The following is a 54,511-nucleotide window of genomic DNA, read 5'->3' as shown; positions in this document are numbered from 1 at the left end:
TGACTCACGTCCCCACCCCTGGCGTGCCGGGCCCGGGCGGTCGGCTCGACCAGAATCACGGAAGGGGCTGGTCAAGGCGGAACGCCCGGCACTCCCCCCGCTCCGGGAGCAAGGGGTACGCCCAGGCCATACCCACCCGGGCCGAGCACACAAACCTGACAGGAACCGATGTCTGACGATCCGCTCCCCCCGCCCTCGCCGAACCCCGCACCCGGCCGCCCGACCAGCCGTGCGGCCGCCCGTACGGCGGCCGTGATCCCGGCCGCCGGCCGTGGCGTACGCCTCGGTCCGGGCGCCCCCAAGGCCCTGCGCGCGCTGGGCGGCACGCCCATGCTCGTCCACGCCGTCCGCGCGATGGCCGACTCCCGCGCCGTCTCCCTGGTGGTCGTCGTGGCCCCGCCCGACGGCGCCCCCGAGGTCAGGTCGCTGCTCGACGCGCACGCGCTGCCCGACCGCACCGACTTCGTCGTGGTCCCCGGCGGCGACAGCCGCCAGGAGTCCGTGAAGCGCGGTCTGGACGCGCTGCCGCCCGGCTACGACATCGTCCTGGTGCACGACGCGGCCCGCCCGCTCGTCCCCGTGGACACCGTCGACTCCGTCATCGAGGCCGTCCGCGACGGAGCGCCGGCCGTCGTGCCCGCGCTGCCGCTCGCCGACACCGTCAAGCAGGTCGAGCCCGCCGCCCCGGGCGAACCGGAACCCGTGGTCGCCACCCCGGACCGGTCGCTGCTGCGGGCCGTGCAGACCCCGCAGGGCTTCGACCGGGACACCCTCGTGCGCGCGCACGAGACGGTGCGGGACGACGTCACCGACGACGCGAGCATGGTCGAACAGCTCGGCCTCACCGTCGTCACCGTCCCCGGGCACGAGGAGGCCTTCAAGGTCACCCGCCCCCTCGACCTGGTCCTCGCCGAGGCGGTCCTGGCCCGCAGGAGGCTCAACGATGGCTTCTGAACGGCCGTACCCGCTGCCCCAGGTCGGCATCGGCACCGACATCCACGCCTTCGAGGACGGCCGCGAACTGTGGTGCGCAGGCCTGAAGTGGGAGGGCGAGGGCCCCGGCCTGGCCGGCCACTCCGACGCGGACGTCGTCGCCCACGCCGCCTGCAACGCCCTCTTCTCCGCCGCCGGCCTCGGCGACCTGGGGCAGCACTTCGGCACCGGCCGCCCCGAGTGGTCCGGCGCGTCCGGCGTGACCCTGCTGACCGAGGCCGCGCGCATCGTCCGGGAGGCCGGCTTCCGCATCGGCAACATCGCCGTACAGGTGGTCGGCCCCCGCCCGAAGATCGGCAGGCGCAGGGCGGAGGCGCAGAAGCTCCTCTCGGAAGCGGCCGGCGCACCGGTCTCGGTCTCCGGCGCCACCACCGACGGGCTGGGGTTCCTGGGAAGGGACGAGGGCCTCATGGCGGTGGCGACGGCGCTCGTCGTGCACGAGGGATGACGGGGCCCACCTGACAGGGGCGCGGGGCCGTGCCGAGGTGCGGCTCCGCCGCGCGGACGCGACAGCCCCCACCGGGCCCGCGCGTGACATGCGCCCTCGAAACCGCCGGAGGCGCACCGCACCTTCCCGCGCCTACTACCCTGGTCTCGTGACTATTCGCCTGTACGACACCAGCGCCCGGCAGATCCGTGACTTCACCCCGCTCCAGCCGGGTTGCGTCTCGATCTACCTGTGTGGTGCCACCGTGCAGGCGGCACCCCACATCGGGCACATCCGCTCGGGCCTGAACTTCGACATCATGCGCCGCTGGTTCGAGTACCGCGGCCTGTCGGTGACGTTCGTCCGCAACGTCACCGACATCGACGACAAGATCATCGCCAAGTCCGCCGAGCAGGGCCGCCCCTGGTGGTCCATCGGCTACGACAACGAGCGCGCCTTCACCGACGGCTACCGGGCCCTCGGCTGCCTGCCGCCGACCTACGAGCCGCGCGCCACCGGCCACATCACCGAGATGGTCGAGATGATGCGCGGCCTCATCGAGCGCGGGCACGCCTACGAGGCCGACGGCAACGTGTACTTCGCCGTCGCCTCGTTCCCCGAGTACCTGAAGCTGTCCAACCAGGAGCTCGACAACCTGCTCCAGCCGTCCGGCGAGGGCGAGACCGGCAAGCGGGACCCGCGCGACTTCGCGATGTGGAAGGCGGCCAAGCCCGGCGAGCCGAGCTGGGAGACGCCGTGGGGCCGCGGGCGCCCCGGCTGGCACCTGGAGTGCTCGGCGATGGCGCACAAGTACCTCGGCAGTGCCTTCGACGTCCACGGCGGCGGCCTCGACCTGATCTTCCCGCACCACGAGAACGAGATCGCCCAGGCCAAGGCCTACGGCGACGAGTTCGCCCGGTACTGGGTGCACAACGCCTGGGTCACCATGAGCGGCGAGAAGATGTCGAAGTCGCTCGGCAACAGCGTCCTGGTCTCCGAGATGGTCAAGCGCTGGCGGCCCATCGTGCTGCGCTACTACCTCGGCACCCCGCACTACCGGTCGATGATCGAGTACAGCGAGGAGGCCCTGCGCGAGGCCGAGTCCGCGTTCGCGCGGATCGAGGGCTTCGTGCAGCGCGTGGTGGAGAAGGCCGGGGGCGTCGTCGAACCCGCCGCCGAGGTGCCGCCCGCGTTCGCCGAGGCGATGGACGACGACCTGGGCGTCCCGCAGGCGCTCGCCGTCGTGCACACCACCGTCCGGCAGGGCAACAGCGCGCTGGCCGCCGACGACAAGGAGGAGGCGGTCGCCCGACTCGCCGAGGTCCGCGCCATGCTCGGCGTGCTCGGCCTCGACCCGCTCGACCCGCACTGGGCCGGCGAGACCGGCCGCGGCGAGGACCTCCACGGCGTGGTCGACACCCTGGTCCGCATGGTCCTCGACCAGCGCGAGGCCGCCCGCGCCCGCAAGGACTGGCCCACCGCGGACGCCATCCGCGACCAGCTGGGCCAGTCCGGCCTGGTGATCGAGGACAGTCCGCAGGGGCCGCGCTGGAGCCTCGGCCCGCGCTGAGGAGCCGGGCCCCGACCGGCGCTGACCTCGGCATCCGAAGATCGACTGTGCCGTCCGGGCCTCCGGGCGGCACACTTCATAGGCACACGTCACAGACGTACGCACCAGGTACGCACACAAGCAGCACCACCCACGACCTCACGGAGACGGATACCTCATGGCCGCGAACAACCGCCGCATGTCCGGCAAGAAGGGCGCGCAGGTCGGCAGTGGCGGCCAGCGGCGCCGGGGCCTGGAAGGCAAGGGGCCCACGCCGCCCGCCGAGATGCGCAAGGGGCACGCCAAGCAGCGCGCCGCCCAGGCGAAGGCCCGCCGCGCCCAGGGCGCCCGCCCGCAGCAGCGGCGCGGCGGGGGCCGCTCGGCCTCCGAACTCGTCGTCGGCCGCAACCCGGTCGTCGAGGCGCTGCGCGAGGGCGTGCCCGCCTCCACGCTGTACGTCCAGCAGTTCATCGACAACGACGAGCGGGTGCGCGAGGCGCTCCAGCTCGCGGCCGAGCGCGGCGGCATCAACCTCATGGAGGCGCCGCGTCCCGAGCTCGACCGCATGACCAACGGCCTGAACCACCAGGGCCTGGTGCTCCAGGTCCCGCCGTACGAGTACGCGCACCCCGAGGACCTCGTCGCGAACGCCCACGACGAGGGTGAGGACCCGCTGATCGTCGCCCTCGACGGGGTCACCGACCCGCGCAACCTCGGCGCGGTCGTCCGGTCCGTCTCCGCGTTCGGCGGCCACGGCGTCGTCGTGCCCGAGCGGCGCGCCGCCGGCATGACCGCCGGTGCCTGGAAGACGTCCGCCGGTACGGCCGCCCGTACGCCCGTCGCCCGCGCCACCAACCTGACGCGCGCCCTGGAGGCGTACAAGAAGGCCGGCATCGCGGTCGTCGGCCTGGCCGCCGACGGGGAGGCCGAGCTCGGCGACCTCGAGGCGCTGGACGGACCGGTCGTCATCGTCGTGGGCAGCGAGGGCAAGGGGCTCTCCCGGCTGGTCGGCGAGACCTGCGACTTCCGGGTACGGATCCCGATGCCGGGCGGCGCGGAGTCGCTCAACGCCGGTGTCGCGGCGGGCATCGTGCTGTACGAGGCGGCACGCCGACGCGGCTGAACGGACGTTCGACGGGGTCGCCCGTGCGGGGCGTTCCGGGTGGTCCGGGCAGGCTTGACGCGGTCCGGACACTTCCGGCGGGTCGAGGCAGTGTCCTAACGCCGTGTCACTCGGTTAGATGCGCGTGGACACCAGAACACCCCGCACACCCACGGGGGACCGTTCGTCGGGACTCGACGACGCTCCCGCGCTGAGCATGGTGAAGGTGCCGAGCGATCCGGCCCAGGTCATCGTCAATCACGCCAGCTTCCGCGTGCAGCTGGGCGCCTCGGCGCGGCGTGCCCCCTTGCCGCGGATCGCACGGCACGCGAGTGCCGCCGAGGAGACCGCCCGCATCCCCGTCGTCACCACCGTGGGCACGCCGGGCCAGGCGCCCGCCCGCCGCCGGCCCGTCGTCTGGAGCGGCCGGTCCGCGCCCGACGACACCGGCGCCCACCGGCTGCTCCAGGCCGTACGGCACGAAGGCGTCCACCACGCCGACGAGCCGCTCGTCGACGCCGGGGGCACCCAGGTCATCCCGCGCACCGGCACCGGGTACGACTACGCCGACGACCCGGCCACCCAGCCCATCGAAACCCCGTTCGTCGGCGCCCAGCGCCGCCCGGCCGACGGGCCCCTGCTGCCCCCGATGCGCACGGTCGGCAGCGCCTACGACGAACCCGCGTACGGCGGACCCGTCTACGACGAACCCGCGTACGACGAACCCGCCTACGACGAGCCCGCGTACGGCGACGAGTCCGAGGTCACCGGCCGGCGCGCCAGGCGGCACGGCGACGACGCGGCCCGGCACGCCTACTACCCCGGACGCCGGATGAACCTCGGCGTCGTCCTGCTCCCGCTGCGCGTCTTCCTCGGCGGCATCTCCGTCTACGCCGGGATGAGCAAGCTGTGCGACCCCCTCTACTTCGAGGGCGGCAAGCGCGGCTCCATGGTCAAGTGGCTGCACACCCTGCACCCCTGGGAAGTCGCCGAGCCGCTGCGCCAGTTCGCCCTCGAGCACCCCATCGGCTCCGGCCTCGCCATCGCCTTCGCACAGATCGTCGTCGGCGTCCTGACCGCCCTCGGCTGCTGGCAGCGCCTGGCCGCCGTCGCCGGGGCGGCCCTCTCGGCGGCCCTGCTGGTCACCGTCAGCTGGAAGAGCGTCCCCGCCTACGAGACGCCCGACATCATCTACCTCGCCGCCTGGTCGCCGCTGATCATCGCGGGCGCCCCCGTCTACTCCGTCGACGGCCGCCTCGCGGGCGGGGCCTGGCGCCGGCTCGGCCCCCGCGCCGACATCTGGGACCTGCGGCGGTACGTGCTGCGCCGGGGCGCCCTGATCACCTTCGTGGTCTGCGGGTTCAGCATGCTCGTCGGGTCACTGCTCGGCGGTGCCGTGCGGGACGCCGACCGCGTGGTCGTCCCCGGACCCGGCGAGGCCCCGCGCAACGAGCTCCCCGGCTCCCCGCTGCCGGAGGAGTCCGACGACCGCCGGAAGGAGAAGCGGACCCCGCCCGCCTCCACCTCGCCCACCCGGGACGCCACCTCGGACGCGGCGAGCCCGTCCGCCGGCACCACGACCCCCGGCGCGACCCAGGGCGCCGACGCGGCCACCGGCGAGCCCAGCCAGACCCAGGGCAGCGCCGGTCAGGCCCCGCCCCAGCAGTCCTCCCCGGAGGGCCAGGCGCCCAGCACCAGCTCCGGCCCGACCTCGGGCGGCGCCGGCGCCTCCGGCGGAAGCGGCACACCGAGCGGCGGCAGCGGCGGCTCCTCCGGGAAACCCGGGCTCGTGGGCGGCCTCCTGGGGTAGGGGCGGCCACCCGCGTACGGCAGTGGGGTCCCGCACGTCGTCCGTGCGGGACCCCTTCGCCGTGGGACGGCGCCTACGGCCGGACGGCCGTCCGGCCGGCCGTCACGCCCCGCTCGCCCGGCCGCGCTGGCGCAGCGCGATCCGGTTGCCGTCCGGATCCACGGCCTCGATGCGCACCCCGAACGGGTAGTCCTCCGGATCGGGCTGGTCGAACGGCACACCGCGGTCGCGCCACACCGCGAAGTCCTTCCTCAGGTCGTCCGACTCGAGGAAGACCGAAGCGAGCGCCCTGCCCGGCTCTCCTCCGGCCGGCTGCCCCGCGGCCGCCGCGTGCGGCCACAGGAGGAACTCCAGGGCACTGCCCGGGACGCCCACCGTGAGGAAGCGCCCTTCGGGGCCCGGGTGATCGGTGCGCTTCTCCAGGCCGAGCTGGTCCGTGTAGAACCTCAGAGACCGGTCCTGGTCGGTCACGTTGATCGTCACGTACATGACGTCGGTCAGCATCGTGCGGTCCTCTCCCTCCACCCGTACGGCGCGGCGGTGTCGCCACGTCACGTCACTGACGGACGGCGACCGGACGATGTGACGGATGGACGGAGAGAATTCAGCGGCCCTGGGACGCCAGCTCCCTGGCCGCCTCCGTCAGGTCCTTCGCGGTGTCGATCGCGCGCCAGTAGGAGCCCTGGGGGATCGGGAAACCGGCCAGGCGGCGCTCACGCGCCAGATGCGGGAACGTGGTGCGCTCGTGGTCGCCGCGCTCCGGGAGCAGACCGGCGAACTCGGGGGAGAAGACGTACACGCCCGCGTTGATCTCGAAGGTCGACGGCGGGGCCTCGATGAAGTCGGTGATGTGCCCGAACCCGTCCGTGCGCACCGCGCCCCACGGGATGCGGGGGCGGGCCAGGGCGAGGGTCGCGACGGCGTCCCGCTCGGTGTGGAAGTCGGCCATGTCGCGCAGCGAGAAACGGGTCCAGATGTCGCCGTTGGTGGCGTACCAGGGCCGGTCCGGGCGCGGGAGGCGGGCGGCGGCGTACTTCAGGCCGCCGCCGCGGCCGAGGGGTTCCGTCTCGACGACGGTGGTGACGGAGAGGGGCAGGTCGGCGGTGTCCAGCCACTTCTGCAGGACCTCGGCGAGGTGGCCGCAGGAGACCACCACGTCCGTCACGCCCTCCTCGGCGAGCCAGGAGAGCTGGTGGCCGATGATCGGGGTTCCCGTGCCGGGGATCTCGACCATCGGCTTGGGGCGGTCGTCGGTGTACGGACGAAGCCGGGATCCCTGGCCTCCGGCCAGGACTACGGCTTGTACGGGGCGGGCGACGGCACGCGGATCGGTCATGCCCGCACTTTACGCGGCGCTTGCGAGGCGCCCGGCGGTGGTGTGGCCGGTGCCTTACGGGGCGCCCCGGCGATGTCGTGGACCGGGGGTTTGTCGCGCGGCCCGGCGTTTGCGGGGTGCCTCCCTCACTCTCGGCTTCTCCCTCACTCTCGGCTTCTCCCTCACTCTCGGCTTCGCTCGAGCGGGAGGGACCCCCATGAGCGGGAGGGACCCCCATCGCCCACCCTTCCCCCCTCGGCTGCGCTCGGGCGGGGGACCCCCATCGCCCTGGGGGCACCTCCCAGGCCTTCAAGGCACTGGGGGAGGCACGACTGCCCGCGGGAACGGCAGGAACGGCAGGAGTGGCGGGAATGGCGGGAATGGCGGGAGCGGGGTCAGTGGGTGGCTGTGGTGACGCCTGAGGCGAAGGAGGTGTCGCAGACCGGGCGGGCGTAGGACTGGGCCTTGGTGGGGCCGTAGACGCGGACCGCCGCCTTGCCGAGGGCGCGGGCGATGGACGCGCAGTGCTTCGCCAGCGACGGGCGGTCGTTCACGGCCTGCTGGAGGTGGGTGAGCGCCACGCCCGGGTCCTCCTCCTGCAGTTCGATCAGCAGCCTGTCCCGCAACACGTGCTGCGGCGCCCGGGCGTCGGCACGGGAGGACGCGTCGGAGGCGGCCGTGAGCACGGGGCTCGAGGAGGTCCCCGACCAGTTGACCCGAGCGACCGCGAGGGTCCCGGAGAACACCAGGACGACGGGCAGGACGAAGGCGAGGGAACGGCCGATCCGGCGGGCGGGGCCCCGGCCGCGACGCGTCTGACGGTTAGTGGAGTGCTTCACGCGAGCGAGGGTAGCGCCAGGTAGCGACAAGAAAACATTCCGTCACCGTTACGGGGGACGCGGAACTCGATACTCCGGGTGGCGTGTTGACGTACAAGGATCGAAATGACCGGTATGCCGGGGTATTTGTCGACAACGCGAAGGGCCCCGCAGCTCGCTGCGGGGCCCTTCGGTGAAACGGCGTCAGTCGGACAGGCGCGCACCGGTCGACGTCGAGAACACGTGGGTCTCGCCCGCGCGCGGCACGACGTGCAGCACGCTGCCCTTCTCCGGGACGTCACGGCCGCCGACGCGGACGACGATGTCCTTGGACTCGCCACCGACCTGCGCGGTGCCGTAGACGTACGCGTCGGAGCCCAGCTCCTCGACGACGTTGACGGTGACGGCGACACCCTGGTCGGAGTCGGCGCCGGCCACGTCGAAGTGCTCGGGGCGGACGCCCACGGTGACGGTCTTGTCGCTGGTCGCGGAGAGCGCGTCACGCTGCACCGGCACCACCGAGTTGCCGAACTTCACACCGCCGTCGGCGATCGGGACCTCGACCAGGTTCATGGCCGGGGAGCCGATGAAGCCGGCGACGAACAGGTTCGCGGGCTTGTCGTACATGTTGCGCGGGGTGTCGACCTGCTGGAGCAGACCGTCCTTGAGGACCGCGACGCGGTCACCCATGGTGAGGGCCTCGACCTGGTCGTGGGTGACGTAGACGGTGGTGATGCCCAGGCGGCGCTGCAGCGACGCGATCTGCGTACGCGTCGACACACGGAGCTTGGCGTCCAGGTTGGACAGCGGCTCGTCCATGAGGAACACCTGCGGCTCACGCACGATCGCGCGGCCCATCGCGACACGCTGGCGCTGACCACCGGAGAGCGCCTTCGGCTTGCGGTCGAGGTACTCGGTGAGGTCGAGGATCTTCGCGGCCTCCTCGACCTTCTGCCGGATCTCCGCCTTGTTGACGCCGGCGATCTTGAGCGCGAAGCCCATGTTGTCGGCGACCGTCATGTGCGGGTAGAGCGCGTAGTTCTGGAACACCATGGCGATGTCCCGGTCCTTCGGCGGCAGGTGCGTGACGTCGCGGTCACCGATGCGGATGGCACCGCCGTTGACGTCCTCGAGCCCCGCGAGCATGCGGAGCGAGGTGGACTTGCCGCAACCGGACGGACCGACCAGGACGAGGAACTCGCCGTCCGCGATCTCGATGTCGAGGGCGTCGACGGCGGGCTTGGTGGAGCCGGGGTAGACCCGGGTCGCCTTGTCGAACGTGACAGTGGCCATGGTGAATGGTCCCCTTCTACCGGCAGGAACGTGCCGGACGATCCGAGTAGGAAGGTGATGCCACGACGGGTGTTCCGTTGTGGTGTGGTCCACGCGAGTGAACTGGCACAGGACGGTACCCGGCGTTCACCTGGTTGTCAGTAGTTCCAGGGCCGTGAATTTCGCGGAAACTTTCGATCACGGGGGTGACTGTTACGTTTCGTACGTGATCACCGTGCGCTCGCGTAGCGGTCCGCCAGCACCTCCACCGCCGTCGCGACCGCCTCCCGCAGCCCCGCCGGGCCGAGCACCTCCGCCTCGACGCCGAGCCGCAGCAGGTCGCCGGTCGCGACCGCTTCCGACTCGACGGCCAGCTCCACCTCCACCCAGCCCCGCCCGTCCGCCGGCCCCGCGTCCGCGAGCGCCCGCGCCCCCGCCGCCCCGAACTGCATCGGCAGCAGCTTCTGCCCGCGCGGCGAGAGCCGCACCCGGGCCGTGCCCTGCCGCATCGCCGCCTCCATCCGCCGGGACGACTCCGTCCAGTACGCGGCCAGGTCGAAGCCCGCGGGCCGGGTGAACTCCTCGCCCGTCTCCGCCACCGCCCGGAACCGCGACACCCGGTAGGTGCGCACCGCGTCGTCCGCCAGCGCCACCAGGTACCAGATGCCGCCCTTCAGCACGAGCCCCAGCGGACGCACCTCCCGGTGCACCTCGCCGCGCCAGCGCCGGTAGTGGGTCCGGAGCACCCTGCGCTCCCACACGGCCCGCGCGATCGGCTCCAGGTGCGGCACGGGGTCGGCGTCCCGGAACCAGGCCGGCGCGTCCAGGTGGAATCGCTCGCGCACCCGCCGCGCCTGGTCCGCCAGTTCGCCCGGCAGGGAGGCCTCCACCTTCAGCTGGGCGCTCGCCAGTACGGCACCCAGCCCCAGGTCCCTGGCCGGTCCCGGCAGTCCCGCGAGGACCAGTGAACCGGCCTCCGCGTCCGTCAGCCCGGTGAGCCGCGTGCGGTAGCCCTCCAGCAGGCGGTAGCCGCCCTCCGGCCCGCGTTCGGCACGCACCGGCACCCCGGAGGCGCCGAGCGCCTCGATGTCCCGGTACACGGTGCGCACCGACACCTCCAGCTCGGCCGCCAGTTCGGGGGCGGTCATCCGGCCGCGGTTCTGCAGCAGCAGGAGCAGGGAGAGGAGCCGGTCGGCGCGCATGGGAGCCATTGTCCCGCCGTACCTGACAGAGGATGTCAGGTACGGCCGGAAGGGTGGGGGCACACCGTCGTCCACCCGGAAGGGAACGCCCATGCCCACCACCGAGATCACCGGTCACTTCACCTTCGCCGACTGGAAGGAGAGCCCCGTCACCGAGGAGGGCGGCCTCCCCCGCCTCGCGCACGCCACGGTCACCAACGCCTTCTCGGGCGGCATCGAGGCCGAGGCCACGACCTGCGACTACGCGATCACCTACCTGACCGGCGGAACGGGCGCCTTCACGGGCATGGAGCTCGTCGGCGGCCGGGTCGACGGCCGGGCCGGCACCTTCGTCCTGGAGGAGCGCGGCCGCTTCGAGCCCGACGGCACCGTCCACTGCGTCCTCGAGGTCGTCGAGGGCTCGGGCACCGGGGAGCTGACGGGGCTGCGCGGCACGGGCGGGTTCACCTACCGGCACGGGGAGACGGAGGTGGCGTACACCTTCGCGTACGACTTGGGGTGAACGGGCGGGACCTCGTCCCACAAGTGCGTGGCCCGGCGAAACCGGCTCTGTGTACAGTGGACCAGCCTTCGCGCGCGCCGCGCGGCGCCTCCTTAGCTCAGCTGGCCAGAGCAACGCACTTGTAATGCGTAGGTCGTCGGTTCGAATCCGACAGGGGGCTCAGTGAAACCCCAGGTCAGGACTGCTCTGACCTGGGGTTTTTCATGCCGTACGACCGCGCAGGCGGCGCGCGATCTCCAGGTCCGCCTCGTCCAGCGGGCGGCCGTCCTCGATCTCCCAGAGGCAGTTCTGCAGCAGCCTGCCGTACGTCCACGCGCGCGCCCGCGCGCGATCCAGACCGAGGACGTCGGTCATGGCGTCGAAGCGCCAGATGACGTCGTCGGGGTCGAAGTTGTTGGCGAGGGCGGGCCAGAGGTCGAAGCCGGGGTCGCCGGCCAGGGGCTTGGGGTCGATGGCGAGCCAGGGGGCGCGGTCGGCGGCGAGGACGTTCTCGTCGTGCAGGTCCCAGTGGAGGAGGCGGTCGCCGGGTTCGTCGGTGACCTCGCGCACGGCTGCCGCCCAGTCGGCGACGAGGCGGCGGGCCGCCGGGTCCGGGATGTGCTCCAGGGCCCGGGGGGTCCGCTCCAGCATGGACCGGGCGATGTCGCCGAGCCGGCGCATGCCCTCGGGTGCCGGGGTGGTGTGGAGGTGGGCGAGGAGGCGGGCGATCACCAGGACGCCCTCGTGGACGTCCTCCTGGTGCGAGAGCATCCTGGTGGCGTCGAGGCGTTCCAGGAGCATGGTGCCGGTGGGCGCGTCGTGGTCGAGCAGGCGGACCGCGCCGTCGCCGTTCCACAGGCGCAGGGCGACGGGTTCGCCGTCGGTCTCGTGGTCGCGGATCTGGAGCTTCAGTACCGCGGGTGCGCCGTCCGCGCGGTCGACGGGGAGGACCAGGGCGCTCACGCCGTGCATGGGCGCGCCGGTGACGCGCAGGTTCCAGCGGTGCAGGAAGGTGGCGGTGAGGTCGGGCAGGGCGGCGATGAAGGCGCGGCCGGCCTCCTTGTTGAACTTCTCCTGGGCGGCGGCGAGTTCTGCGGGAACGTCGATCACCTCTCGCACAGTAGTGGCACCCGCTATGGCTCCAGGACGACTTTTCCGGTCGTGGCCCTGTTCTCCAGGGCCCGGTGGGCGGCGGCGGCCTCGGCGAGCGGGAAGCGGTGCACGGCGGGGGTGAGCCTGCCCTCGGAGGCCTCGGTGAGGGCGCGCAGTTCGAGGGTGCGGACGGGATCGGGGCCGCCTGCCCTGCGCATCATCTCGGGGCCGAGGACGTTGATCGAGAGGCCCTCGACGAGGTACGGGCTGTCGCTGGTGATGCCCTGGGAGGACCAGCCGAAGACGACGTGGCGGCCGTCGGGGGCGAGGAGGTCGACCGCCGCGCGGGCGGTGTCGCCGCCCACGCCGTCGTAGACGAGGGTGACCTTGCCGCGGTGGGCGTCGAGTCGTCCGGGCCAGTGGGGGTCCGTGTAGTCGACGGCGAGGTCGGCGCCGTTGGCGGTCACCCGGGCGGTCTTCGCGGGGCCGCCGGCCAGGCCGATGACGGTGGCGCCGGCGTTCTTGGCGTACTGCACGAGGAGGGTGCCGATGCCGCCTGCCGCGGCCGGGACGAGGACCACGTCCCCGGGGCCGGGTTCGGCGAACTGCACGATTCCCATCACCGTACGGCCCGTGCCGATCATGGCGACGGCCTCGGCGAAGTCGAGGCGTTCGGGGATCTCGTGGAGCCGGCCGGCGTCGGTGACGGCCAGTTCCGCGTAGCCGCCGGGGACGAAGCCGAGGTGGGCGACGACGCGGCGGCCGAGCAGGTCCTCCGGGGTGCCTTCGCCGAGCGCGTCGACCACTCCGGCGACCTCGCGGCCGGGGACGGTCGGCAGGGCGGCCGGGCCGGGACCGGGGCCCCGCACGCCTTCGCGCAGGGCCGTGTCGAGGAGGTGGACGCCGGCCGCGCGGACGGCGATGCGGACCTGTCCCGGGCCCGGTCGTGGGTCCTCGACCTCTTCGTGGGTGAGGTTCTCGGCCGGGCCGAAGGCGTGCAGGCGGATGGCGTGCATGTGGGGTCCCCCAGGGGTCGGGTCGTGCGCCGTTGCGGCTCCCACTCTTCGGCCTCAAGCGTGCTTGAGGTCAAGCGTGTTCCGGCCGAGGGCGAGGGAGACGGCCGTCAGGGCGCTGTTGAAGGAGACCTCGGAGAGCACGCCGGGGGCGGCGACCTGGTCGCCGGCGAGGTAGACGCCGTCGCCGCGGTCGACGGCGGGGCGGTCGCGCCAGCTGGTGCCGGGCAGGTCGACGGCGCCGGTGCGGCCGTTCGCCACCGTGTCCCGCCGCCAGGTGACCCGTTGCCGCCAGCCCTGGAAGGCGAGGTCGAGCAGTTCCTCCGCGCGGGCGGTGCCGTCCGCCTTGGTCTCGTGCGGGCCGATGGGGATCTGGCCCTGGATCAGCTGTTCGCCGGCGGGGGCGAGGGTGCGGTCCTGGGCGGTGAACCGCTCCAGCCAGCCGGGCGCGTCGAGGTCGGACACGGCGAACGCGTCACCGCGCCGGGTGCGTACGGCGAGGTCGACCAGGACGGTGCGGCCGCTCGGCCAGGTCAGCGAGGGGTCGCCGAGGAGGCGGCGGGCGGAGTCGAGCGAGGTGGCGACGACGACCGGGGTGTCGGTGGGCAGGGTGTGGACGCGGGAGAGGGTCTCCATCCGTACGCCCAGGTTCCACGCGTGGGCGGCCATCCGGTCGATGAGCCCGCCCCAGCCGCCGCGCGGGTAGTGGGCCTCCGGGGGCAGTTTGGTGGCGCGGCGCAGGCGTTCCTGCACGAACGCGGCGGACAGGGAGCCCGGGTCGTGGTGGAACAGGGCGACCGCGGCGTAGTGGGCGGCGGCCCGTGCGCCCTCCTCGCCGGCGATGTCGGTGGCCCAGGTGAGGAAGTCGGTGTCGACGGGGGCCTGGGGGATGCCGCGGCGCAGGAGTTTCAGCAGGGCGAAGGGCGGGGTGCGGCGCAGGGTGCCCCGGTGGCGGAGCCGCAGCCGGGCGGCCTCCAGGGGCGGGAGCGGGGCGAGCGGGCCGATGAGGCCGCGCTGTCGGAGCCAGGTCCAGTGCGGGCCGCCGTTGTAGAGGGCGTGTGGTCCCTCGTTCGTCCGGTAGGGGCCTTCGGCGGTGCGGGCCCGGCCGCCCAGGGTGTGGTGGGCTTCGTGGACGGTGACCTTGGCGCCCGCTTCGGCGGCGGTGATGGCCGCGGTGAGTCCGGCGAAGCCGCCGCCGACGACGGTGATGGGGTGCATGGCTGGGGGTCTCCCTCGGTCGGGTCGCCTTCCGGCTTTGCGTAGAGGACGGAGCGAGGGCGCGGGAATGTGACATGCGCCGGGTTCCGGCAGGTCGGACGGGTTGTCAGTGGTGGGGTGCAGCATGGGGGGCATGGCGAGGAGAGCGGTGGGCGGTACGAGGGTGAGGGCGGCGCTCCGCCCCGAGCTGCGGTTGCCCGCGTTGGAGCGGTACGAGGGGGGTGGGCTGGAGCCGGACGGGGACTACGACGGGCTGGAGTTCCGGGAGGCGGACCTTGCCGGGCAGGACGGCGGCGGGGCGCGTTTCATGGACTGCGCGCTGACGGGGTGCGCGCTGGACGGGACGCGGCTGTCCCGGGCGCGGGTGCTGGACTCGGTGCTCGCCGGTGTCCGGGGCGTGGGCACCGACCTCGCGGGGGCGACCCTGCGCGACGTCGAGCTGACCGACGCGCGTCTCGGGGGGACGCAGTTGCACGGGGCGGCGCTGGAGCGGGTGCTGGTCCGGGGCGGGAAGATCGACTTTCTGAACCTGCGTTCGGCCCGGCTCAAGGACGTCGTCTTCGAGGGGTGCGTGCTGGTCGAGCCGGACTTCGGCGGTGCGCGGCTGGAGCGCGTGGAGTTCGTGGACTGCGCGCTGAAGGGCGTGGACCTCTCGGGGGCCGTGCTGAAGGACGTGGACCTGCGGGGGGTCGCGTCGCTGGAGATCGCGCGGGGGGTGGACCGGCTGTCGGGGGCGGTGATCGGCACGGCCCAGCTGCTGGACCTGGCGCCGGTGCTGGCGGGGGAGCTGGGGATCAGGGTGGAGGGGTGAGGAGTGATGAGGGGCTCATTCCCCGTACCAGCCCCACGCGCCCGCTCCTTCGGACGGGTCGAAGGACTGGTGCAGTGCGATGAGGGCGTTGACGAGACGGGGATCGACGTCGGGGGTCAGCAGCCGGTAGTCCTCGGCCACCGCGCGGAAGACGAGGTGCGCCCGGCGTGAGCCGTCCCGCCAGATGATCCGCCGGGGCGGACGGATCCCGCCGTCGCCCTCGCCCAGGAGGGTCGTGATCAGCCACACCAGACGGACGGGCAGTCCCACCGGCCACCACAACGCCCACCACACCAGACGGCCCGCGTACCCCCGGAGAGCGGGTCCGGCGACCGGTTCCACGGTCCAGCGTCTACGGCCGGGCCGGACGGCCCGTCGGCGCCGCAGGGTGATCCGTCCGATCGGTGCGCCGGCCGGGTCGAGGACGTGGTAGACGGCGGGGCGTCCGCTCAGTCGCGAGCCCAGGGGCTGCTCGGTGATCACTCGGGCGACCGGGGTCCGGTCCTCGGCGAGGAGGTGGAATGCGCGTATCGAGTGGAGTCGGTCGGGGGTGGGGCTGTCGACGTCGCGCGAGAGCCGGACGGCCGGGCCGAGGACGTCCGGTGCTCCGTCACGGACGACGGCCGGCGGGAACACCCTGTGGTCCATCGCGTAGGTCGCACGTCCCTGCGCCACTGGTCTCCCTCTCCGTTGCGGTGCCGCTCCGGGGCGATGCTCTCACCGTGGTGATCGGGGGCCGTCAGGGGATCCTCGGGAAGCGGGCCTGGAGGGTCCAGACGGCCGGGTTCTCGGCGAGGTCCTCGTGGAGGTCGGTCAGGTCCGCGAGGAGGTCGTGGAGGAAGTCGCGGGCCTCGCGGCGGAGTTCGGCGTGGGAGAAGGTCAGCGGGGGTTCGGAGGCGGGCAGCCATTCCGCCTCGATGTCCACCCAGCCGAAGCGGCGTTCGAAGAGCAGGCGGTCGGTGGACTCGGTGAAGTCCAGTTCCGCGTGCTGGGGGCGGGAGGCGCGGGAGCCGGCCGGGTCCCGGTCGACGAGTTCCACGATGTCGCACAGCGCCCACGCGAAGTCGAGCACCGGCACCCATCCCCAGGCCGTGGACAGCTCGCGGTCCGACGTCGTGTCGGCGAGGTAGACGTCGCCGCAGAACAGGTCGTGCCGCAGGGCGTGGACGTCCGCACGGCGGTAGTCGGTCTGCGGGGGGTCGGGGAAGCGGTTGGAGAGGGCGTAGCCGATGTCGAGCACGGGGGTGATGGTGTCACGCCGTGGCGCGTCCCTCCTCGTAGGATCCCGGGGTGTGCTTCCACCGCCCCGGCTTCCGCAGTGTCGCCGCCGCTCTGCTCGTGGTGTCCGTGGCCGCCTGCGGGGGTGGGGCCGGGGGCTCCGCCGGCCGCCCCGGCGTGGGTGATCCCTACTTCCCGAAGGCCGGTAACGGTGGTTACGACGTCGGCCACTACACCCTCGACCTCGCCTACGACCCCCGTACGCACCGTCTCACCGGTACCGCGACGATCACCGCCCGGGCGGCGGAGGACCTCTCCGCGCTCAACCTCGACCTCGAGGGGCTCGACGTCGAGGAGGTCACCGTGGACGGTGCGGCCGCCCGCTGGAGCCGGGCGGGGCAGGAGCTGACCGTCCGCCCGCGGGAGGCGGTGGACGGCACCTTCCGGGTGACCGTCCGCTACGGCGGTGCCCCGGTGACCCTCACCGACCCGGACGGTTCCGAGGAGGGCTGGCTGCGCACCGCCGACGGGGCGCTGGCGCTGGGGGAGCCGGTGGGGTCGATGGCGTGGTTCCCGGGCAATCACCACCCCTCCGACAAGGCGACGTACGCCCTCGCGGTGACCGTGCCGAAGGGGTGGCGGGCGGTGTCCAACGGGGAGCCGGCCGGTGAGGAGCGCAAGGGGAGCCGTACGACGTACCGCTGGCGCACCGGCGAGCCGATGGCGAGCTATCTCGCGACGCTGGCCGTCGGCAGGTACGAGGTCCGCCGCACGGCGACCGCCGACGGGCTGCCCGTGTACACGGCCGTCGATCCGGAGCAGGCGGGGGCGAGCCGTGCGGTCCTGGCGCGGATCCCCGAGGTGCTGGCATGGGCGGAGCGGACCTTCGGGCCGTACCCCTTCTCCTCAGCGGGCGCGGTCGTCGAGCGTCCCGAGGACGCCGGGTACGCCCTGGAGACCCAGAACCGGCCGGTCTTCCCCGGCGCCCCCGACATCGGGCTGCTGGTCCACGAGATCGCCCACCAGTGGTACGGCAACTCCGTGACCCCGCGCACCTGGCGGGACATGTGGCTCAACGAGGGCTTCGCGACGTACGCGCAGTGGCTGTGGCAGGAGGAGCACGGCGGCGACACCGCGCAGCGGACGTTCGACTCGCTGTACGCCGGCGGGTACTTCCCGGACGCGGGGACCAACGCGGCGCTGTGGTCCTTCCCGCCCGCGAAGCCGCCGGACGCGGCGCGCATCTCCGCCACTCCCGTGTACTGGCGTGGCGCGATGGTCCTGCACAAGGTCCGGCAGACGGTCGGCGACGACGCCTTCCGCGCCCTGCTCCGGGGCTGGGCGCGGGAGCACCGCCACGGCAACGCGGACACCGGCGACTTCACGTCGTACGTGGAGGAGTCGGCTCCCGGTGAGGACTTCGCCGGGATCTGGGAGGACTGGCTGTACGGCGAGGGGCGGCCGGAGCGGCCCTGAGCGTGTGCCGGAGCCCCCGGCCGGGCGGGACGCCGGGCCGAGGGCTCCGATGCTGAAGCGGGGCGTCCGTCAGACGTTCACGCCGAAGTCCTGGGCGATGCCCGCGAGGCCCGAGGCGTAGCCCTGGCCGACCGCGCGGAACTTCCACTCCGCGCCGTTGCGGTACAGCTCGCCGAAGACCATGGCGGTCTCGGTGGCCGCGTCCTCCGACAGGTCGTAGCGGGTGATCTCGGCGCCGCCGGCCTGGTTGATGATGCGGATGTAGGCGTTGCGCACCTGGCCGAAGTTCTGCGAGCGGTTCTCGGCGTCGTAGATCGAGACCGGGAAGACGATCTTGTCGATGTCGGCCGGGAGCCCGGCGAGGTTGACGTTGATCGCCTCGTCGTCGCCGGCGCCCTCGCCGGTGCGGTTGTCACCGGTGTGGACGATGGTGCTGTCCGGGGTCTGCTTGTTGTTGAAGAACACGAAGTGGGCGTCCGAGTAGACCTTGCCCTGCGTGTTGACCGCGATCGCCGAGGCGTCGAGGTCGAAGTCCGTGCCGGTGGTGGTGCGGACGTCCCAGCCGAGGCCCACGGTGACGGCGGTCAGGCCCGGAGCCTCCTTGGTGAGCGAGACGTTGCCACCCTTGGACAGGCTTACAGCCATTGTTGGGAGTCCCTTCCCTCGTTTACGTACGGCTAGAAGCTACAGCTATCACCTTGAACGCGGAGAGGGGTGCAAGAGGTTCCGGGTCTCTTTACTTTCTTTACCCGCGTTCCGGGATATTCGGGTGACGTGGCCCGGTCAGGCACGGGAACCTGTACGGCATGTCCGGTCCCTATCTCATCCGCGGCTCCGTCTCCCTGCCCGAGGCCGAGCTCATGTGGCGTTTCTCGCGGTCGTCCGGGCCCGGTGGACAGCATGTGAACACCAGCGACTCCCAGGTCGAACTGCGTTTCGACCTCGCCCGTACCGAGGCGCTGCCCGAGGTGTGGAAGCAGCGGGCGCTCCAGCGGCTGGCCGGGCGGCTGACGGGCGGTGTGATCGCTGTTCGCGCTTCGGAGCACCGTTCGCAGTGGCGCAACCGCGAGGCGGCCGCGGTGCGGCTGGCGGCGCTGCTCGCGGAGGCGAGCGCGCCGCCGCCGAAGCCGCGCCGGCCGACCCGCATCCCGCGCGGCATCAACGAGCGGCGGTTGCGGGAGAAGAAGCAGCGGTCCGAGACGAAACGGGGGCGCTCCGCGCGGGACTGGGGGTGACCCCCCAACTCCCCCTGGGCGTGGCCCCGGCCCCCGAGGTGTGGCCCCGGCCCCCGAGGTGTGGCCCCGGCCACCGGTGGTTCCTGCGGAGGTGTTGGGCCGGAGGTCCGGGGGACGCCGCGTGAGTGTCCCTGCGGGGCCGTGGTGGCTGGTCGCGCAGTTCCCCGCGCCCCTTTCGGGGCGCGGGACCCCGTCCCCTGTCGGGGCCCGGTGGTTCAGTCCAGGTTCAGCACGCCCACCGTCTCGCCCTCGGCGACCTCGCAGTTCTTGCGGAAGCCCAGGTTCAGGTAGAAGCCCTCGGGGCCGTTGTCGCCGGGCTCCCAGGTGACGTAGAACTCGCGCGCGCCCCGGCGGCGGAGTTCCTCGGCCACCGACTCCACGGCGAACCGCCCGTACCCCTTGCCCTGCTCCTGCGCCGCGATGTTCAGGCGCCACAGGCCGGAGCGGATGACGCTGCCGCCGTCCTCGTGCCAGTCGATGTCGAGGAAGGCCATCAGGAAGCCGACCGCGCGGTCGCCGTCCATGATCAGGCGGGGCCAGGCGGAAGCGGGATGCACGTAGGCCTCGGCGAGGGAGTCCACCACCGGCGAGACCGCGAATTCCTGGTCGGGGCGGACCCGTATGCCGAGGGCGGCCTTGAGGTTCTTCGGTGTGATCTCTTCGAGGCGAAGTGCGGTGGTCGTCGTCACCCGGGCACCCTAAGCGGGTAAATCCCGCGCCGTAAAAGGGATTTCGGTCACGACGGCAAAGAGTTCAGCCCAACTGCCGGTAACGGCCCCGGAAATACGTCAGCGGACCGCCCTCCGCGCTCGGCACCCGGGCGGTCAGGACGCGGCCGATCACCAGGGTGTGGTCCCCGGCCGGCACCCGCTGCTCGGTGCGGCACTCCAGGGTCGCCAGCGCGCCGCCCACCAGCGGGGCCCCGCTGTACTCGCCGCGCAGGTACGGGATGTCCGCGAAGAGCAGGCGGTCGCTGACCCGGCCCTTCATCGCGAAGCGGCCCGCGACGTGCCGCTGGCTCTCGGAGAGCACGGACACCGCCCACAGGGGCTGCTCGTCGAGGAGTTCGTCCATGCGGGAGCCGTTGCGCAGGCTGACCAGCACCAGCGGCGGGTCCAGGGAGACCGACAGGAACGCGGTGGCCGTCATGCCGACGTCCTCGCCGGCCGGCGCCGCGGGGTCGTCGGGGTCCAGCGGCGGCTCCTGCGCGGTCACCAGGACCACGCCGGCGGCCAGCCGGGACAGGGCGGCTCGGAACTCGTCGTTGCTCACCCCCTCAGCATGCCGGGCGGCGGGCGCAGCGGTGACCGTGGACGGGGCGGAAGTGTTCGGCACGCCGGAAACGCTAATCTCCGCTCCACAGGCACCGCATCGGACCCCGGCCCGATCCGGGACCTAGGACCAACGCCCGAGACGGACACAGGCCATGCACAAGCACCACAAAAACTGCGTTCGTCAAACACGCGGGGAAACCGCGGAAAGTCCACGCAATTGTTCACGTTTACCTGTGACTTGAGTCACAAGGGGCAAGAATTGTTGACCCTGTGTACCGAGTGAGCAGCGCGCTGTGATTCAGTGGCGGAGAAGCTGCTGGGACGATACGCCGAAGACAACCCTTGATTCGCTGCGAGGTCTCGGGGGGAGGGCGAGGATGGAGACCGAGTCGGAACCCTACGTCCGTCTTGCGTCGCTGCGACAACTCCACCAGGCCATGGCCGACATGAACACGGCCCGCAGCCTGGCGGACACCTTGCAGACGGTCGCCGACGGCGTCGTGGGCGCCCTCGGGTACGAGCTGGCGTGCGTCAACCTCGTACGCCCCGACGGTGACCTGGTCGTCGCCGCCCTGGCCGGGAACTCCGCCGCCGAGGCCCTCATCACCGGACGGGCCGGCTCCCGCGAGTCCTGGGACCGCCGCCTCAGCATGGGCGAGCGCTGGGGCGACCTGGTCTTCATCCCGCACACCGAGGGCTGGGTCCTCGACGACGACGACGTCCCGCAGTGGTACACCGACGGGCCCGCGCCCCGCTTCGAGGACGAGTGGCACCCCTCCGACCGGCTCTTCGCCCCGATGTACGCCCCCGGCCCGCAGGGCGGCGGCACCTCCGGGGAACTGGTCGGCGTCCTCTCCGTGGACCGCCCGCGCAACGGCCGCCGGCCCGGCGCCTGGGGCCGCGAGGCCCTGCAGATGTACGCCTTCCAGGCCGCCATCGCGATCAGCAACGCGCGTCTGCGTGCCAACATGCAGCGCGCCCTGGTCCGCCTGGAGCGCGACCAGCAGGCGCTGCGGGCCAGCGAGGAGAGCTTCCGGCAGGCCTTCGAGTACGCCCCCTCCGGCATGGCCATCGCCGAGATGGGCGGCGACCAGCACGGCCGCATCCTGCGCACCAACGACGCCCTGTGCCGCCTGCTGGGCCGCCCCGCCTCCGCGATGCGCCGCTACTCCTTCTCCGACCTCGTCCACCCCGAGGACATAGGCACCCTGCTGCGCACCTCCCCCGAGGGCGGCCGGGCCGAGCTGCGCCTGGGCCGCCGCGACGGCACCTTCGTCTGGGTCTCGCTGCGCAACTCCGTCGTCGCCGACGCCGCCGACGGCCCCCGCTTCCTCCTCACCCACGTGGAGGACATCGAGGAGCGCAAGCGCCGCGAGCTCCAGCTCGCCCACCGCGCCTCCCATGACTCGCTCACCGGGCTGCCCAACTCCGCCGAGCTGCGGTCCCGGCTGTCCGCCCGGCTGTGCCGGCAGCAGCCGCACGGCGCGCTGCCCGCCGCCGTCGACTCCATGGCACCCTTCGAGTCCTTCGACTCCCACGACGCCGCCTACGGCCCGCCGGTCTTCGACCGGGGGCACGACTTCGACTTCCCGCCGGGCACGGAGGGGCACGAGGGCTACGACGGCTACGACCACCACGTGCACACCGTCGCGCCCGCCGCGGAGTTCGACGACGGCGCCAAGGGGCTCGCGGTCCTCTTCTGCGACCTCGACGGCTTCAAGTCGATCAACGACCGGTTCGGGCACAACGCGGGTGACGCGGTGCTCATCGAGGTCGCCCGCCGGCTCAGCGGCGGCGTACGGGACGGCGACACCGTCGCCCGGCTCGGCGGCGACGAGTTCGTGATCCTCGCCGACGGTCTCGGCCGGGCCGACGCCCAGGACCTCGCCGTACGGCTGCGCAACGAGATCATCCAGCCCATCCGGGCCGAGGGGCGGGCCGTGCGGGTCGGCGCCAGCTTCGGCATCGGGTGGGCGCACTGCGGGATGACGGCGGACGAAGTGCTGAAGTCCGCCGACGAGCGGATGTACGTCGAGAAACGATCTCGTCCCAAACAGCATCGGCGTGCGGGATGAGCCGCAGGTCAGTGGTTTGATGCGGTCTGGGTCACCCGTTCGGGCCATGGGAAGCGGGTAGGCTCGCTTACTCCACCTCTCGTACCGCACCCGATCCGCAGCTAGGAGCACCAAGGGATGACGGCCGGCAACAACGGCGCGAGCACGCCGGAGGACGACGACCCGTTCGGCTACCTCTACGCCGACGGGCAGGCCAACGGGGCCCAGCCGCCGTCCGGGGGCTACGGCTACCCCAACTCGGTCAACCGGGTGCGGCCGGTCGGGACCCGCCAGTACGGCCAGCAGGCCCCCGCTCCGCAGGCACCGCCGCAGCAGCAGGGCGTCTACGGCCAGCCGAACGCCCACTACGCCGCCCCGGAGACGCTGCCCGGCGGCGCCGGCACCACCCATGCGCACCAGCCGTCGCACGGCGGCGGGGGCGGCCGGGGCCGCGGCCCGAACACCAAGGGACTGCTCATCGGCGCGATCGCGGTGGTCGCCGCGGTCGTGATCGGCATCAGCGTCGCCATGATCGGCGGCGACGACGACGGGGACGAGGGCGGCAACCAGGCAGGCGCGACTCCGTCCCAGACCCAGGACAGCTCCGAACCGAGCCCGTCGGCGAGCGGCGGTGAGGCGGAGGAGGAGGCCGAGCTGCCGACCATCGACGCGAAGGCGCTCCGCCTGGGCGGGGGCGCGGTCACGGCCTCCGACATCAAGGGCGCGAAGGCCGACGGCGGCGTCTACGTGACGGGCTTCAACAAGGTGGGCGCGAAGGTCACCTGGACCGTCAACGGCATGAAGGAAGGCACCTACCGGTTCTACGTGGGCTATGGCATCCCGGGTGAGGACGCCAACGCGACCGTGGTGGTCAACGGCAAGTCCGCGACCCGTCCCCTGAACATGAAGAACTTCGGCGGAACGCCCAAGGGAGACTGGGAAAAGGGCTGGCAGACCTCCTGGTCCAACGTGAACCTGACCGACGGCACGAACACCATCGAGCTGGCCTGCAACGAGGGCAACCAGTGCAACGCCGTCTTCGACCAGTTCTGGCTGACGGAGGAACCGCCGAGCTGACCGCACCGGGCATGCCTCAGGCCACGTCGGCCTCCCCCGCGACCGTCACCCGCCCGAGCAGCTCCTCGTAAGCGCCCTGGTCGAACTCGCCGGCCACCCGGGACAGAACTGTCGCCGCGGACAACGCCGCCGCCCGGGCGAGGCGGTCGGGCCAGGGGCGGTGCTCCACCAGGGCGGACAGCAGGCCCGCGACGGCCGCGTCGCCCGCGCCGGTCGGGTTGCCGCGCAGTCGTCGCGGAGGGGCCGCGCGCCAGTGGCCCTCGGGGGTCACCGCGAGCAGGCCCTCCGGGCCCAGGGAGGCGACCACCGCGCCCGCGCCGCGCCGACGGGCCTCCTGGGTGGCGCGCAGCGGCTCGTGGGAACCGGTGAGTCCGGCCAGCTCCTCGGCGTTCGGCTTGAGGACGTCGGGCCGTCCGGCGACCCCGCGGCGCAGCGCCGCGCCGCTGGTGTCGAGGAGGGTGGGGACCCCGGCCGCGCGTGCCGTGCGGATCAGTCCCGCGTACGCGCCCACCGGGACGCCCGGGGGCAGGCTGCCGCACAGGGCCACCGCCGAGGCGCCGGCCACCAGGTCCTCGTACACCTCCTGGAAGGCGGACCACTCGGCGTGGGTGATCACCGGGCCGGGCTCGTTGAGCCGGGTGGTGGTGCCGGAGCGCTCGTCGAGGACCGCGACGGTGCGCCGGGTCGTGCCGGAGACCGGGACCAGCGCGTCCGCCAGGCGCGGGACCCCGGTGAGCCGGTCCCGCAGGATCCGGCCCGTCGTGCCGCCCGAGAAGCCGGTGACCGTCACCTCGTGACCGAGGGCGGCGAGCACCCGGGCCACGTTGACGCCCTTGCCGCCGGGGCGTTCCGTCACCTCGGCGACCCGGTGGGAGGTCCCCGGCCGCAGGGACGGTACGCGATAGGTGATGTCGAGAGCGGTGTTCAGCGTGACCGTGAGGATCACCGGGCCGACCCCCCTTTGTGCCTGTGCCTGCCGTGGAACCCGTGGTCACGATCATGCCAAACGGGTGGCGGCCGGCCCACCCCCGGACCGGCCGCCGTCCGTCCGCCGCGGGACGGATCAGCCCAGTCGGGGATCGACCACCCATTCCCCCCGGCGCATGACGCCCTTGAGGACGAAGTCCGCGTCCAGGACCACCAGGTCGGCGTCCTTGCCGGGCTCCAGGGAGCCGATCCGGTCGTCCAGGCCGAGCAGCCGCGCCGGGTTGGCGGAGATCGCCCGCACGACGTCCTCGACGGGCAGCCCGTCCACCGTCACCGCCCGCTGGAAGGCGCGGTCCAGGGTGAGCGTGGACCCGGCGATCGAACCGCCCTCCACCAGCCGGGCCACCCCGTCCGCGACCTCGACCTCCAGCGGGCCCAGCATGTAGCGGCCGTCGCCGAAGCCGGCCGCGTCCATCGCGTCGGTGACGAAGGCGACCCGGGCGGCGCCCGCGTGGTGGAAGGCCAGCCGGAGCGCGGCCGGATGCAGGTGGGTGCCGTCGTTGATCAGCTCGACGGTGACCCGCTCGTCCTCGAGGAGGGCGGTGATCGGGCCCGGGGCGCGGTGGCCGAGCGGCGGCATCGCGTTGAACAGGTGGGTGGCGACGGTCGCGCCCGCGTCGATGGCCCGGAGCGTCTGCTCGTACGTGGCGTCCGTGTGCCCGACCGCCGCGATCACCCCGTGATCGGCGAGCAGCCGTACGGAGTCCAGGCCGCCCGGCAGCTCGGTGGCCAGCGTCATCATCCTCGCCTGTCCGTGCGCCGCGTCGATCAGCTTGCGGACCTCGGCCGGGTCGGGGTCGCGCAGCAGCCCCTCGTCGTGCGCGCCCTTGCGGCACGGGGAGATGAACGGTCCCTCGAAGTGGATGCCGGCGATGTCGCCCTGCTGGGCCAGCTCGGCGAGCATCCCGGCCTGCCGGGCGAGGAAGTGCAGGTCGCCGGTGACGGCGGAGGCGACCACCGTGGTGGTGCCGTGCAGCCGGTGGGTGTGCACGCCCTTGAGGACGTCCTCGGCGGTGCCGCCGGTGAAGGACGCCCCGCCGCCGCCGTGGTTGTGGAGGTCGACGAAGCCGGGGACCACCCAGTGGCCGCTCAGGTCGACCGTCTCGGCCGCCGGGGAACCTCCCGGCGCCGTGTCCGCGATCCGCGTGCCCTCGACGGTCACGCGGCCGTCGTCCACGGTCCCGGTGGGCAGGACCACCCGGGCACCGGCGAGAACCTTGGTGGGGGCCATCAGGTGGTTACCTCCGAGGGGTACGAGGGGTCAGTGGTGTCGATCAGGTCCCGGGCGAGGAGCCCCGCGCCCAGGCATCCGGCGGTGTCCCCGAGGGCCGCGGGGACCAGGGACGGCAGTTTCTGGAAGGTGACCCGCCGCCGGACGGCCTCCCGCAGCGGTGTGAACAAGGTTTCCCCCGCCTCGGCGAGCCCGCCACCGACGATCAGGGTGCGGGGGTCCAGCAGGGTGAGCGCGGTGACCAGCCCGTCGGCGAGGGCGTCCACCGCCTCCTGCCACACCTGACGGGCCCGTGCGTCCCCGGACTCGACGGCCTTCGCGCAGTCCGCCGCGTCCGCGCCGGGGTCACCGCAGGCCGCGGCCCAGGCCTCGCTCACCGCGGCGGCGGACGCGAACCGCTCCAGACAGCCGCGCTGCCCGCACGGGCAGGGGGTGCCCCGAGGCCGTACGACGATGTGGCCGATCTCGCCCGCGAAGCCGTGCGCACCCGCCTCCACCCGGCCGTCGACGCCGATGGCGCCCGCGATACCGGTGCCCAGCGCCACGAACAGGAAGCGGTCGGCGCCCCGGCCCGCCCCGATGCGGCCCTCGGCGAGACCGCCGGTGCGCACGTCGTGGCCGAGGGCGACGGGGACGCCGCCGAGCCGTTCGGTGAGCAGTGCGCGCAGCGGGACGTCGCGCCAGCCGAGGTTGGCCGCGTAGACGGCGACGCCCTCCGCCTCGTCGACGATGCCGGGGACGGCGACGCCGGCGGCGGACGCGGCCTCGCCGTACCGCCGTACGCCGTGGGCGCGCAGGTCCGCCGCGAAGTCGAGGATGTCCGCGACGACCGCGTCCGGGCCGCGTTCGCGGCCGGTGGACCGGCGGGCCCGGTGCAGCAGCTCGCCGTCCGCCCCGATCAGGGCGGCCTTCATCCCGGTGCCGCCCACATCGAGGGCGATGACGTGTTTCACGGGGAACAGTGTGGACCGGCCACCCGCGAGAGGTCTAGTCCACTCGCGTGGTGTAGACCTTATTCCGATTATCGAAAACCTTTCGGGATGGCGCGGAGCGCCGGAGCAGGGGCAGGGCAAGTGCAGCGGCGGGTCAGGACAAGGGCGATCGCGGTGGTGTCCGCACTGGGGCTGACGGGGGTCCTCGGCGGATGCGGGTTCGGCGGGTCCTCCGACGTGACCCTGAGGCTGGTCGCCGCCGACTACGGCGACAGTGCGGCCAACAGTTCCAAGAAGTACTGGGCCGACCTGGTCGAGCGGTACGAGGCCGAACACCCCGACGTGAAGATCGACGTCAGCGTCTACTCCTGGAACGACGTCGACCGCGAGGTCAAGGAGATGGTCGACGCGGGCGACCCGCCGGACATGGCGCAGATCGGCGCGTACGCCGACTACGCGGCCGAGGGCAAGCTCTACAAGGCCGGCGACCTGCTCTCCATCCCCGTCCAGGCGGACTTCCTCGCCCAGCTGACCACCGCGGGCGAGGTCAACAGCGTGCAGTACGGCCTGCCGTTCGCCTCCTCCACGCGCGTGCTGTTCTACAACAAGAAGCTGTTCGCCGAGGCCGGCGTCACCCCGCCGCGGACCTGGGACGAGCTCGCCGCGGCCGCCGGGGCGCTCAAGGCGGAGGGCGTGAAGTACCCGTACGCGCTGCCGCTCGGCCCGGAGGAGGCGCAGGCCGAGACCATGCAGTGGCTGCTCAGCGGCGGCGGCGGCTACACCGACATCACGGGCACGTACAGCATCGACTCCGCGCAGAACGTCGAGACCTTCGCCTGGCTGAAGGACGAACTGGTCGGCAAGGGCCTGACCGGTCCCGTCGCGCCCGGCGAGCTCGACCGGGCCGACGCGTTCGCGGCGTTCGCCGCCGGGGACGTCGGCATGCTCAACGGGCACCCCTCGCTGATGGAGACGGCGAAGGCGAAGGGCGTGGAGTTCGGCATGGTGCCAACGCCGGGCATCGACGGCGAGAGCCAGGTCACGCTCGGTGTCGCCGACTGGATGATGGCCTTCAAGGAGAACGGCCACCGCGACCAGGTCGGCGAGTTCCTCGACTTCGTCTACAGCGAGGAGAACGTGCTCGACTTCTCCCGCGAGTACAACCTGCTGCCGGTCACCAACTCCGCGTCCCGGGCGATGGCCTCCTCCGACCAGGACAAGGACCTCAAGCCCTTCCTCGACCAGCTGGCGACCTCGGAGCTCTACCCGGTCGGCAACACCTCCTGGGCGACGGTCAACGCGGCGGTCAAGAAGCGGATCGGCAAGGCGGTGGCCCCGGGCGGCAGCCCCGCCGGCGTCCTCGGCGGACTCCAGGCGACGGCGACGCGCGCGGAGAGCGCGGAGTAACCTGCGGGGCATGGACACGGGGGACGAGGAGCACGAGGCCGGCGGGCTGGCCCGGCGCGGACAGCAGATCCTGGCGATGGAACGCCGCGGCTTCTCCGGCCCCGGCGTCAAGGAACGCGCGATCCGCGAGGAGCTGGGCCTGGCCCCCGTCCGCTACTACCAGCTCCTGAACGCCCTCCTGGACGACCCCCGGGCCCTGGCCCACGACCCGGTCACGGTCAACCGCCTGCGCCGCGTACGGGAAACCCGCCGCACGGAGCGTTGAGCCCGGCCCTGACAGCCCGTCCGGCGTTCGAGGACGAGGCCCGTTCAGGGCCGAAGGGGGGTCCGGGGGCGCAGCCCCCGGGGACGGGGAAGGGCGGCGGGGGCGAGGAGAACCGTCAGGACATCCGACCCGCCAGCCCCCGCAGCAGCCGTACGACCCCCGCCGGTCCGTCGACCACCAGATCCGCCCGTTCCCGCAGCTCCGCGACCTCGTCGCTGCCGCTGCACACCAGCAGACCGGGGGTACCGGCCGAGCGGAGCTTGTCGACGGCCGTGTAGGCGGCGAGGTCGCCCAGGTCGTCCCCGGCGTAGAGGACCGACCCGGCGCCGATCTCACGGGCGTACTCCAGCAGGGCGACGCCCTTGTCCATCCCGGGCGGGCGCAGCTCCAGGACCATGCGGCCGGGCTCGACGACGAGGCCGTTCCTGGTGGCGAGGTCGGTGAGCGGCTCGCGCAGGGCCTCGAACGCGGCCTGCGGATCGGTGGCCCGGCGGGTGTGGACCGCCACCGCCCGGCCGCCCTTCTCCTCGATCCACGTGCCCCGCCACGCGCCGACCCGGTCGAGCAGCCCCGGCAGTTCCGCGCGGGCGGCGGCGACACCGGGGTGCGGGGCGGGCGCGGTGACCGTACCGGTGACGGCCTCCCAGCGCTCGGCGCCGTAGTGGCCGAGAACGACGAGGTGCTCCAGACCGGGGACGCCCGCGAAGCCCCCGTTCCGGACCGCGACCCCCGCCGGCCGGCCCGTGACGACGGCGACCGCGGCCACCTTCGGGGCGAGCGCGGCGAGCGCGGGCACCGCGTCGGGGTGCGCGCGGGCCTGCTCGGGGTCGGCCACGATCGGCGCGAGTGTTCCGTCGAAGTCGAGCCCGATCAGCGCCTTCCCCGGCTGGGAGAGAAGCGCGTCCAGCCCTTCCCGCCCGGCCTGCGTGGCGGGTGTCGGCGTGGCATTCGGGTCCGTGGAATCCGTGTGGCTGGCCATACCGTCCAACCTATCCGCGCCCGCCCCCGCACACGCCTGTGTGACCGGCCATACCTCCGGTCAGCCGGGCGTTCCGTCCCGCAGCGCCTCCAGCTGCTCCAGGAACCACCGCGCCGGGGGCAGCGCGGTCGCCGCCGCGGCCAGGCGCTTGGCGCGCTCGGCGCGTTCGTCCGGGCCCATCGTCAGGGCCTCGTGCAGGGCGCCGGCGGTCCCGACGACGTCGTACGGGTTGACCGTGAGCGCGTCCTCGCCCAGCTCCTCGTGGGCGCCCGCCTCCCGCGACAGCACCAGCGCGCAGCCCGCGTCGGAGACGACCGGGACCTCCTTGGCGACCAGGTTCATGCCGTCGCGGATCGGGTTGACCAGGGCCACGTCCGCCAGCCGGTACGCGGCGAGGGAGCGCGCGAAGTCGTCCTTGACGTGCAGGACGACCGGCCGCCAGCCCGGCGTGCCGTACCGCTCGTTGATGTCGTCCGCGACCCGCCGCACCTCGGCGGTGTAGTCGCGGTACACGGCGAGGTCCTGCCGGGAGGGGTAGGCGAACGCGACGTGCACGACGCGCTCGCGCCACTCGGGGTGGTCGTCCAGGAGCTGCCGGTACGCCAGCAGTCCGCGCACGATGTTCTTCGACAGCTCGGTCCGGTCGACCCGGACGATCGTCCGGCGTCCCTCGCCGATCTCCTCCTTCAGCGCGGTGATCCGCTCCTCGACGTCCGCCTCGTGGGCGCGGGCGCGCAGGAAGTCCGCGTCGGCGCCGAGGCCGTGCACCCCGACGCGGGTCTCCCCGAGCCCGTCCGCGAACCGCTCGCAGCACGCGGTGAACGCGTCCGCCCAGCGGCGGGTGAGGAAGCCGAGCCGGTCGGCGCCGAGCATCCCGCGCAGCACCTGCCGCGCGATGTCGTCCGGCAGCAGCGCGAAGTACTCCGGCGGCGCCCACGGCGTGTGCGAGAAGTGGGCGATGCGCAGGTCGGGGCGGAGCTCGCGGAGCATCCCGGGGACGAGGGTCAGGTGGTAGTCCTGGACCAGCACCGCCGCGCCCCGCGCCGCCTCCTCGGCCAGCGCCTCGGCGAACGCCCGGTTGTAGGCCTCGTACGACGCCCACTGCCGGCGGAACTCCGCGTCGAAGACCGGCTCCAGCGGCGTCTGGTACAGCATGTGGTGCACGAACCACAGCACCGAGTTGGCGATCCCGTTGTACGCGTCCGCGTGCACGTCCGCCGGGATGTCCAGCATCCGCACGCCGTCCTCGCCGACTCCGCGCCGCACCGCCTCGCGGTCGCCGTCGGACAGCGCCGAGCACACCCACAGCGCCCCGGCGTCCGGCCCGATCGCCGACAGCCCGGACACCAGCCCGCCACCGCCCCGCCCGGTCCGCAGCGAACCGTCGTCCTCCACCGTGTACGAGACGGGCCCGCGATTCGACGCGACCAGCACCTGAGCACCCTGAGCAGCCTGCGTGACAGCCATAGACGTCAACCTAGCCCGGCCCCGGAGACCTCAAACGCACCTGATCGGCCGTATACGGGTCAGGCCACCCGCCGCGCCTGGTACTCCGCGATCTCCGCCATCGGGGGCCGCTCCTCCGTGTCGACGGAGTACGTACGGGGCTCGAAGTTGTCGCCCGCCCGCTCGAACTGGGTGAGGGACGGCCGGATCAGATGGCCGCGGGCCAGGCGGAGCTGGGCGGTGCGGTAGATCGCGGCGGCCATCCGGCCGAGGGCCTGGCCGTCCTGGTGGCGGTGGATGCGGACGCCGACGTCGACCTGGGCCAGGGCGTCCAGGCCCGCCAGGTGCAGGGCGTCGACCAGCATGCCGAGCTCGACGCCGTACCCGACCGGGAACGGGAGCTGTTCGAGGAGGGTGCGGCGGGCCGCGTACTCGCCGCCGAGCGGCTGGACGAAGCCGGCCAGCTGGGGCCAGTGCATGTTCAGCAGCGGACGGGCCATCAGCTCGGTGACCCGGCCGCCCTGACCGGCCGCGGCGCCGAGCGGGCGGTCGTACATGGCCTTGACCAGCTGCACGTCCGGCTCGGTGAGCAGCGGGCCGACGATGCCGGAGACGAAGTCGGAGGAGAACTCCCGCAGGTCCGCGTCGACGAAGCACACGATGTCGCCGCGGGTGACCAGCAGGGAGCGCCACAGCACCTCGCCCTTGCCGGGCACCGCCGGTATCCGGGGCAGGATCGCGTCCCGGTGCACCACGCGCGCGCCCGCCGCCGCCGCCACCTCGGCCGTGCGGTCGGTCGAGCCCGAGTCGACCACCACCACCTCGTCGACCAGGGGGACCTGGAGCACCAGGTCGTGCCGGATCACCGACACGATGTCGCCGACCGTCGCCTCCTCGTCGAGCGCGGGCAGCACCACGCTCACCGTCTGCCCCGTGGCACGCTTCGCCGCCAGGATCCGGTGGAGCGGGCGGTCGGCCACGGACCAGGAGCGGTCGACCAGCCAGCGCTCGACTTCTTCCAGCACGGTCCCGGGCTCCTCACTGGCCTGTGATCCATCTCGCGGTTCGGACGACTATCTCAACCATGCAGGCCTTCGGTTACAGTCTTGAACAACGCCGATGACCACCGCATGCCGGGGTCACCGCGCGGACGACAACTGAACACCGCTCATCCAGAGGGGCAGAGGGACACGGCCCGATGAAGCCCCGGCAACCCTCCAGTCGGTTCTTGTCACACGGACGTGGCGAGGCTCCCGGCTAGGGAAGGTGCCAAATCCGTCTCACGGCGAGGTGCGTCGTGAGGAAGATGAGGAGAAAGGGCCTCGCCTCCATGGCTGTGCAGACCGTTGCAAGCACCACCGAATCCGCCGCCGCGAACTCCGTCGACCTGGGCCCCGCCGCCGCGCTCTCCTGCCGCGAATGCGGACACCGGGTCCCCCTCGGCCCCGTCTTCGCCTGCGAGGAGTGTTTCGGCCCGCTGGAGATCGCGTACGACTTCTCGGCCCACGACACCGAGGAGCTCCGCAAGCGGATCGAGGCGGGACCCGCGAACATCTGGCGCTACGCGCCGCTGCTGCCCGTCCCGGCGGACGTGGCGACCAAGCCGAACCTGAACCCCGGCTGGACCAAGCTCGTCCAGGCCGACAACCTCGCGCGTGAGCTGGGCGTCGACGCCGGCAAGCTGTTCGTCAAGGACGACTCCGGCAACCCGACGCACTCCTTCAAGGACCGCGTCGTCGCCCAGGCCATCGAGGCCGCCCGCGCCTTCGGCTTCACCACCCTCTCCTGCTCCTCCACCGGCAACCTCGCCGGCGCGGTGGGCGCCGCCGCGGCCCGTGCCGGGTTCCGGTCCTGCGTGTTCATCCCGCACGACCTGGAGCAGGGCAAGGTCGTCATGGCCGCCGTCTACGGCGGTGAGCTCGTCGGCATCGAGGGCAACTACGACGACGTGAACCGCTTCTGCTCCGAGCTGATCGGCGACCCGGCCGGCGAGGGCTGGGGCTTCGTCAACGTCAACCTGCGGCCGTACTACGCGGAGGGGTCGAAGACCCTCGCGTACGAGATCTGCGAGCAGCTCGGCTGGCGGCTCCCGGACCAGATCGTCGTCCCGATCGCGTCCGGCTCGCAGCTCACGAAGATCGACAAGGGGCTGCAGGAGCTGATCGGGCTCGGGCTGGTCGAGGACAGGCCGTACAAGATCTTCGGTGCGCAGGCCGAGGGGTGCTCGCCGGTGTCCACCGCGTACAAGGCGGGGCACGACGTCGTACGTCCGCAGAAGCCGGACACGATCGCCAAGTCGCTGGCGATCGGGAACCCGGCGGACGGTCCGTACGTCCTGGACATCGCCCGTCGGACGGGCGGGGCGGTGGAGGACGTCACGGACGAGCAGATCGTCGACGCGATCAAGCTGCTGGCGCGCACCGAGGGGATCTTCGCGGAGACCGCGGGGGGTGTCACGGTCGGCGTGACCAGGAAGCTGCTGGAGAGCGGGGTGCTCGACCCGTCCTTGACCACCGTCGTGCTCAACACGGGTGACGGCCTGAAGACGCTGGACGCGGTGGCGGGGACGGGGCTCACGGCGACGATCCGTCCCAGCCTGGAGTCGTTCCGTGAGGCCGGGCTCGCTTGAGGACTGCTTCACCGTTCTCGTCCGCGGGCCGGTGGGGGCTGATCGCGCTCACGCGGCGGCAGCCGCATGCCGAACACAGTCCCGCGCCCCTGAGCAAGTCACCTGACCGGAGGTTTTGAAGTGAGCGTTACCGTGCGTATCCCGACCATTCTGCGTACCTACACCGGTGGGCAGGCCGAGGTGAGCGCCGAAGGGGCCACCCTCGCCGAGGTCATCTCGGACCTGGAGAAGAACCACACCGGGATCGCCGCCCGGGTGCTGGACGACCAGGGCAAGCTGCGGCGGTTCGTGAACGTCTACGTCAACGACGACGACGTGCGGTTCGAGCAGGGGCTCGAGACGGCCACCCCGGACGGGGCCGGCGTGTCGATCATTCCGGCGGTGGCCGGAGGCTGATCATTACCTTCGGTAATGACGGTTACCGAGTGTTTGGCTCATTGCCCCCTCCGTGAGAGAAGCGGAGGGGGCAATTCCATGGGATTGAGCGCGGTAGAGTTGGGGAACGCGCTCCCGGTCCACTGATCGGAAACACTGAATTCCTGCCGCAGGCCGACTGGATGCAGCCAAAGTGTCGGCACCTTCTGCGGCATTTGTGGCCTTTGTGTGGCCCGACTTGCCCTGGATTCAGGCGAATTCTCGCCACATTCCGGACCGGCGTCGTCCAGATTTCTCGTCCGACTGACCTGTTGCAGACGGCAGTTGGACAGATACATTCAGCCGCGGTCGACGCGTTCCGGCGCACGCCCCCAACCATTGGGGGGTGAGGTCTGACCCGGATCCGCGAAGTGCGGATCCGTGCAAGGGCCAGTAATAGGGGAGTTAGGCATGGCTCAGGGCACCGTCAAGTGGTTCAACGCGGAGAAGGGGTACGGCTTCATCGCGGTCGACGGTGGTGCGGATGTTTTCGTCCACTACAGCGCGATCCAGATGGACGGCTACCGCACCCTCGAAGAAGGCCAGCGGGTCGAGTTCGAGATCTCGCAGGGTCAGAAGGGCCCGCAGGCCGACATGGTTCGTCTCAGCGCCTGAACGCGCCATCAGCCGCAAGCATCTTCTGCCGACGAAGGGCCCGCACCCCCCGGGGTGCGGGCCCTTCGCCGTGCCCGGGGACGGCGCGCGGCGGTGTTCGCGTGCGGCTGAGCGCCCCCGCGACTCCCCGAAGGCGCTTGCACTCGCATGGGTCGAGTGCTAATCATTGCGTTAGCACTCTGAAGGTGAGAGTGACAACGAAGGACCGGGTCGGTGAGGCCCGCGGGCCGTGTGGGGCAAGGAACCACGGGGTCGGCGAGCCGTCCGTCGCGGGCGCGGGCGCGGTCCGAAGGAATCACCCCCAGTCCTGGAGGGACCACTTCACATGGCCAAGATCATCGCGTTCGACGAGGAGGCGCGGCGCGGCCTCGAGCGCGGCATGAACCAGCTCGCGGACGCCGTCAAGGTGACGCTCGGCCCCAAGGGCCGCAACGTCGTCCTCGAGAAGAAGTGGGGCGCCCCCACGATCACCAACGATGGTGTCTCCATCGCCAAGGAGATCGAGCTCGAGGACCCGTACGAGAAGATCGGCGCCGAGCTGGTCAAGGAAGTCGCCAAGAAGACGGACGACGTCGCCGGTGACGGTACGACCACCGCGACCGTCCTCGCCCAGGCCCTGGTGCGCGAGGGCCTGCGCAACGTGGCCGCCGGCGCCAACCCGATGGCTCTGAAGCGCGGCATCGAGAAGGCCGTCGAGGCCGTCTCCGGCGCCCTGCTCGAGCAGGCGAAGGATGTCGAGACCAAGGAGCAGATCGCCTCCACGGCCTCCATCTCCGCCGCCGACACCCAGATCGGCGAGCTCATCGCCGAGGCGATGGACAAGGTCGGCAAGGAAGGCGTCATCACCGTCGAGGAGTCCCAGACCTTCGGTCTGGAGCTGGAGCTCACCGAGGGTATGCGCTTCGACAAGGGCTACATCTCGGCGTACTTCGCCACCGACATGGAGCGTATGGAGGCCGTCCTCGACGACCCGTACATCCTGATCGCGAACTCCAAGATCTCCAACGTCAAGGACCTGCTCCCGCTCCTGGAGAAGGTCATGCAGTCGGGCAAGCCGCTGCTGATCATCGCCGAGGACGTCGAGGGCGAGGCCCTGTCGACCCTGGTCGTCAACAAGATCCGCGGCACCTTCAAGTCCGTCGCCGTCAAGGCCCCGGGCTTCGGCGACCGCCGCAAGGCCATGCTCGGCGACATCGCCATCCTCACGGGCGGCGAGGTCATCTCCGAGGAGGTCGGCCTCAAGCTGGAGAACGCGACGCTCGACCTGCTGGGCAAGGCCCGCAAGGTCGTCATCACCAAGGACGAGACCACCATCGTCGACGGTGCCGGCTCGGCCGACCAGGTCCAGGGCCGCGTGAACCAGATCCGCGCCGAGATCGAGAACAGCGACTCGGACTACGACCGCGAGAAGCTGCAGGAGCGCCTGGCGAAGCTCGCCGGCGGTGTCGCGGTCATCAAGGCCGGTGCCGCCACCGAGGTGGAGCTCAAGGAGCGCAAGCACCGCATCGAGGACGCCGTCCGCAACGCGAAGGCCGCCGTCGAGGAGGGCATCGTCGCCGGTGGTGGCGTGGCCCTGCTGCAGGCTTCCCAGGTCTTCGAGAAGCTGGAGCTCGAGGGCGACGAGGCCACCGGTGCCGCCGCCGTCAAGCTGGCGCTCGAGGCCCCGCTGAAGCAGATCGCCGTCAACGCCGGCCTCGAGGGCGGTGTCGTGGTGGAGAAGGTGCGCAACCTGACCCCGGGCCACGGCCTGAACGCCGCGACCGGCGAGTACGTCGACCTGGTCAAGGAAGGCATCATCGACCCGGCGAAGGTGACCCGTTCCGCCCTGCAGAACGCCGCCTCCATCGCCGCGCTGTTCCTCACCACCGAGGCCGTCATCGCCGACAAGCCGGAGAAGGCCGCGGCCCCGGCCGGCGGCGGCATGCCGGGCGGTGACATGGACTTCTGATCCTTCCGAGGATCGGATCCGTCCGTCACGTACCGAGGGCGGCACCCCCTGTTCCGGCAGGGGGTGCCGCCCTCGGGCGTTTCAGGCGGCGCACCACGGCACGCGGCGGACGCGCGGTGCCGTGCCCCGCGGGCACAGGTCCCGCAGCACCGCCTTGCGGACCCCCGCCGGACCGCCCACCGGGTGGCCGTAGAGGTCGGCGGTCGTCATCCCGGTCCCCGGCAGGGCGCGCAGGAAGACGTCTCGTGACCGGAGTCACATTCGGGCTCCGGGTGGGAATGCCTCCCCTCGCTTCCCGGTTGCCGCTGAACGTGCATTTAATGCACGCACACATACTGACCGGTATTCGCAGCAGAGGAGCCCCCACGTGACCGTCACCGCCCCGGACACCGCCGCTCGAGCGGCCGCGATTCTCTCCCGGCCCACCACGATCAACGGTCTGACCGTCCCCAACCGCATCGCCATGGCGCCGATGACCCGGATGTTCTCGCCGGGCGGTGTTCCCGGTGAGGACGTGGTGTCGTACTACTCGCGCCGTGCCGCGGCCGGTGTCGGGCTGATCGTCACCGAGGGGACGTACGTGGGGCACGAGTCGGCCGGGCAGAGCGACCGGGTGCCGCGGTTCCACGGGGAGGAGCAGCTCGCGGGCTGGGCGAAGGTCGCCGAGGCGGTGCACGCGGCGGGCGGCACGATCGTGCCGCAGCTCTGGCACATCGGCATGGTCCGCGAGCAGGGCCAGGCGCCGTACCCGGACGCCCCGGCGATCGGCCCGTCCGGGGTGCGCACGGACGGCACCGAGGGCAAGGGCGAGGCGATGACGCAGACCGACATCGACGACGTCGTCGCCGCGTTCGCCCGGGCGGCCGCCGACGCCGAGCGCATCGGCTTCGACGGCGTGGAGCTGCACGGCGCCCACGGCTACCTCATCGACCAGTTCCTGTGGTCCGGCACCAACCGCCGCACCGACGCCTACGGCGGTGACCCGGTGGCCCGCGCGACGTTCGCGGCGGAGGTCGTGGCGGCGGTGCGCGCCGCCGTGTCGCCCGAGTTCCCGGTCGTCTTCCGCTACTCGCAGTGGAAGCAGGACGCCTACGACGCCCGGCTCGCCGAGACGCCCCAGGAACTGGAGGCGATCCTCGCCCCGCTCGCCGCGGCCGGTGTCGACGCCTTCCACGCGTCCACGCGCCGCTACTGGCTGCCGGAGTTCGAGGACTCCGACCTCAACCTGGCCGGCTGGACGAAGAAGCTGACCGGGAAGCCCGCCATCACGGTCGGCTCGGTCGGCCTGGACGGCGAGTTCCTCAAGGCGTTCCAGGGGGAGGGCGCCGAGCTCGGCAGCATCGACAACCTGCTCGACCGGATGGAGCGGGACGAGTTCGACCTCGTCGCCGTGGGCCGCGCGCTGCTCCAGGACCCGGAGTGGGCGGCCAAGGTGCTGGCCGGCCGCTTCGACGAGCTGACGCCGTACGAGCCGGCGTCCCTGCAGACCTTGAGCTGAGCCGGCGTCCCCGCGGGCGCTGAGTCGAGTCGGCGTCCGTACGGGCGCCGAGTTGAGCCGGCGGTCCCTGCGGGCGCTGGGATGAGTCGGCGTCCCTGCGGACGCTGGGCCGAGTCGGCCGATGGCGCCCCCGGACGTGGGGGCGTCATCGGCTCGTCACTCGTTTTTAATTTGCTTAAGTCAATCAATCGCCTTAAGGTTGCCTGAGTCAAGTATTGGCCTGAGTCCCGACGGAGACCTCCTTCATGTCCGACGCACTCGACCGTTCCCCCACGCCCGGCACCGCCGCGCCGCCCAAGACCGGTGCCGTGGTGCCCGTACTGGCCTTCGGCGGCATCGTGGTCTCGCTGATGCAGACCCTGGTGATCCCGATCGTGGGGCAGCTGCCGCAGTACCTGAACGCCTCGGCGTCGGACACCGCCTGGGCCATCACCGCCACCCTGCTCGCGGCGGCCGTCGCCACCCCGGTCATGGGCCGGCTCGGCGACATGTACGGCAAGCGCCGCATGCTGCTGCTCAGCATGGCCATGCTGGTGGTCGGCTCCGTCGTCGCCGGACTCAGCGACTCCCTGGTCCCGATGATCGTCGGCCGCGCCCTGCAGGGCCTGTCGTCCGGTGTGATCCCGCTCGGCATCAGCATCCTGCGCGACGAACTGCCCGCGGAGAAGCTGGGCTCGGCCACCGCGATGATCAGCGCCTCGCTCGGCGTCGGCGGCGCCCTCGGCCTGCCCGTCGCCGCGCTCATCGCCGACAACTTCGACTGGCACATGCTGTTCTGGATCTCGGCCGCGCTGGGCGTGGTCGCGCTGGCCGCGGTGACGGCCCTCGTGCCGGAGTCGAAGGTGCGCACCGGCGGCCGGTTCGACCTGACCGGCTCGATCGGCATGGCGGCCGGTCTGGTCTGCCTGCTGCTGGCGATCTCCAAGGGCGGCGACTGGGGCTGGTCGAGCGGCACCACCCTCGGCCTGTTCGCGGCGGCCGTCGTCATCCTGGTGGCCTGGGGCCTCTTCGAGCTGCGCAACGACCAGCCGCTGGTGGACCTGCGCAGCACGGCCCGTCCCCAGGTGCTGATCACCAACCTCGCCTCGGTGGCGATCGGCTTCGCGATGTTCTCGATGTCCCTGGTCGTCCCGCAGGTGATGCAGCTGCCGGAGGAGACCGGTTACGGCCTGGGCCAGTCGCTGCTGTCGGCCGGCCTGGTCATGGCCCCGTCCGGCCTGGTGATGATGGCGCTGGCCCCGGTGTCCGCGCTCGTCTCCCGCGCCAAGGGCCCGAAGGCGACACTGATGATCGGCGCCCTGATCGTGGCCGCGGGCTACGGTCTGAACGTCCTGCTCATGGACGAGGTCTGGCACTTCGTGCTGGCGTCCTGCGTCATCGGCGCCGGCATCGGCTTCACCTACGGCGCGATGCCCACACTGATCATGAGCGCCGTGCCCGCCTCCGAGACGGGCGCCGCCAACAGCCTCAACACCCTGATGCGCTCCATCGGCACCTCCGTCGCCAGCGCCGTCGCCGGTGTCGTCCTGGCGCAGATGACCACGGAGTTCGGCCCGTACGCGCTGCCCTCCGAGAGCGCCTTCCGCACGGTCCTGGCGCTCGGTGCCGGCGCCGCGCTGCTCGGCTTCGCCATCGCCGCCTTCATCCCGCGCCGGCCGGCCGCGGCGGCGGATGCGCACGCCGTCGCCGAGGGCCCGACCGAGGAGCCCACGGGGGTGGCCTCCAAGGCGTAGACACGGTTCACCGCGGCTGACGGCCGCCGCCCCGGGGTCCTCCCGGGGCGGCGGCCGTTCGTCGTCGCGGCCGGTCGTGACCGGTGGGGCGCTCCGGACGAGTCCCGGGAACGTCCTGGGGACCGGGCCGCCGGGACGGAGGAGGGGGGCCGGCTCCGGTCGGCCGGGCCGCAGGGGCGGGAGAGGGGGCCGGCTCCGGGCGGCCGGGGTACGGGCCCGGGCGCGCTCTCCACCTCTGGTTAGACGCGGGAATCCTTCCGCGGACCGAGGGGAGCGGGACGGCCCGGACCATAGTCTCGATCACATCGGTAAGGCGACTCCTACAGGCCCCCACCAGCGGTTTCTCGGGTGCTGGATGCCTCACCGCCTTGGTCCGCATCCACCTGTGCCGCCGTTCCCCGGCACCACCCCGAGAGAGCACCGACATGAGAAGACCCGCCCTGCGCGCCGCCTCCGTCGCCGCCGTCGCGGCCGCCGCCTTCACCGTCCTGCCGGCGAGCCCGGCACACGCGATCAACAAGACCGTCTGCGGGGGCTGGCTCCCGAACCCCGAACTCACCCACGTCGTCAACGCGAACGCGCAGGACCATCACTGCTTCGCCAACGCGGGCAGCCTGGACGTGGCGATCTACGACATCGACGTCGTCTCGTCCGGCAACAACAAGGTGACCATCACCTACCAGCAGAAGCTGGGCGGGGCCGGCGAGGACATCACGCTGGAGAAGTGGCAGCGGCGCGACTTCAACAGCGCTCACAAGATCTCCCGGATCAGGATCCACTGAGGCAGGACCGCCTACTCCGCACGACCCCGCCCCCTCCCCTCCGGCACCGCGAAGGAAGAAACGTGAACACCTCCAAGACCAAGGCCGCCGCCGTGACCGTGCTCGCGACCGCGGCGCTCATGGCCCTGCCCGGGACCTCCGCACACGCGATCGACAAGGTCCCCGTCGAACACTGCGCGCTCTTCGGCCTCCAGGCACGCCCCGACCTGGCCCGCATCGTCAACAACGACGGCTTCGACCTGCACTGCTTCGCCAACGCCGGCACGCTGCAGGTGGCCGTCTACGACATCGACTACGTCTGGTCGGGCGACAACAAGGTGACCATCGGCTACCAGCAGAAGCTGGGTGGCGCGAAGCAGTGGGTCACGCTCGCGAAGAACACCCACCGGGACTTCGACAGCGCACACAAGATCTTCGAGATCAGGATCCACTGACCGCCCTCCGGCCGTCTTGGCCGTTTTGGCCGTCCGTACCGTTCGCGCCGTTGCGTCGTCCCGGCCGTCAGAGATTGCCCATCGGCTCGATGTCGACCCGCACCGGCGTCCCCCACACGCGCAGCACCTCGTAGTCGGTGAACTCGTGCACGATCCGGTACGCCATGGCGGCCCGGGGCCCGCGCCGCTGCGCCGCGATGTACAGCTCCGCCTCGCGCCGGTCCCGGCGCGGGGTGCCGCACAGCTGCCAGGTCTGGCCGTTCCACAGCTCCGGCAGCCAGCGCTGCTGCGGCTGCGGCCGGTCTCCGCGCACCCCGTACCGGGACGGCGCGGGCTCGGCGGGCCGGGCCTGCGGGGCGGGGCCGTTGAACTCGGCGCGGCGGGCGGCGCGGCGCCGGGTCTCGCAGAGCAGGCACAGGTCCGGGGCGCTCTCGTCGACCGGCCCCGTCGGGTGCTCGGCGCACCGCGTGCTGGGCGCGGCCGTGGTGACGCTCTCCTCCAGCAGGTCCAGGGCCCGCTTCAGGTCGTCCTTCACTTCGTGCAGCCGGGCGTCCGGGGTGTCGGCGGACAGTGCCTCGCCGTGCTCCCCGAGCACGCGCAGGGCGCGGCCCAGGGCGGTGAGCTGCGCGTGGTTCATGGTTCGTCTCCGGGTCGGGTGCTCTCCAGTATCCGCCCACGGGCCTCCTCTACTCCCGCGCCCTGGCGAGCGCCGCGCGCAGGTGGCCGTCGGACTCCGCGAGGAGGCGGGCGGCCGTCGGGCCGTCGACGTCGGCCAGGATGACCAGGATCGCGTGCTTGACCTCGCCGTCCGTGGCGCTCAGGGCGCGCTCGACGACGTCGTCCGCCGCGCCCGTCGCCTGCGCGACGATGCGGCGGGAACGAGCGCGCAGCTTCTCGTTGGAGGCGCGCACGTCGACCATCAGGTTCCCGTACGTCTTGCCCAGCCGGATCATCGTGATCGTCGACAGCATGTTCAGCACCAGCTTCTGCGCCGTACCGGCCTTCAGGCGCGTGGAGCCGGTGAGGAACTCCGGGCCGACGACGACCTCGATGCCGTGCTCGGCCGCCGCCGCCAGCGCGCTGCCCCGGTTGCAGGCCAGCCCCACGGTGAGGGCGCCGCGCGCGCGGGCGTACGCGACGGCGCCGACCGCGTACGGGGTGCGGCCGGAGGCGGAGACCCCGACCACCGTGTCGTCGGCGGTCAGCTCCAGCGCGGCCAGGTCGGACTCGGCCAGCTCGCGCGAGTCCTCGGCGCCCTCCACCGAGGTGACCAGGGCGTCGGGGCCGCCCGCGACCAGGCCGACGACCCGCGCCGGGTCGGTGTTGAAGGTGGGCGGGCACTCGGAGGCGTCCAGCACCCCGAGCCGGCCGGCGGTGCCGGCGCCCGCGTAGACCAGCCGCCCGCCGCGGGCCATCCGCTCGGCGACGGCGTCGATCGCGGCGGCGATCACCGGTACCTGTTCGGCCACGGCACCGGCCACGGTGGCGTCCTCGCCGTTCATCAGCCGCGCGATGTCGAGGGTGGGCAACCGGTCGACGTCCGCCAGCTCGGGCCGGTACGCCTCGGTGGTGAGCTTCTCCAACTGGGCGCGGAGGTCGTGGTGGTGGGGGGTGGAGGTCATGGCGGTGTCTTTCCGGTCCGGGGTCGGGCGGCCGACCTGGGGGCGCGGCACTGTGCTTGGTATGCGGCTACCGCCGCGTGGGCGCGATCAACCACGGACCACCCGCGGCCGACCACGGCGGCACACCCCTACGGCCCCTTGCGGAGCACCCGGTGCCGGTGCGCCAACGCCTCGTACGACGCGGACAGCGCCGGCGCCGCCGACTCGTACGTCCGCTGGGCGACCCCCACGAACAGGCAGTCCACCACCAGCAGCTGCCCCGTCCGGGAGGACATCGCGGCCGGCCGCAGCTCGCTCTCGCGGGCCGTGGACGTGGTCAGGACGTGGTCGGCGTACTGCGTGACGGGGCTGTCCGGGCGGCCGGTGACCGCCACCGTCGTCGCCCCGCGCTCGAAGGCGACCCGGAGGGGTTCGATGACGTCCCCGGTCGACCCGGAGTGCGTGACGGCGATAGCCACGTCCCCCGGGCGCAGCTGCACCGCGTTGGTGACGGCGAGGTGCGGGTCGCTGTGGGCGTGCGCCAGCAGGCCTATGCGCAGCAGCTTCTGGGTGAGGTCCTGGGCGACGAGTCCCGACGCGCCGACGCCGTACACATCGGTGCGGCGGGCGCCGGCCAGGGCGGTCACGGCCGCCGCGAGCTGGACGGTGTCCAGTCCGGCCGCGGTGTCGGCGAGGGTCTGCTGCTCGTCGTAGGCGAGTTTCGCCACGACGTCGGCTAGGGGGTCGTCCACCGCGATGTCGGTGGTGATGGCGGGCGCGCGGCCGGACTGCTGCTGGGCGGCGAGACCGGCCAGCGCGAGGCGCAGATCGCGGTAGCCGGGGTAGCCGAGCAGGCGGGCGGTGCGGACGACGGTGGCCTCGCTGGTGCCGGTGAGTTCGGCGAGCCCGGTGACCGTGAGGGCCGCGCAGCCGGCCGGGTCGTCGGCGACGGCCTCGGCGACCCGCTGCATGGAACGGGTCATCGACGGAGCCAGCGTGCGGACCTTGGCCGCCAGGGCGGCGGGCGCGGGAGGCGCGGGCGTGCCGCCGCCCGCACCCGGAGCGCCCGGGCCACCGCTCGTGCCCGGGCCGCCTAGGCCGCCCGAGCCACCCGGACCGCGCCCGCTCGCGAAAATTTCCTTCACTTCATCGGTCACAATGTGAAAGATATTTTCGGTCCGGTCGTACGGTCAAGAGTGCGCACAATGGGGGCATGGACCCCCACGCTCCCCACGGCGAACCCGGCACCCACCCCGTCAGCCCCCTGGAACAGGCGTTGCACGCGGCGCGCGCCCTCGTGCTCGCCGATCTGGTCGCGCGTGAGGTCGCCGAGGCGGACGTGGTCTCCCTGGTCGAGGATTCCGTCACGCACCGGCGCTGGTGGGTGGAACAGTGGCCGGACGGCGCCGGGTTCCTCCCCGGCCTGGTCGCCCAGGACGTACAGGACGCCCTGCTGGAACGGCACGGCCGCTGGCCGCTGTGCCCGGTCTGCGGCACCGGTGACCCGCACGCGCTGGACGTGGAGCCGGAACTCGGCCCCGATCCGCACTGGGTGTGCCACAAGGCGGGCGTGAGGGTCGCGGCCGTGGGCGGACTGGGCGGGGCCGCGGGCGGGGCGGGCTCCTCGTGACCGTGTACATCGACCCGCCCACCTGGCCGGGCCACGGCCGGATGTGGTCCCACCTCGTCAGCGACCTCTCCTACGACGAACTGCACGCCTTCGCCGACCGCCTGGGCGTCCCCCGCCGCGCTTTCGAACGCGACCACTACGACATCCCCCGGCACCGGTACGCCGACGCGGTGCGCGCCGGGGCGGTCGAGGTCAGCAGCCGCGAGGTGGTGCGGCTGCTGCACGGGGCGGGGCTGCGGCGCCGCAAGGGCGCGGCTCAGCCGCGGAGTTCGTAGGAGATCTGCCCCTCCTGCCGGGACACCTCGGTGAAACCGGCCCGGGTGACGACCTTCTGCGAGGGCACGTTCTCCTGCTCGACGACGGCGGCCACCGTCCGTACGCCGTCCTGCTCCAGCGCCCAGCGCGACAGCGCGCGCAGCGCCTCGGTGGCGTAACCGTGGCCGCGGGCGCCCACGACGAGGTCGTAGCCGATCTCCACGCGGCCGTCCCCGTCCGGGACGCCGTGGAAGCCCATCGCGCCCACCGCGCGGTCGTCGTCCCGCCGGACCAGCACGTACATGCCCCACTCCGGGTGGAACACGCCCTCCTCGTACTGCTTGACCATGATCCCGGCGCCTTCGCGGGTGCCGTCGGCGGCGGCCCCGCCGACCCACTCGTGACCTCCGTCACCCGCCAGGGACAGGTCGGCGGCGGTCGCCGGGGTGACACCCTCCAGGGTCAGCCGCTCCGACCGGAGCACCGGGTTGTTGCTCCAGCGCCAGGCGGTGACCGGCTCCCGACCGGGCAGTTCGCCGCGCCCGGTCGCCCACAGCAGCGTCCGCCACGGTGTGGGCCCCGGCTTGACCCGCGGAAAGATCCGGGTGAGGACGAAGGAGGCCAGCTCGGTCGGCGGCTCGTACGCGATTCCCATCCCCTCGGCGATGTCGTGCGTGTGCAGCAGCACCTCGGCCACGCCCATCGCGGCGAAGCCCTCACGGTTCGCGTGCCGGAAGGGGTACGGGTGGAAGGCGCGGACCGCGCGCGGGGTGGTGCGGACCGCGGCGGCGAGCAGGGCGCCGGTCGCCTCGACCGTCTTCAGGACGCCGGCGTTGTCGGTGTCCTCGTCGAGCGAGAGCGTGAAGGGCAGGCGGCCGGCGGTCGAGCGTCCCGCGAGCCGCCCCGCGTACGCGATGAGATCGTCCGCGATGTGTTCCGCCGCCTCCCGGCAGTTCCACTCCAGCCGCCCGGCCCTCACCTTCTTCCAGTCCCGGCCGGCGACCGTCCCCAGCGCCGCCACGCAGTCCGCGACGGCTTCCTCCACCTGTTCCGCTCCCACAGCATGCATGCGGGGCAGGCTAGGCGGGCGGTGCGGGTGCGGTCGACAGCATTTCCAGTTCCCCGCGCATGTTGTAGCGGGCGGTGGCCTCCCAGTGCTCCTGCCCGTAGGGAGTGCGGAACAGGCGGGGCAGGGCGAGGAGTTGCCGCAGCACGTCGGCACGGCCCGCGCGGAAGGAGTCGTTCGGCACGAAGTGGTACTCCTCGCGCACGGCGGCGGTGTAGGCGGCGTACGACGACGGCGACGCGGCGAGGACCGCGAGGTCGGCGTCGCACAGCACCTGCCCGTCGCGGTCGTCGTCGGCCGGATCGTGCGTGACGGTGAGCCGCACCAGCCGGGCCACCTCGGCGGTCTTCTCCGCGGACACCCCGGCCTCGGGGAGGGCCCGCTCGGCGAGCCGGGCGGACCGCTCCTCGTTCTCGGAGCGGTCCGGCAGGTACACGGCGTCGTGGAACCAGGCGGCGAGCCGTACGACGTCCGGGTCCGCCGCGTGGTCCGCCAGCTCGTCGACGTGGTCGAGGACCGCCGTGAGGTGGGTGAGCGTGTGGTAGTGCCGCTGCGGCTCCTGCCAGCGGCCGAGCAGGTCGTCGGCGTACGGCGACGGGTCCGGGCCGCCCCCGGGGCCGCGGGCTCCCTCCAGGGCGCGGGCGAATCGGGCACGCAGGACTTCGGTGTCGGCCATGGGCCCATTGTCCGCCCCGGCTTCCGGCGCCTGTCGCAGACTGAGGGGATGACCACGCAGATCCACTCCGTCGACCGTGAACTCGTCGAGGCCGCCGCCCGGGTCGCCCGTACCCGTTGCCGGGGCGACAACCACACCATGGCGGCCGCCGGCCGCGGCCGGGACGGGCGGATCGTCACCGCGGTGAACGCCTACCACTTCACGGGAGGGCCCTGCGCCGAGCTGGTCCTCGTCGGCACGGCCGCGGCTCAGGGGATCTACGAACTGGAGACGATCGTCGCCGTGGGGGACCGGGACCGGGGGGTCGTTCCGCCGTGCGGCCGGTGCCGACAGGTCCTGCTCGACTACTTTCCCGGGCTCAAGGTCGTCGTCGGCGAGGGTGAGCGCCTGCGGGCCGTCGCCGTCACCGATCTGCTGCCCGAGAGCTATGTCTGGGCCGATCACCAGGTCGACGGCGAGTAGGGCCTGTGGGACGGCGGCTCCGCAACTAGCGTGGGCGGTATGACGACTCCTGCGGATGTGCGGAACGTACGGGACCCGGAGCTGCCGGGGCGGCTGTTGGCCGTCGAGCGGGACGCGCTGGTCCCGTTGCTGAGGGGGAGGGCGGACGCGGACTTCGCGTTGCCGGTGGTGGCGTGTCCGGGGTGGACGGTGCGGGACGTGCTGGCGCACTGCTCGGCCGCGTTCACCCGGGTACTGGAGCGGCGGTTCGAGGACGGGGTGTTCTCGCCCGAGAGCAACGAGCGGGACATCGCCGAGCGGGCCGGGTGGACGAACGCCCGGGTCGTGGACGAGCTGGAGCGCGGGATGACCGGGGCGGGGCCCGTGATCGCCAAGGCGGGCGGGGCGCTGGACGTCCTCGCGCTGGGCGAGTGGGTGCACGCCGGGGACGTACGGGTCGCGCTCGGGGAGCCGGGCGCGTACGCGGGCGCGGGGCTGCCGTACGCGCTCGCCCTGCTGGGCCAGGTGACCGGCCGGGAGGGTCATCCGCCGCTGCACGCCGACCTCGACGACGCCGACGAGCCGCTGCGCCTGGGCGACGCCACGGGGGAACGTCCTCCGGCCCGCTACATCGGCGACGGGCCGACGCTCGTACGGCTGTACGCGGGGCGTCCGGTGGACGGTGCCTCGTACGAGCTGGCCGGGGTGGAGGCGGCGGAGCTGAACATCTTCGGGGGCTGAGCGGAAGGGCTGGGCGGAGGGGCGGGGCGGCCCCGGGCGGGTGGTCGGGCGTAGGCTTGGATTGGACTAGACCTGTAGTCGCCGTCTGATGCCGAGGAATGGGGCCCCATGAGCAAGCGTGCAGTCCTGGAGGTGATCGCCCTCGACGTCGAGGACGCGGTGGCCGCCCAGGCCGGAGGTGCGGACCGCCTCGAGCTGGTGACCGACATGGCGGCGGACGGGCTGACGCCTTCGGCGGCGACGGTCGCGGGGATCCGGGCGGCCGTGGACATCCCGGTGCGGGTGATGCTGCGGCTGGCGGACGGGTTCGCGGCGGGGGACGTCGAGCGGCTGGTGGCTGCCGTCCGCGGGATGCGCGAGGCCGGGGCGGAGGAGTTCGTGCTCGGGTTCCTGGACGCGGAGGGCGGGGTGGACCTGGGGGCGGTGGAGCGGGTCGCCCGTGAGCTGGAGGGGTGCCGGTGGACGTTCCACCGGGCCATCGACCGGGCCGCCGACCGGGACGCCCTGCGCAAGCAGCTCGCGGACTTCCCCGGCCTGGACACGTACCTGACGGCCGGGGCGGCCGGGGGAGTCGACGTGGGGATGCCGACCCTGCTCGCGGAGGCGGGGCGGCGGGGGGAGCCGGGGTACGAGCAGCAGTTGCTGGTGGGGGGCGGGTTGCGGCTGGAGCACGTGCCGCTGTTGCTGAAGGCCGGGATCGACGCCTTCCACATCGGGGGAGCGGCGCGACCGCAGGGGTGGGGCGGGCCGGTGTCGGCGGAGGCCGTCGCCGAGTGGCGGCGGGTGCTGGAGGGCTGAGCGTTCGCTCCCTTGTCACCGGGCGTCGGGCTGGGCGGGGGTGGGCTGGGCTGCGGCTGGGCGGGGGTGGGGCGCGCGGCCCGGCGCTCGCGGGGTGCCGTCGCGCCCACCCTCCCCCACTCTCGGCTTCGCTCAAGCGGGGGGGGGACCCCATCGCCCCAGCGGCACGACTGCCCGCGGGTACGGCGGCGTGCGGCTGCCCGCGGGTACGGCGGCACGACTGCCCGCGGAGACGAGGGAGCGGTGGCGGTTACGTCAGTTGCTCCGGCAGGTCAGTCGTGTGCGTGACGATCAGGCCTGACACAGCTCGGGTCAGGGCCACGTACAGGCGGCGCAGGCCGGTGCGCTCGTCCGGTTCGGCGTCGACCACCGCGCGGGGTTCGTCCAGGACCACGTAGTCGTACTCCAGGCCCTTCGCCAGGGAGGCCGGGACCAGGGTCAGGCGGGTGTCGTGCGTCGTCTCCTCGCCGGGGGCGATGAAGGGGATGCCCGCCGAGGTCAGTTCCTCCGCCAGTTCCGGGACGCGGGCGTCCGCCGCGATCAGGCCCACCGAGCCCTCGTTGCGCAGGAGTTCGCGGCAGGCGGAGACTGCGTCGGCCGTCCCCCCGGACCGGCGGACCTCGAAGAAGCCCGGGTTCTCGCGGATCGACGCCACCGGGGTCAGCCCCGGCGCGATGTGGGGGAGGAGCCGGGAGGCGTAGGTGATGACGTCCGTGGGGACGCGGAAACCGGCCGTCAACTCCTCGATCACCGCGCCCTGTTTGCCCAGGTGGAGCAGGGCCTCCTCCCAACTGCGGGTCGCCCAGGGCGTGGTTCCCTGGGCCAGGTCGCCGAGGACGGTCGCCGAACCGGTCGTGCAGCGGCGGCCCACCGCCCGGTACTGCATGGGGGACAGGTCCTGCGCCTCGTCGAGCACCACGTGCCCGAGGGAGTGCGTGCGCTGGATCAGGTCGGCCGCCTCGTCGATCAGCACCGCGTCCGTCGCCGACCACTTCGCCGACTTCACCGAGCGGGCGGGCTTCGCCCACAGGATCGTCTTCCGCTCCTGCTCGTCGAGCAGGCCCTCCGCGTGCTCCGCCAGGAACTCCGGGTCGCTCAGCAGCCGTAGCACCAGCTTCGCCGGGTCGACGGCCAGCCAGACCGCCTTCACCGCCGCCTTCACCGCGCTGTTGCGGGCCACCGCGTCCTGGACCCTGTCGTCCGGCGCCTCGCCCGCCCGCTCCATCTGCACCAGCACGGCGTGCGCGATGCGCTGCGGCAGGGCGTCGCGGGCGGCCCCGTAGCGGATGTCGCGGTCGAGCAACTGCCGGACGATCTCCTCCAGTTCGTACGCCGGGACCCGCCAGCGGCGGGAACCGCGCACGACCACGACCGGCTCGGTGGGCATCGTGACGTGTGCGTAGAGGGCCCTGCGCAGGACCTCCGCCATCCGGGCGTCGCCCTTGACCACCGCCGCCGGCGCGTCGTCCGTCCCGCGCACCTCCACGTGCGCCACCAGGTCGTCCACCGTGGCCTGCGCCACGGTCAGCTCGCCCAGCGCGGGCAGCACCTGCTCGATGTAGTGCAGGAAGGAGCGGTTCGGGCCGACGACCAGTGTGCCGGTGCGGGCCAGCCGCTCGCGGTGGGCGTAGAGGAGGTAGGCGACCCGGTGCAGGCCGACGGCGGTCTTCCCGGTGCCGGGGCCTCCCTGCACGCACACGCTGCCGGACAGCCCGGACCGTACGATCTCGTCCTGCTCGGGCTGGATCGTGGCGACGATGTCCCGCATCGGGCCGACGCGCGGACGCTCGATCTCCTGCTGGAGCAGCTTGCTGGTGGTCGCGGCCTCCGCCGGGTCGGAGAGGTGCTCGTCCTCGTACGCGGTGAGGTCGCCGCCCGTGTAGCCGAAGCGGCGGCGCAGCGCGATGTCCAGCGGGTCCTTCTTGGACGCCCGGTAGAACGGCTGCGACACCGGCGCACGCCAGTCGATCACCATCGGGTCGCCGTCCGCGTCGTGCACGTGCCGGCGCCCGATGTAGAAGCTCTCCCCCTCCGCGCCCTCCGCCTGCTCGGCGCCGGGGGAGTGCAGGTAGTCGAGGCGGCCGAAGAACAGCGGGGTGTCGCTGAGGTCGGCCAGCGCCTTGATGCGCTCTTCGATCTGGTGCGCCAGCGCGGCCGCGTTGACCCAGTTCGCGGTGACGTCGCTGATGTCGAGGGCCTCGACGTCCTCGCGCATGGCGCGCAGTGCGGAACGGGACGCGTCGAGGTGGGCGCGCTCGCGGGCGAGCGGGTCGTCTGCGGGGATGCTCGCGGGACCGTCTGCGGATTCGTCTACCGGCGTGGACGCGGACAAGGGGGTGCCTCCGGGGGACCTGCTGCGGGGATTGCTGCGGTGTACCGGCCGGTTTCCGTCCGGACGGCGGCGCTCCGTGAGGGGAGGCGGGCAAGAGCGGAGAGTCTAGGACGCGCGGCCGGTGCGGGCCAAACGGTTTGTGCGCCGGACGGGGCGGCGGGCGACGGGGCGGGCCCGCCCGTGGCCGCCCCGGTCAGCTCGTACGCGCCGAACCGTCCGCTTCCCGCACGCCGGGCCCGTCGGGCACGTCGCGCACGCCGGGCCCGTCGGCCGGCCGCCGCGCCGGTCGTCCCATGGCCAGCGAGGCGAGCAGGGCGAGCCGTTCGGCGGCCTCGCTCCGCGGTTCGGCGTGGTAGACCGCGAGCATCAGGCCGTCGGAACCGTCGACCTCCAGTTTCGACATGGTGAGGTCCAGCCGGCCGACCTGGGGATGGTTCATCCCGATCGGCCCGTTGCCCATCGGCCGCACGTCGTGGCGCGCCCACACCTGCCGGAACTCCTCACTGACCAGCGACAGTTCGCCCACGAGCTGGACGACCCGCGGGTCGTCGACGTCCGGCCCGAGCCGTCGGCGGAACGCGGCGACGCACCGGGCCGCCGTGTGTGCCCAGTCCGTGTGCAGCGCCTGCTCGGCGGGGTCGAGGAAGAACGACCGGAGCCGGTTCTCCCCCACCCGGATGCTCGGGGCCAGCGCGGTGGCGAGCGCGTTGACCGCGATCACGTCGAGGGACCTGTCCGTCACGAAGGCCGGCAGTCCGATCGTCTCGAGCAGCTGTGCCGTGGCCGGCGGAACCGGCCGCCGACGGAACCGGCGCCGGGTACGGGGGCGCGGCGCGGCGAGCTGGTGGAGGTATCCCGTGGCGGTGTCGTCGAGCAGGAGCACCCGGGCGAGCGCGTCGAGGACCTGCGCCGACGGATTGCGGTCGCGGCCCTGCTCCAGCCGCAGGTAGTAGTCGGAGCTGATGCCGGCGAGCATGGCCACCTCCTCACGGCGCAGCCCCGGCACCCGGCGCATCCCGTGCGTCGGCAGCCCGATGTCCTCGGGCGTCACCAGTTCCCGGCGCGCCCGGAGGTAGTCACCGAGCAGGTTCTCCTCAGGCATGTCCTCCATGCTAGGCGCACGGTGGCGGCCGTCCCTGTCCCTGTCACTCCCAGGATCGGCAGGGACCTGGGCGGACCTGCGGGCGGCCGGGACGGTGGGAGGCATGAACACTCCGACCACATCCCTCCCCGGCGGCACCTGGACGATGGGCGACCTGACCGTCACCCGCTTCGGCTACGGGGCCATGCAGCTGACCGGCCCCGGTGTGATGGGGCCGCCGGCCGATCACGACGGCGCACTCGCGGTGCTGCGCGAGGCCGTACGCCTCGGCGTCACCCACATCGACACGGCCGACGCCTACGGGCCGCACGTCACCAACCGGCTGATCCGCGAAGCGCTGCACCCCTACCCCGACTCGCTGCACATCGTGACCAAGGTGGGTGCGGTCCGCGACGCACAGGGCGGCTGGCCCCCGGCCCGCGAGCCGGACGAGCTGCGCCGGGCCGTCCACGACAACCTCGAGCACCTCGGCGTGGAGTCGCTGGACCTCGTCAACCTCCGGCTCGGCAACGCCGAAGGCCCCCAGCCGGGGTCACTGGCCAAGGCCTACGAGACCCTCGCGGAACTGCAGCAGCAGGGCCTGATCCGGCACCTGGGCCTGAGCAACGCCACCGCCGACCAGATCGCCGAGGCGGAAACCATCGCCCCGTTCGTCTGCGTGCAGAACCTCTACAACCTCGCCCACCGCCAGGACGACGACCTCGTCGACCGGCTCGCCGAACAGGGCATCGCCTACGTGCCGTTCTTCCCGCTGGGCGGCTTCAGTCCCCTGCAGTCCTCGGTGCTCTCGGCCGTGGCCGACCGGCTCGGCGCCCGTCCGATGTCGGTCGCCCTGTCCTGGCTGCTGCACCGGTCGCCCAACATCCTGCTCATCCCCGGGACCTCGTCGGTGGCGCACCTGCGGGAGAACGTCACCGGCGCGGGCCTCTCCCTGTCCGAGGAGGACCTCGCCGAGCTGGACACGATCGGCCGCTGACCCGCCGCCCCTAGGGGACGACTCGTCCTGCCCGAGGGGGACGGGTCGTTCCGGAGGCGTACGCGGCGGGCCGGCGGGCCGGTCCCTCCGGCCGATGCCCGTGCCGGGGGCGGAAGGCAACCATGGAGACATGAGCGCAGCGACCCTCCACCCCACCACGACGCCCGTCCAGGGCAGTCGTCCGCACCGCCTCGGTGATGCCCTGCGCGCCGTGAGGGTGTTCCTCGGCGCCGCCTTCGACGTGATCGTCCTCGGCGAGTACGACGAGGAGGCGGGCGTCCGCCGCACGTAGGCGGCGCCGGTCGGCTAACCGCGGTCCGGGCGTGGCCCGGTGGTGTCGTCCGAGGCCGTTCCCGTGGTGTCGTCCGAGGCCGTTCCGGGGTTCGTGTAGAGGACTTCGCGAGCCTGTTCGGCAGCGCGGATCATGGTCTCGGCCACGAAGTCGAGAAAGCGGGCGGCGTTCTCCAGGCGCACGGCGGCCGGTGTGCCGGGCCCCATGACGTCGACGCCCAGGCGTGAGGTCTCGGCGACCTGGGCGGTGGAGCGGGCGCTGGCCATCATCGACTGGTACCAGATGTCCTCGTCGAAGCCGTAGCGCTCACGGCGGCCCTCGTCGCGGAACCGGCGGACGAGGTCCTGGCTCTCCAGGAACGTGATCGCCTTGGAGACGGACGCCGGGCTGACCTCGAGGCGCTGGGCGAGTTCGGCGGCGGTGAGGCTCCCGCTGTCGGTGAGGGTGAGGCAGGCCATGACCCTGGCCATCATCTTGGGCGTGCCCGACGCTATGAAGACGGTGGTGAGCGTCTCCTCGTACGCGCGCACGGCCTCCGCGTCGCGGCCGTAGTCCTCCGTGAGCGCCTTCGGCCCCCGCGGCGCGGTCTGTCCGCGCCGGTGGGCCCGGCGTTCGGTGGCGCGGTGGGCCAGGTCCGCGCGGTAGCCGGCGGGGCCGCCGTTGCGCATCACCTCGCGCGTGATCGTCGAGGTGGGGCGGTCCAGACGCCTGGCGATCTCCGCGTAGGCGAGCCCGTCGGCCAGCCCCGTCGCGATCTGCTGGCGCTCCTGCTGGGTGAGCCTGCCTCCGGGCAACGCGGTCTCCTTCGTGGTCCGTGATGACGCCAGCATAGCTTTCGCTTCAATTCATTGCAACGACCGTGCCTTCCATTGTTGCGTTAGCTTTCAGCTCGTTGCAATGATTTACCTGCTGTGACCTGCGTAAACAACTATTGCGTGCAACAAAGTAATTGCTGCAATCGTGAACGCAACGTAGCGTTTCCGGTGTCAGAAACGACATCCCGAAGGAGCGCACGATGCAGTTCGACACCCCCTCCCCCCTCTCGGTCGCCCTCGACGTCCCCGCGGGCCGCATCCGGTTCATCGCCGCCGACCGGGCCGACACCGTGGTGGAGGTCCTGCCCGCGGACGCCACGAGGAGCCGTGACACGAAGGCGGCGGAGCAGACCAGGGTCGAATACGGCGACGGCGTCCTGCGGATCGACGGCCCGCCGGCGAAGAACCAGCTCCTCGGCCCGTCCGGATCCGTCGAGATCACCGTCCGGCTGCCCACCGGCTCCCACGTCGAGGGGAAGGCGGCCGCCGCGGAGCTCCGGGGCGTCGGACGGCTCGGCGACGTCACCTTCGAGGGTGCGCAGGGCCCGGTCAAGCTCGACGAGACCGCGAGCGCCCGCCTCGCCGTCCTCGCCGGCGACGTCTCGGTCGGCCGTCTGGGCGGCCCCGCCGAGATCAGCACCCAGAAGGGCGACATCCGCGTCACCGAGGCCGTGCGCGGCACGGTCACGCTGCGCACCGAGCACGGCGACATCTCCGTCGGCGCCGCCCGCGGAGTCTCCGCCTCCCTCGACGCCGGCACCGGCTACGGCCGGATCCACAACACGCTCAATAACACCGACGGCGCCGCCGCCGGCCTGGCCGTCCACGCGACCACCGCCTACGGCGACATCACCGCCCGCAGCCTGTGACCCCCTCGGCACCCGAAGGAGAACCCCTCATGACCGGCTTGGCCATCGCGGCGAACGGGCTGCGCAAGTCCTACGGCGACAAGACCGTGCTCGACGGCGTCGACCTCACCGTCCCGGAAGGCACGATCTTCTCCCTGCTCGGCCCGAACGGCGCCGGCAAGACCACCGCCGTGAAGATCC

The 54,511-nt window shown here is 72.6% G+C and carries 58 protein-coding genes, 1 tRNA gene and 1 riboswitch; of the genes, 31 read left to right on the top strand and 28 right to left on the bottom strand.

What is annotated here, in order from left to right; genetic code table 11:
• Positions 1-168 precede the first annotated feature (168 nt).
• From ispD to AB0A94_RS22935, 5 genes are all read left to right on the top strand, one after another.
• On the top strand, positions 169-954 hold the full coding sequence (gene ispD, locus AB0A94_RS22955) for a 2-C-methyl-D-erythritol 4-phosphate cytidylyltransferase (RefSeq protein WP_361747034.1): 786 nt from the start codon (positions 169-171) through the stop codon (positions 952-954).
• Positions 944-1,441 (top strand): 2-C-methyl-D-erythritol 2,4-cyclodiphosphate synthase, encoded by a 498-nt coding sequence (gene ispF / locus AB0A94_RS22950; protein WP_361747032.1) that lies wholly within the window; start codon positions 944-946, stop codon positions 1,439-1,441. The genes ispD and ispF overlap by 11 nt, the downstream gene beginning before the upstream one ends.
• A 148-nt stretch (positions 1,442-1,589) precedes the next feature.
• Positions 1,590-2,990 carry a cysteine--tRNA ligase gene (gene cysS, locus AB0A94_RS22945; protein ID WP_361747030.1) on the top strand — a complete coding sequence of 467 codons (1,401 nt, stop codon included), beginning with the start codon at positions 1,590-1,592 and terminating at the stop codon, positions 2,988-2,990.
• A gap of 157 nt (positions 2,991-3,147) precedes the next feature.
• The gene (gene rlmB, locus AB0A94_RS22940) at positions 3,148-4,092 is read left to right on the top strand and encodes a 23S rRNA (guanosine(2251)-2'-O)-methyltransferase RlmB (protein WP_361747028.1); all 945 of its coding nucleotides are present in this window, start codon (positions 3,148-3,150) and stop codon (positions 4,090-4,092) included.
• Positions 4,093-4,210: 118 nt separating this feature from the next.
• Complete coding sequence (locus AB0A94_RS22935) at positions 4,211-5,881, top strand: DoxX family membrane protein (protein WP_361747026.1); 1,671 nt, start codon at positions 4,211-4,213, stop codon at positions 5,879-5,881.
• 102 nt (positions 5,882-5,983) lie between these two features.
• On the opposite strand, the gene AB0A94_RS22930 is transcribed toward AB0A94_RS22935, so the two are convergent.
• The 5 genes from AB0A94_RS22930 to AB0A94_RS22910 form a co-directional block, all read right to left on the bottom strand.
• Positions 5,984-6,436 carry a VOC family protein gene (locus AB0A94_RS22930; protein WP_361747024.1) on the bottom strand — a complete coding sequence of 151 codons (453 nt, stop codon included), beginning with the start codon at positions 6,434-6,436 and terminating at the stop codon, positions 5,984-5,986.
• Between the two features lie 49 nt (positions 6,437-6,485).
• Complete coding sequence (locus AB0A94_RS22925) at positions 6,486-7,217, bottom strand: nucleotidyltransferase family protein (protein WP_361747022.1); 732 nt, start codon at positions 7,215-7,217, stop codon at positions 6,486-6,488.
• A gap of 374 nt (positions 7,218-7,591) precedes the next feature.
• Entirely contained in the window at positions 7,592-8,035 is a 444-nt protein-coding gene (locus AB0A94_RS22920) for a hypothetical protein (protein ID WP_217128651.1), read from the bottom strand.
• 183 nt (positions 8,036-8,218) lie between these two features.
• A complete protein-coding gene (ugpC, locus tag AB0A94_RS22915; RefSeq protein ID WP_361747020.1) occupies positions 8,219-9,307 on the bottom strand; it encodes a sn-glycerol-3-phosphate ABC transporter ATP-binding protein UgpC in 1,089 nt (362 codons plus the stop codon).
• A gap of 209 nt (positions 9,308-9,516) precedes the next feature.
• Positions 9,517-10,488 (bottom strand): WYL domain-containing protein, encoded by a 972-nt coding sequence (locus tag AB0A94_RS22910; RefSeq protein WP_361747018.1) that lies wholly within the window; start codon positions 10,486-10,488, stop codon positions 9,517-9,519.
• A 91-nt stretch (positions 10,489-10,579) separates the two neighbouring features.
• On the opposite strand from AB0A94_RS22910, the gene AB0A94_RS22905 reads away from it, so the two are divergent.
• Together AB0A94_RS22905 and AB0A94_RS22900 are read left to right on the top strand one after the other, a co-directional pair.
• Complete coding sequence (locus AB0A94_RS22905; RefSeq protein WP_361747016.1) at positions 10,580-10,990, top strand: DUF3224 domain-containing protein; 411 nt, start codon at positions 10,580-10,582, stop codon at positions 10,988-10,990.
• A gap of 86 nt (positions 10,991-11,076) precedes the next feature.
• Positions 11,077-11,150: transfer RNA gene (locus tag AB0A94_RS22900), tRNA-Thr, on the top strand.
• A 41-nt stretch (positions 11,151-11,191) separates the two neighbouring features.
• Here the strand turns inward: AB0A94_RS22900 and AB0A94_RS22895 are convergent.
• The 3 genes from AB0A94_RS22895 to AB0A94_RS22885 are packed head-to-tail and all read right to left on the bottom strand — an operon-like array spanning position 11,192 to position 14,292.
• A complete protein-coding gene (locus tag AB0A94_RS22895; protein WP_361747014.1) occupies positions 11,192-12,079 on the bottom strand; it encodes an aminoglycoside phosphotransferase family protein in 888 nt (295 codons plus the stop codon).
• Positions 12,080-12,102: 23 nt separating this feature from the next.
• Positions 12,103-13,077, bottom strand: a complete 975-nt coding sequence (locus AB0A94_RS22890) for a zinc-binding dehydrogenase (protein WP_361747012.1) — start codon at positions 13,075-13,077, stop codon at positions 12,103-12,105.
• Between the two features lie 54 nt (positions 13,078-13,131).
• On the bottom strand, positions 13,132-14,292 hold the full coding sequence (locus AB0A94_RS22885) for an NAD(P)-binding protein (RefSeq protein WP_361747010.1): 1,161 nt from the start codon (positions 14,290-14,292) through the stop codon (positions 13,132-13,134).
• Positions 14,293-14,425: 133 nt separating this feature from the next.
• Between AB0A94_RS22885 and AB0A94_RS22880 the strand changes: the two genes are divergently transcribed.
• Positions 14,426-15,103 carry a pentapeptide repeat-containing protein gene (locus tag AB0A94_RS22880; RefSeq protein WP_361747008.1) on the top strand — a complete coding sequence of 226 codons (678 nt, stop codon included), beginning with the start codon at positions 14,426-14,428 and terminating at the stop codon, positions 15,101-15,103.
• Positions 15,104-15,118: 15 nt separating this feature from the next.
• On the opposite strand, the gene AB0A94_RS22875 is transcribed toward AB0A94_RS22880, so the two are convergent.
• Positions 15,119-15,778 (bottom strand): hypothetical protein, encoded by a 660-nt coding sequence (locus tag AB0A94_RS22875; RefSeq protein ID WP_361747006.1) that lies wholly within the window; start codon positions 15,776-15,778, stop codon positions 15,119-15,121.
• 64 nt (positions 15,779-15,842) lie between these two features.
• A complete protein-coding gene (locus tag AB0A94_RS22870) occupies positions 15,843-16,343 on the bottom strand; it encodes a hypothetical protein (RefSeq protein WP_361747004.1) in 501 nt (166 codons plus the stop codon).
• Positions 16,344-16,393: 50 nt separating this feature from the next.
• Here AB0A94_RS22870 and AB0A94_RS22865 point away from each other — a divergent pair, with 50 nt between their 5' ends.
• The gene (locus AB0A94_RS22865) at positions 16,394-17,797 is read left to right on the top strand and encodes a M1 family metallopeptidase (RefSeq protein WP_361747002.1); all 1,404 of its coding nucleotides are present in this window, start codon (positions 16,394-16,396) and stop codon (positions 17,795-17,797) included.
• A gap of 69 nt (positions 17,798-17,866) precedes the next feature.
• Here the strand turns inward: AB0A94_RS22865 and AB0A94_RS22860 are convergent, their stop codons facing one another.
• Entirely contained in the window at positions 17,867-18,442 is a 576-nt protein-coding gene (locus AB0A94_RS22860; RefSeq protein ID WP_361747000.1) for a TerD family protein, read from the bottom strand.
• A 152-nt stretch (positions 18,443-18,594) separates the two neighbouring features.
• Between AB0A94_RS22860 and arfB the strand changes: the two genes are divergently transcribed.
• On the top strand, positions 18,595-19,032 hold the full coding sequence (gene arfB, locus AB0A94_RS22855) for an alternative ribosome rescue aminoacyl-tRNA hydrolase ArfB (RefSeq protein WP_361747230.1): 438 nt from the start codon (positions 18,595-18,597) through the stop codon (positions 19,030-19,032).
• Positions 19,033-19,247: 215 nt separating this feature from the next.
• Here arfB and AB0A94_RS22850 read toward each other — a convergent pair whose 3' ends face one another.
• The gene (locus tag AB0A94_RS22850; RefSeq protein ID WP_361746998.1) at positions 19,248-19,721 is read right to left on the bottom strand and encodes a GNAT family N-acetyltransferase; all 474 of its coding nucleotides are present in this window, start codon (positions 19,719-19,721) and stop codon (positions 19,248-19,250) included.
• 64 nt (positions 19,722-19,785) lie between these two features.
• Entirely contained in the window at positions 19,786-20,367 is a 582-nt protein-coding gene (locus AB0A94_RS22845; RefSeq protein ID WP_361746996.1) for a flavin reductase family protein, read from the bottom strand.
• A gap of 316 nt (positions 20,368-20,683) precedes the next feature.
• On the opposite strand from AB0A94_RS22845, the gene cdgB reads away from it, so the two are divergent.
• The gene (gene cdgB, locus AB0A94_RS22840) at positions 20,684-22,381 is read left to right on the top strand and encodes a diguanylate cyclase CdgB (RefSeq protein WP_361746995.1); all 1,698 of its coding nucleotides are present in this window, start codon (positions 20,684-20,686) and stop codon (positions 22,379-22,381) included.
• Between the two features lie 117 nt (positions 22,382-22,498).
• Complete coding sequence (locus tag AB0A94_RS22835; RefSeq protein ID WP_361746993.1) at positions 22,499-23,437, top strand: carbohydrate-binding protein; 939 nt, start codon at positions 22,499-22,501, stop codon at positions 23,435-23,437.
• Between the two features lie 16 nt (positions 23,438-23,453).
• Here AB0A94_RS22835 and AB0A94_RS22830 read toward each other — a convergent pair whose 3' ends face one another.
• From AB0A94_RS22830 to AB0A94_RS22820, 3 genes are all read right to left on the bottom strand, one after another.
• Positions 23,454-24,383: a 1-phosphofructokinase family hexose kinase gene (locus AB0A94_RS22830; protein WP_361746991.1), complete on the bottom strand. Its 930-nt coding sequence runs from the start codon at positions 24,381-24,383 to the stop codon at positions 23,454-23,456.
• A 117-nt stretch (positions 24,384-24,500) separates the two neighbouring features.
• On the bottom strand, positions 24,501-25,655 hold the full coding sequence (nagA, locus tag AB0A94_RS22825) for an N-acetylglucosamine-6-phosphate deacetylase (RefSeq protein WP_361746990.1): 1,155 nt from the start codon (positions 25,653-25,655) through the stop codon (positions 24,501-24,503).
• Positions 25,655-26,608, bottom strand: a complete 954-nt coding sequence (locus AB0A94_RS22820; protein WP_361746988.1) for an ROK family protein — start codon at positions 26,606-26,608, stop codon at positions 25,655-25,657. The genes nagA and AB0A94_RS22820 overlap by 1 nt, the downstream gene beginning before the upstream one ends.
• Before the next feature lie 120 nt (positions 26,609-26,728).
• On the opposite strand from AB0A94_RS22820, the gene AB0A94_RS22815 reads away from it, so the two are divergent.
• Positions 26,729-27,994: an extracellular solute-binding protein gene (locus tag AB0A94_RS22815; protein ID WP_361746986.1), complete on the top strand. Its 1,266-nt coding sequence runs from the start codon at positions 26,729-26,731 to the stop codon at positions 27,992-27,994.
• Positions 27,995-28,004: 10 nt separating this feature from the next.
• Entirely contained in the window at positions 28,005-28,259 is a 255-nt protein-coding gene (locus AB0A94_RS22810) for a DUF3263 domain-containing protein (protein WP_361746983.1), read from the top strand.
• A 115-nt stretch (positions 28,260-28,374) separates the two neighbouring features.
• On the opposite strand, the gene otsB is transcribed toward AB0A94_RS22810, so the two are convergent.
• Genes otsB through AB0A94_RS22795 form a run of 3 tightly spaced genes read right to left on the bottom strand, consistent with a single transcriptional unit; the run spans position 28,375 to position 31,709 of the window.
• Positions 28,375-29,238, bottom strand: a complete 864-nt coding sequence (otsB, locus tag AB0A94_RS22805) for a trehalose-phosphatase (RefSeq protein WP_361746981.1) — start codon at positions 29,236-29,238, stop codon at positions 28,375-28,377.
• A 60-nt stretch (positions 29,239-29,298) separates the two neighbouring features.
• Positions 29,299-30,705, bottom strand: coding sequence for a trehalose-6-phosphate synthase (locus AB0A94_RS22800; RefSeq protein WP_361746978.1), 1,407 nt, complete (start codon positions 30,703-30,705; stop codon positions 29,299-29,301).
• Positions 30,706-30,764: 59 nt separating this feature from the next.
• Positions 30,765-31,709, bottom strand: coding sequence for a glucosyl-3-phosphoglycerate synthase (locus tag AB0A94_RS22795; RefSeq protein ID WP_361746976.1), 945 nt, complete (start codon positions 31,707-31,709; stop codon positions 30,765-30,767).
• A gap of 140 nt (positions 31,710-31,849) precedes the next feature.
• A riboswitch (SAM riboswitch) is annotated at positions 31,850-31,997 on the top strand.
• 17 nt (positions 31,998-32,014) lie between these two features.
• Here AB0A94_RS22795 and thrC point away from each other — a divergent pair.
• The 4 genes from thrC (at position 32,015) to groL (ending at position 36,290) form a co-directional block, all read left to right on the top strand.
• Positions 32,015-33,313 carry a threonine synthase gene (gene thrC / locus AB0A94_RS22790; protein WP_361746973.1) on the top strand — a complete coding sequence of 433 codons (1,299 nt, stop codon included), beginning with the start codon at positions 32,015-32,017 and terminating at the stop codon, positions 33,311-33,313.
• 120 nt (positions 33,314-33,433) lie between these two features.
• Positions 33,434-33,709, top strand: coding sequence for a MoaD/ThiS family protein (locus tag AB0A94_RS22785; protein WP_030164968.1), 276 nt, complete (start codon positions 33,434-33,436; stop codon positions 33,707-33,709).
• Between the two features lie 429 nt (positions 33,710-34,138).
• The gene (locus AB0A94_RS22780) at positions 34,139-34,342 is read left to right on the top strand and encodes a cold-shock protein (RefSeq protein WP_004929928.1); all 204 of its coding nucleotides are present in this window, start codon (positions 34,139-34,141) and stop codon (positions 34,340-34,342) included.
• Positions 34,343-34,667: 325 nt separating this feature from the next.
• Positions 34,668-36,290, top strand: coding sequence for a chaperonin GroEL (gene groL / locus AB0A94_RS22775; protein WP_217130139.1), 1,623 nt, complete (start codon positions 34,668-34,670; stop codon positions 36,288-36,290).
• Positions 36,291-36,371: 81 nt separating this feature from the next.
• Here the strand turns inward: groL and AB0A94_RS22770 are convergent, their stop codons facing one another.
• Positions 36,372-36,500 carry a hypothetical protein gene (locus AB0A94_RS22770; RefSeq protein ID WP_361746970.1) on the bottom strand — a complete coding sequence of 43 codons (129 nt, stop codon included), beginning with the start codon at positions 36,498-36,500 and terminating at the stop codon, positions 36,372-36,374.
• Positions 36,501-36,657: 157 nt separating this feature from the next.
• On the opposite strand from AB0A94_RS22770, the gene AB0A94_RS22765 reads away from it, so the two are divergent.
• The 4 genes from AB0A94_RS22765 to AB0A94_RS22750 all read left to right on the top strand — a co-directional run bounded on the left by AB0A94_RS22765 (position 36,658) and on the right by AB0A94_RS22750 (position 40,737).
• Positions 36,658-37,788, top strand: a complete 1,131-nt coding sequence (locus AB0A94_RS22765) for an NADH:flavin oxidoreductase (protein ID WP_361746967.1) — start codon at positions 36,658-36,660, stop codon at positions 37,786-37,788.
• A gap of 245 nt (positions 37,789-38,033) precedes the next feature.
• Positions 38,034-39,521 (top strand): MFS transporter, encoded by a 1,488-nt coding sequence (locus tag AB0A94_RS22760; RefSeq protein WP_361746965.1) that lies wholly within the window; start codon positions 38,034-38,036, stop codon positions 39,519-39,521.
• Between the two features lie 425 nt (positions 39,522-39,946).
• Positions 39,947-40,303 (top strand): beta/gamma crystallin domain-containing protein, encoded by a 357-nt coding sequence (locus AB0A94_RS22755; RefSeq protein WP_361746963.1) that lies wholly within the window; start codon positions 39,947-39,949, stop codon positions 40,301-40,303.
• A 62-nt stretch (positions 40,304-40,365) separates the two neighbouring features.
• Positions 40,366-40,737, top strand: a complete 372-nt coding sequence (locus AB0A94_RS22750) for a beta/gamma crystallin domain-containing protein (protein ID WP_361746961.1) — start codon at positions 40,366-40,368, stop codon at positions 40,735-40,737.
• 67 nt (positions 40,738-40,804) lie between these two features.
• On the opposite strand, the gene AB0A94_RS22745 is transcribed toward AB0A94_RS22750, so the two are convergent.
• The 3 genes from AB0A94_RS22745 to AB0A94_RS22735 all read right to left on the bottom strand — a co-directional run bounded on the left by AB0A94_RS22745 (position 40,805) and on the right by AB0A94_RS22735 (position 43,354).
• Positions 40,805-41,374, bottom strand: coding sequence for a hypothetical protein (locus tag AB0A94_RS22745; protein ID WP_361746959.1), 570 nt, complete (start codon positions 41,372-41,374; stop codon positions 40,805-40,807).
• A 49-nt stretch (positions 41,375-41,423) separates the two neighbouring features.
• On the bottom strand, positions 41,424-42,359 hold the full coding sequence (gene murQ, locus AB0A94_RS22740; protein ID WP_361746957.1) for an N-acetylmuramic acid 6-phosphate etherase: 936 nt from the start codon (positions 42,357-42,359) through the stop codon (positions 41,424-41,426).
• A gap of 128 nt (positions 42,360-42,487) precedes the next feature.
• A complete protein-coding gene (locus tag AB0A94_RS22735) occupies positions 42,488-43,354 on the bottom strand; it encodes a MurR/RpiR family transcriptional regulator (protein WP_361747228.1) in 867 nt (288 codons plus the stop codon).
• Between the two features lie 197 nt (positions 43,355-43,551).
• Between AB0A94_RS22735 and AB0A94_RS22730 the strand changes: the two genes are divergently transcribed.
• Both AB0A94_RS22730 and AB0A94_RS22725 read left to right on the top strand, forming a co-directional pair.
• Positions 43,552-43,968, top strand: a complete 417-nt coding sequence (locus AB0A94_RS22730; protein ID WP_361746955.1) for a hypothetical protein — start codon at positions 43,552-43,554, stop codon at positions 43,966-43,968.
• On the top strand, positions 43,965-44,243 hold the full coding sequence (locus AB0A94_RS22725) for a DUF4031 domain-containing protein (protein ID WP_217130146.1): 279 nt from the start codon (positions 43,965-43,967) through the stop codon (positions 44,241-44,243). Before AB0A94_RS22730 ends, AB0A94_RS22725 begins: the two co-directional genes overlap by 4 nt.
• On the opposite strand, the gene AB0A94_RS22720 is transcribed toward AB0A94_RS22725, so the two are convergent.
• Together AB0A94_RS22720 and AB0A94_RS22715 are read right to left on the bottom strand one after the other, a co-directional pair.
• Entirely contained in the window at positions 44,225-45,268 is a 1,044-nt protein-coding gene (locus AB0A94_RS22720) for a GNAT family N-acetyltransferase (RefSeq protein ID WP_361747226.1), read from the bottom strand. The genes AB0A94_RS22725 and AB0A94_RS22720 overlap by 19 nt on opposite strands.
• A gap of 34 nt (positions 45,269-45,302) precedes the next feature.
• Positions 45,303-45,965: a hypothetical protein gene (locus AB0A94_RS22715; protein ID WP_361746953.1), complete on the bottom strand. Its 663-nt coding sequence runs from the start codon at positions 45,963-45,965 to the stop codon at positions 45,303-45,305.
• A 48-nt stretch (positions 45,966-46,013) separates the two neighbouring features.
• Here AB0A94_RS22715 and AB0A94_RS22710 point away from each other — a divergent pair, with 48 nt between their 5' ends.
• From AB0A94_RS22710 to AB0A94_RS22700, 3 genes are all read left to right on the top strand, one after another.
• Complete coding sequence (locus AB0A94_RS22710) at positions 46,014-46,427, top strand: cytidine deaminase (RefSeq protein WP_361746951.1); 414 nt, start codon at positions 46,014-46,016, stop codon at positions 46,425-46,427.
• A gap of 39 nt (positions 46,428-46,466) precedes the next feature.
• Positions 46,467-47,147, top strand: a complete 681-nt coding sequence (locus AB0A94_RS22705) for a maleylpyruvate isomerase family mycothiol-dependent enzyme (protein ID WP_361746949.1) — start codon at positions 46,467-46,469, stop codon at positions 47,145-47,147.
• A gap of 108 nt (positions 47,148-47,255) precedes the next feature.
• Positions 47,256-47,945 (top strand): copper homeostasis protein CutC, encoded by a 690-nt coding sequence (locus tag AB0A94_RS22700; protein ID WP_361746947.1) that lies wholly within the window; start codon positions 47,256-47,258, stop codon positions 47,943-47,945.
• 250 nt (positions 47,946-48,195) lie between these two features.
• Here the strand turns inward: AB0A94_RS22700 and AB0A94_RS22695 are convergent, their stop codons facing one another.
• Both AB0A94_RS22695 and AB0A94_RS22690 read right to left on the bottom strand, forming a co-directional pair.
• Complete coding sequence (locus tag AB0A94_RS22695) at positions 48,196-50,277, bottom strand: ATP-binding domain-containing protein (RefSeq protein WP_361746945.1); 2,082 nt, start codon at positions 50,275-50,277, stop codon at positions 48,196-48,198.
• Between the two features lie 193 nt (positions 50,278-50,470).
• The gene (locus tag AB0A94_RS22690; RefSeq protein ID WP_361746943.1) at positions 50,471-51,388 is read right to left on the bottom strand and encodes a helix-turn-helix transcriptional regulator; all 918 of its coding nucleotides are present in this window, start codon (positions 51,386-51,388) and stop codon (positions 50,471-50,473) included.
• Positions 51,389-51,482: 94 nt separating this feature from the next.
• Here AB0A94_RS22690 and AB0A94_RS22685 point away from each other — a divergent pair, with 94 nt between their 5' ends.
• Positions 51,483-52,355, top strand: a complete 873-nt coding sequence (locus tag AB0A94_RS22685; protein WP_361746941.1) for an aldo/keto reductase family oxidoreductase — start codon at positions 51,483-51,485, stop codon at positions 52,353-52,355.
• A 130-nt stretch (positions 52,356-52,485) separates the two neighbouring features.
• Positions 52,486-52,647, top strand: a complete 162-nt coding sequence (locus AB0A94_RS22680; protein ID WP_361746939.1) for a hypothetical protein — start codon at positions 52,486-52,488, stop codon at positions 52,645-52,647.
• Between the two features lie 14 nt (positions 52,648-52,661).
• Here the strand turns inward: AB0A94_RS22680 and AB0A94_RS22675 are convergent, their stop codons facing one another.
• Positions 52,662-53,441 carry a helix-turn-helix domain-containing protein gene (locus tag AB0A94_RS22675; RefSeq protein WP_361746937.1) on the bottom strand — a complete coding sequence of 260 codons (780 nt, stop codon included), beginning with the start codon at positions 53,439-53,441 and terminating at the stop codon, positions 52,662-52,664.
• 221 nt (positions 53,442-53,662) lie between these two features.
• Between AB0A94_RS22675 and AB0A94_RS22670 the strand changes: the two genes are divergently transcribed.
• Both AB0A94_RS22670 and AB0A94_RS22665 read left to right on the top strand, forming a co-directional pair.
• Positions 53,663-54,331, top strand: coding sequence for a DUF4097 family beta strand repeat-containing protein (locus AB0A94_RS22670; protein WP_361746935.1), 669 nt, complete (start codon positions 53,663-53,665; stop codon positions 54,329-54,331).
• Positions 54,332-54,360: 29 nt separating this feature from the next.
• The coding region (locus AB0A94_RS22665) for an ATP-binding cassette domain-containing protein (protein ID WP_361747224.1) at positions 54,361-54,511 on the top strand (151 nt) is incomplete at its 3' end.

Source organism: Streptomyces sp. NPDC044984 (assembly GCF_040646935.1).
GTDB lineage: Bacteria > Actinomycetota > Actinomycetes > Streptomycetales > Streptomycetaceae > Streptomyces.
The sequence above is the reverse complement of the archived record's forward strand: the minus strand, read 5'-3'. Positions and strand labels throughout refer to the sequence as shown.

Excerpts from the sequence above, each read along its gene's own strand:
- ugpC (WP_361747020.1), bottom strand. The coding sequence starts at position 9,307 with ATGGCCACTGTCACGTTCGACAAGGCGACCCGGGTCTACCCCGGCTCC.
- AB0A94_RS22670 (WP_361746935.1), top strand. The coding sequence starts at position 53,663 with ATGCAGTTCGACACCCCCTCCCCCCTCTCGGTCGCCCTCGACGTCCCC.
- AB0A94_RS22705 (WP_361746949.1), top strand. The coding sequence starts at position 46,467 with ATGACGACTCCTGCGGATGTGCGGAACGTACGGGACCCGGAGCTGCCG.
- AB0A94_RS22835 (WP_361746993.1), top strand. The coding sequence starts at position 22,499 with ATGACGGCCGGCAACAACGGCGCGAGCACGCCGGAGGACGACGACCCG.
- AB0A94_RS22685 (WP_361746941.1), top strand. The coding sequence starts at position 51,483 with ATGAACACTCCGACCACATCCCTCCCCGGCGGCACCTGGACGATGGGC.
- AB0A94_RS22730 (WP_361746955.1), top strand. The coding sequence starts at position 43,552 with ATGGACCCCCACGCTCCCCACGGCGAACCCGGCACCCACCCCGTCAGC.
- AB0A94_RS22925 (WP_361747022.1), bottom strand. The coding sequence starts at position 7,217 with ATGACCGATCCGCGTGCCGTCGCCCGCCCCGTACAAGCCGTAGTCCTG.
- AB0A94_RS22745 (WP_361746959.1), bottom strand. The coding sequence starts at position 41,374 with ATGAACCACGCGCAGCTCACCGCCCTGGGCCGCGCCCTGCGCGTGCTC.
- AB0A94_RS22885 (WP_361747010.1), bottom strand. The coding sequence starts at position 14,292 with ATGCACCCCATCACCGTCGTCGGCGGCGGCTTCGCCGGACTCACCGCG.
- AB0A94_RS22935 (WP_361747026.1), top strand. The coding sequence starts at position 4,211 with ATGCGCGTGGACACCAGAACACCCCGCACACCCACGGGGGACCGTTCG.
- AB0A94_RS22680 (WP_361746939.1), top strand. The coding sequence starts at position 52,486 with ATGAGCGCAGCGACCCTCCACCCCACCACGACGCCCGTCCAGGGCAGT.
- groL (WP_217130139.1), top strand. The coding sequence starts at position 34,668 with ATGGCCAAGATCATCGCGTTCGACGAGGAGGCGCGGCGCGGCCTCGAG.
- AB0A94_RS22860 (WP_361747000.1), bottom strand. The coding sequence starts at position 18,442 with ATGGCTGTAAGCCTGTCCAAGGGTGGCAACGTCTCGCTCACCAAGGAG.
- AB0A94_RS22760 (WP_361746965.1), top strand. The coding sequence starts at position 38,034 with ATGTCCGACGCACTCGACCGTTCCCCCACGCCCGGCACCGCCGCGCCG.
- nagA (WP_361746990.1), bottom strand. The coding sequence starts at position 25,655 with ATGGCCCCCACCAAGGTTCTCGCCGGTGCCCGGGTGGTCCTGCCCACC.
- AB0A94_RS22880 (WP_361747008.1), top strand. The coding sequence starts at position 14,426 with ATGGCGAGGAGAGCGGTGGGCGGTACGAGGGTGAGGGCGGCGCTCCGC.
- rlmB (WP_361747028.1), top strand. The coding sequence starts at position 3,148 with ATGGCCGCGAACAACCGCCGCATGTCCGGCAAGAAGGGCGCGCAGGTC.
- AB0A94_RS22700 (WP_361746947.1), top strand. The coding sequence starts at position 47,256 with ATGAGCAAGCGTGCAGTCCTGGAGGTGATCGCCCTCGACGTCGAGGAC.
- thrC (WP_361746973.1), top strand. The coding sequence starts at position 32,015 with ATGGCTGTGCAGACCGTTGCAAGCACCACCGAATCCGCCGCCGCGAAC.
- AB0A94_RS22810 (WP_361746983.1), top strand. The coding sequence starts at position 28,005 with ATGGACACGGGGGACGAGGAGCACGAGGCCGGCGGGCTGGCCCGGCGC.
- cdgB (WP_361746995.1), top strand. The coding sequence starts at position 20,684 with ATGGAGACCGAGTCGGAACCCTACGTCCGTCTTGCGTCGCTGCGACAA.
- AB0A94_RS22905 (WP_361747016.1), top strand. The coding sequence starts at position 10,580 with ATGCCCACCACCGAGATCACCGGTCACTTCACCTTCGCCGACTGGAAG.
- AB0A94_RS22770 (WP_361746970.1), bottom strand. The coding sequence starts at position 36,500 with ATGACGACCGCCGACCTCTACGGCCACCCGGTGGGCGGTCCGGCGGGG.
- ispF (WP_361747032.1), top strand. The coding sequence starts at position 944 with ATGGCTTCTGAACGGCCGTACCCGCTGCCCCAGGTCGGCATCGGCACC.
- AB0A94_RS22890 (WP_361747012.1), bottom strand. The coding sequence starts at position 13,077 with ATGCACGCCATCCGCCTGCACGCCTTCGGCCCGGCCGAGAACCTCACC.
- AB0A94_RS22715 (WP_361746953.1), bottom strand. The coding sequence starts at position 45,965 with ATGGCCGACACCGAAGTCCTGCGTGCCCGATTCGCCCGCGCCCTGGAG.
- AB0A94_RS22800 (WP_361746978.1), bottom strand. The coding sequence starts at position 30,705 with ATGGCTGTCACGCAGGCTGCTCAGGGTGCTCAGGTGCTGGTCGCGTCG.
- AB0A94_RS22710 (WP_361746951.1), top strand. The coding sequence starts at position 46,014 with ATGACCACGCAGATCCACTCCGTCGACCGTGAACTCGTCGAGGCCGCC.
- ispD (WP_361747034.1), top strand. The coding sequence starts at position 169 with ATGTCTGACGATCCGCTCCCCCCGCCCTCGCCGAACCCCGCACCCGGC.
- AB0A94_RS22755 (WP_361746963.1), top strand. The coding sequence starts at position 39,947 with ATGAGAAGACCCGCCCTGCGCGCCGCCTCCGTCGCCGCCGTCGCGGCC.
- murQ (WP_361746957.1), bottom strand. The coding sequence starts at position 42,359 with ATGACCTCCACCCCCCACCACCACGACCTCCGCGCCCAGTTGGAGAAG.
- AB0A94_RS22780 (WP_004929928.1), top strand. The coding sequence starts at position 34,139 with ATGGCTCAGGGCACCGTCAAGTGGTTCAACGCGGAGAAGGGGTACGGC.
- AB0A94_RS22910 (WP_361747018.1), bottom strand. The coding sequence starts at position 10,488 with ATGCGCGCCGACCGGCTCCTCTCCCTGCTCCTGCTGCTGCAGAACCGC.
- otsB (WP_361746981.1), bottom strand. The coding sequence starts at position 29,238 with ATGGCCAGCCACACGGATTCCACGGACCCGAATGCCACGCCGACACCC.
- AB0A94_RS22690 (WP_361746943.1), bottom strand. The coding sequence starts at position 51,388 with ATGGAGGACATGCCTGAGGAGAACCTGCTCGGTGACTACCTCCGGGCG.